Below are 57,671 nucleotides of genomic sequence, written 5' to 3' on the forward strand. Positions count from 1 at the left end.
TTATCTGCTTGAATCATCGCCGCATCAAACTGCTTCTTGGACATCATCAATGCAGGAAGTTCCCCCGGTGTCCGCGAGTTCCACTTCATTCGTCCGGCCAGGGATCCGCTAAGCGGTTTTCCGCCTACGGTCTGCTCAATCGATAAACCGCTGGCTCGCCCGCTGATCCGTTCCAAGCGAATCACCTGATCGCACGCGATATGAAGGTATTCCTCAAACCTCCGCTTGCCGCAGGTATAGGTCAGCCGACAGGCTTTGCCGGCAGCGGATGCCGTTGTCAGTTCGTCCAGGACATGCAGCGGCAGGCTTACCCGTTCTCCTTGCGTTGTCTCCGCCATGTATCCCTTGCTTCTCAACGTCTCCCTTGCGTCTCGGGTTTCCGGGTCCGGCGTCTCCCGCAAGAAAACATGAAAGGGATGGTGCGGATCCAGCCATCGGTTTAGACCCAGCCGCTCCGCCAGATACAACCATTCACGCGCTTGAAGCACCACTTTTTCCTTGCGGGGGAAATCCGTAATGAACATCCGTCCACCTCCTTCAGATTGGGTCTTGCTTCCGCAGTTCGACCTAAGGGCCGGTACTAGGCAGGGCGATTTCATCTCCCGCTTCCGATGCAGTAATCATACCACTATTCGTTTTACCGATGCTCGGAAATTTTTGCCAATCTATTACATTGTACCCATGAAAATAGGAGGTGAAGCACAATTTTTCATCGTTGATGAAACTTTTTAATTCGGCTGTCCGTATTAGTTGTAGACGACATGCTAAACGCGACTTCTGTCCCTGTTTTGGCCTTTGTCATCAAACATTTATCTAAACATAATGTTTTCTTAATCTTTTTTTAAGTTTTCTATTTTACAATATGTACTATGAAACCACTGTATAGAGGTGATTCTGTATGAAAATCTTGATTAACTTCCAAAATAACCTGGTTCCGGTTTACTTCAACGTCGATAGCAAGCAACCTGTCCAGCGGACTTTGAAACTGCTGACGAGCGCGCTCGAGTACAAATATTATAACGGCAAGCAAGCCCTGAAGAAGTGCTTGAACTCCTTGATCAGCATTGAAATCGAGGGCTCTGAAGCGATCTTGCACAGCAAAAGCGAGTTCGACTCCCTTGCGCTTTCACTCTATTAATCTAGCGGCCGCAGTTTCATAGAAAAGGCTCCGTGCCTCAGCATCTCGCTGAAAGCACGGAGCCTTTTCATTTCAAATCCCTTAAGTCTCGGAATACTCGCTCTCGTTGGAGCGTCGGCTTCCGAACAACGACTTGAACCGGAGCGTTAGCGCGGTTATGCTCAGCAACGCCCCATTCAGGATAAACACAACCGGAATGGAAATCCATCCGCCTAACGCCCCGCCGGCGATAGGTCCTACCATATTGCCCAACTGGCTGGCGGACTGGTTTAAGCTGAAGGCGCGGCCGCGAAATTCCGGTTTGGTCGCCTGCACGATCAAGGCGTTAAGCGCCGGGAACACGGCGGCGAAGAACAAGCCGTAAACAAAGCGCAGAATTCCGAAGCCAACCAGCGAATGAAAGAAATGCTGCAGGATGTTGCCGACCCCGCCGCCGATCAATCCGATCATTAGCGTGTTACGGTAGCCGATCCGCTCCCCGATCTTTCCCCAAAACGGTGCGGCGATGACGGTCGAGATCCCCACCGCTGAGAAGATAATCCCCGAGCTGAAGGACGCGTCGGAAGCCGAGGCACCCAGATCAAGGACGTACAGCGAAAGCAGCGGTTCGAGCACCATCACCGAAGCGGTAACGATCAACACGACCAGCAGCTTCCCCATCAGCGGACGATTCGCCGACGCTTCCTTAAGATCGTCCAGCACATGCGAACGCTCGCGATTGCGGTCGAAGTTCTGTTCCTTCACGAAGATCAGGGCAATCAGAGCCGAGATCAGCACCACGCACCCCGATGCGAGGAACGACTCCCGGTAACCGATAAATTTGCTGAGCGAACCCCCAACCAGCGGCCCGATAATCCCCCCGGCTGCCCCAGCTGTCGACATGATCCCCAGCGAATAGCCAACATGCTTCTCCGGCGTATTCGTCGCCACCAAGGCGATGGCCGAAGGTACATAACCGGCTAATAGGCCCGATAGGATGCGGACGGCGATCAGTTGATAAGGATCTTTGACGAAGAAATAGAGGATATATACCGCACTGAGAGCAAACCCGGAGCGGAGCAGCATCGGTTTCCTCCCATACTTGTCCGACAGCGACCCCCAATACGGGGAGATCAAAGCGCCGGCCAAAAACGTCACGCCAAACGCCACCCCCGACCATAGGGTCAAGTGCTCTGTGACACCGAGATCATGCGCAATAAATAAGGACATGAAGGGGATAACCATGGAATACGCGGTGCTGCAAAAAAATACGCCAAGCCACAGCACGTACAGATTTCTTTTCCAGGGGAAATTCACTTGATCCACCCCCAGCGTTGTTACTTTCCTGCCCTGGAACCAACCCGTTCTTCTATTTTAGCACGATTCCTGATTCAACGTTTCCGGTGATTTCGAAATTCCGGGGATCCGCGATATAATAGATAGTGAATAAAGGTTGATCCACCATTCCCATGTTCGCCTCGGTAACCGCTTACTTCGCGCGTACTGAGCCGCATGAAGTCAAAGGAGCTTGAGCGTTATGGCACTATTTCAATGTCGTTTTTTCTCGGAAGTCCTTGGGTTGAGCACGTCCATGACCGTCATTTTGCCGGAACCCGCCTCGGCGCAAATCGGGATGTCTGCCCCCGCGGTAGCCGGCCCCTACCCAACCCTTTACCTGCTGCATGGCATGTCGGATGACGACTCCATCTGGCTGCGCCGCACCTCCATCGAACGCTATGTTTCGGGCATGGGGCTGGCCGTGGTGATGCCCCAGGTTGATTTGAGCTTCTACACGGATATGGCCTACGGCAACCGCTATTGGACGTTCGTCAGCGAGGAGCTGCCGCAGCTATGCCGGTCGTTCTTCCCGTTGTCCCCCCGCCGTGAGGACACCTTCGTTGCCGGGCTGTCGATGGGCGGGTACGGCGCTTTTAAGCTGGCGCTGCGCAAGCCGGAGACGTTCGCTGCCGCAGCCAGTTTATCGGGGGCGTTGGATATTGCAAACAGCCGGCATGGGTTATCGCCCCTGTTCGAGCGGATCTTCGGGGAAGCCGGTCCTCAGGGTACGGACAACGACCTGTTGACACTGCTCGACCCGCTCGCCAAGGACATGCAGGAAGGGAAGCCGGTTCCCCGGCTGTACCAATGCTGCGGGACGGAGGATTTCCTGTACGAGGACAATCAGACGTTCCGCGAGGCATGCACCCGCGCCGGCCTGCCGCTGACCTATGAAGAAGGACCGGGCTCGCATGAGTGGGGGTATTGGGACGCCAAAATCCAGGACGTGCTAAAGTGGTTGCCGCTTCAACCGAAGTAAGCTTAACTAAGGTTAGCTCAAAAAAAGCCGGTCAGGATGGAATCCCTGACCGGCTTTTTGCGTGAAATGCTGGGCTTGGGAGTTTCTCTACTCCCAATCGCTGGCGTACCTCCGTCGTTGCTCGCCTTTACCGCGCGGCTCGTGGCGGCCGCTTTTCCCCGAAGTTGCCGCACTTGCCGTGCGCTGGCGGGATTTCTCCTTCGCCGCCTGAAATTTCAGCTCCCGCTGCGTTTTCAGATAGTTCTCGAACCGCTTGCGCTCAAGCTGGCCGGTTTGCAGAGCTTCCCTGACGGCGCATCCAGCCTCGCGCTGGTGACGGCAGTCGCCGAAGCGGCAGGCCTTCGCCAGGTCCTCGATATCGCCAAACGCCTCGGACCAGCCGCCTTCGTCGTCCCAAAGCTGCAGCTCGCGCATCCCCGGGGTATCGATCATGACCGCGCCCTGCGGCAATACGAACAGCTCGCGATGGGTCGTCGTGTGCCGCCCGCGGCTGTCGTCCTCGCGAATGTCTTGGGTTTTCTGCATCTCTTCCCCGGCCATCCAGTTTAAAATCGTCGACTTCCCGGCCCCAGACGAGCCGGTGAGCGCTACGGTGGTTCCCGGCTTCAGCAAGGCGTCCACTCGCTCGCGGCCCAGATTCTCCAGGGCGCTGACCGCGATGACGGGCACGCCGGGAGCGATCGCTTCCGTTTCAGCCACATAACGCTCCGGATCGTCGCATAAATCGGCTTTACTAAGCACGATGACCGGCGATGCCCCGCTGTTCCAGGCCATGATCAAATAACGCTCCAACCGGCGAAGATTAAAATCCAGGTTCAGCGCAGCGACGAGAAACAGCAGGTCGACGTTCGCCGCGACGATTTGTTCGGTCGGCACCGAGCCGGCGGCGCGCCGCGAGATCCGGCTGCTCCGCGGAAGCAAGCCGTGAATAACGCCATCTCCGCCCGTATCGCTAAGGTAGCGCAACGCGACCCAATCCCCCACCGCAGGAAACTCGCTTCGCTCCCCCAACTCAAATTGCAGGCGCCCGCTCATTTCAGCCCAGCCTTCTCCCCGCTCCGTAGCGACCCGATATTTATGACCGTGATCGGCGATGATCCGCCCCGGCCAGACTTGCTCCAACCCCAATTCGCGCAAAGCGTTCTCTCGTTCGGGGTTCCATCCGAATTCCTGTAAATTCAATGCGTATTCCTCCTAAGGCTTATTTGCCCTCTAATAAAAGAATTAATGTGCTTCCAGCGTCCTTCTGACGTTCGTCTTTGCGTCTCCTTGGCGGGGCTGTGGCTTGCGGCTGCGGCGCTGAGCACGCAGCCGCACAAAAAAAGCCGCGGGACCTCATCGTCCCGCGGCTTCAACCCCGGCATCGGGAATGAAGCGGCTTGAATTCAACGTCTCCGTAGGGAGACGTTAGCCGATCCATTCCCGTGCCCGGGGGTTCCACCGTCCCCTCAAGGGAGACGGCGGACGCAAAAAAGCCGCGGGACGTGATAACGGTCCCGCGGCTTCGCGCTGCTTATCAATGTCGAATGAACTTCCGTTCGTTATTCGAAACGACGCAGCGCTTTATTTTCCCGCCAAGGAGACCGTATTTACGCGCAACACAAGTACCTTCACCATAAATAACAGCCTCCTTCATAAGAATTTGATCACATCATACTGGATGACGACGGGGTTTGTCAATCCCTTCCTGTCCCGCACGGCTCCAGTTCGTATTGTTCCAGCAGCGCCGGGATTTCATTCAGTTCCCGAATCATTCGCCAAGGCTTGCCGCCCATGAGCGTTTCGTCCCACGCATGCTTGCGCCGCAGCCAAATGCCGCGGATCCGGGCCTGAGCCGCCCCCCAGATGTCGTTGACGGGATGATCTCCGACGATCACCGTCTCCTCCGGCGCAACGTCAAGCCGATCCAGCGCCAGCTGATAAATCCGCGAATCCGGCTTGCGAATCTCCACGTCCCCGGATACCACAATCGCATCGAAGTATCCGCGCAGGTTGAGCAGATCGATTTTGGCATGCTGCACATGGCTGTACCCGTTCGTGATGATCCCCAGCCGAAGTCCCTTCCCCCGGCAGGCCTTAAGCGTATCTTCCGCATACTCCATCGCTTTGGCATGGGCCATATAATTGCGGTCGTAGTACGCTTTCAGCTCCTCCATTGTGGTCTCCTGCTCCCAAGGCAGCCAGTCCAGCAACTCCTGAAAAAAACCCTCCTTCGGCCGGTTATCCATCTCGGTCGCGTTCGATCATTTCGGCAACCAGCGCTTCCCGGCGTGTCTCTTCCATCGGCACCAGGCACTCCCGCACCAATTGGCAGGCGAAGCTGCGGAACGTGTGGTCCCGATCCATTAACGTATTATCCAGGTCAAACAAAACGGCTTTCAACTGCAATCCTCTTCCCCACTTTCCCCAGTTGTCTCTCTCTATTGTAAAGCAGCCTGTCAAATGAAAAAACGCACCCCCGGCCCCGGGAATGCGCTTCCTGCTTCATGCGTTAGATTACTTGTTTCGGACGATGCGTCAGCATCATCTCTTGATCCGTCACGTAGAGCGGGAACGGCGGCAGCTCCTTCAGATAATGCTCCCGAATCAACAGCCGGCAATCGACCTCCAGATGGCGTGAATCGTCGAGCACCGGCAGCTTCCCTTGTTCCTCGACGTAGTTATCAACCGCTGCTTGTACCAGATCCAGATAATAAGGGATCTCCCGTTCCTCTTCCGTAAATATTTCATAGGTTTCCCTCGACAAGTAAAAACGTTGATCCGATATCCCGCCTAAATAACGCGACAGGCGTTTCATATCCAGACTTCCGTCCGGCAGCAGCAACGATAACCGGTTAATGCCGTCGGGCATGTCGGTCTCGTAGCGCAGCACGGCGCGTCGAACTTCATCGAGCGTCACCTGGATGGCAGCCGGGACCTTAACCCGTTCAGGTTTACGTCTTTTAAACCAGGACAGCATGTTCGGCACCTCCCACTATTTCTTAAAATTTTAGGTAACCGCTTACACTACTAGTGTACTCTAAAAATTTCGGTTTGAACCTTCGAAAACCGAGTTGTCATAGGATTGCCACATCCTCCGCCCCTGGCAATCGATCGCGGACGGTTGGCAATTCCGAGGCATTTGCGGTAGGATGGAATTGTTTTGAAAAATCGTTTGAAATCTATGTAAATGAGGAGGATCCCATGCTGGATGTCATCATCATCGGAGCAGGGCCGTGCGGTCTGTCGGCAGCCATCGAATGCCAGCGTCGCGGACTGGAGGTGCTCGTTCTAGAGAAACATTGCCTTGTTCATTCCATCTATTCCTACCCGACCTATATGCAGTTTTTCAGTACGGCGGAGCTGCTGGAAATCGGAGATGTGCCGTTTGCCTCGGCAAACGATAAACCTTACCGCCATGAGGCGTTAGCCTACTATCGCAAGGTCAGTGATCACTATGAAGTCCCCGTGTCGGCCTATGAGGAAGCCACTGAAGTTGTACGGCAGCCGGACGGATCGTTTGGGGTACGCTCGGTAAAACGCGGCGGCGAACAAGCAGAATATTCGGCCAGACACGTCATCATCTCGACGGGGTATTTCGACCACCCCAATATTTTAGGTATTCCGGGAGAAAATACCGACAAGGTGACACATTACTTCCAGGAGGCGCATCCGTATACCGGCACAAAGGTGACGATCATCGGCGGCAGCAACTCCGCGGTGGATGCCGCGTTGGAGTTGGTCCGCGTAAATGCCGAGGTCACTGTTGTGTATCGTGGAGATGACCTGTCCGGGAACATCAAGCCTTGGGTGCGCCCGCTGTTCGAAAGCGCGGTGAACAAAGGGAAAATCACCTTACGCCTGAACTCCCGGGTCGTCGAAATCCTCCCGGACCGCGTGGTGATCGAAGCTGCTGGTGGAGAGACATCAGAGCTGGCTAACGATTTTGTCCTGGCGTTAACCGGGTTCCGCCCCGACCGCAAGCTGTTGTTCTCCGCCGGAGTTGAAATGGCCGGTGACATGGAGAAGCCGGTGTTTGACCCGGAGACGATGGAGACGAATGTGCCCGGACTCTACGTCGCAGGGGTCATCGCATCCGGGCGCAACGCCAACGAGGTCTTTATCGAAACCGGACGCGGCCATGGCAAGCTGATTGCCGATCATATCCTCGGATCCAAGGCCTCGAACAACGAATAATCTATCGGTATTCACCGCAGGAGGTGGATCATGAATCAAATGGACATAACGGCCCTGCTGCTTCTGCTGCTGGCTGCGCTAGGCATCTTCAGCAATAACATGCCGATTACCGTGGCGATGATCGTGCTGCTGCTGCTTCGGGTGCTGCATATGCACTATGCGTTCCCTTGGCTGGAGAAATACGGCCTGACGCTAGGCATCATCATCCTGACCATCGGTGTGATGACGCCCGTCGCCAGCGGCAAAATCTCCATCCAGACGCTGTGGGCTTCCTTCTTCCACTGGAAGTCCCTGCTCGCCATCGGCGTCGGTATGTTGGTGGCCTGGCTGGGTGGCCGCGGCGCGACCCTGATGGGCAACCAGCCGACCGTCGTCGCCGGCCTGCTGATCGGGACCGTACTGGGCGTCGCTTTCTTCCGCGGCGTCCCCGTCGGCCCGCTGATCGCCGCCGGCATCCTGTCGCTGGTGATCGGGAAGCTGTAACGGCATACAAAAAAGGTTGTTCTCATCGGCGAAGGTTCGCCTGGTAGAACAACCTTTATTTTGCTATTCTCCCCACACTAGCTCAATAGCGTTACTTTTTCACCTTATTTCCTCACCAGCGCCTAATTTGAGCGAAATAGAGTGAAATTATCACCTTAGGTGACTCCAGATGCTCACTTTTCACATGCATTCCGAGCAATAGCGTTACTTTTTCACCTTATTTCCTCACCAGCGCCCCATTTGAGCGAAATAGAGTGAAATCATCACCTTATCTGACTCCAAATGCTCACTTTTCACACCCATTCCGAGCAATAGCGTTACTTTTTCACCTTATTTCCTCACCAGCGCCCAATTTGAGCGAAATAGAGTGAAATTATCACCTTAGGTGACTCCAAATGCCACTTTTCACATGCATTCCGAGCAATAGCGTTACTTTTTCACCTTATTTCCTCACCAGCGCCCCAATTGAGCGAAATAGAGTGAAATTATCACCTTATCTGACTCCAAATGCCCACTTTTCACTCCCATTTCGAGCAATAGCGTTACTTTTTCACCTTATTTCCTCACTAGCGCCCCAATTGAGCGAAATAGAGTGAAATCATCACCTTATCTGACTCCAAATGCCCATTGTTCACTCCCATTCCGAGCAATAGCGTTACTTTTTCACCTTATTTCCTCACCAGCGCCTAATTTGAGTGAAATAGAGTGAATTTATCACCTAAGGTGACTCCAAATGCCCATTCTTCACACGCATTCCGAGCAATAGCGTTACTTTTTCACCTTATGATACCGTAAGGAGGCCAAATAGTCGGAATAAGGTGATGTAATCACTCTATAAGTGTTGGCGGTAGATTCATGAGAGCAGCTACCGGCGAAATAGCGGTCCTTTTTGGCCTTATTGGGGCGAGAGTGGGAGGCAAACCCTCACGCCATCTCCCCGCTCTCCGCCGGGCTCAGGTGCTGGATGTTGTACAGCTGCGCGTACACGCCGTCCGGGTTCGCCATCAGCTCGTCGTGCGTGCCGCGCTCGGCGATTTCGCCGTTCTTCAGCACGATGATCTGATCGGCGTGGGTGATCGTCGACAGCCGGTGCGCCACGATCAGCGTCGTGCGGGCGCGCGATAGCTGCTGCAGCGACTGCTGGATCAGGTGCTCCGACTCCAGGTCGAGTGCGGACGTCGCCTCGTCGAGCACGAGGATCGGCGGGTCCTTCAGGAAGACGCGGGCGATGGCGATCCGCTGCTTCTGCCCGCCGGACAGCTTGACGCCGCGCTCCCCGACCTCGGTGTCATAGCCCTGCGGCAGCTGCATGATGAACTCATGCGCGTTGGCTGCGCGGGCTGCCTCGATCACCGCCGCCTCGTCTGCATCCGGGCGGCCAAACAAAATGTTGTCGCGCACGCTGCCGCTAAACAGGAAATTATCCTGCAGCACCATGCCGATCCGGCTGCGCAGGCTTTCCATTGTCCACTCGCGGACGTCTCGGCCGCCCACCGTCAGCGTCCCCCGTTGCACGTCGTAGAACCGTGGGATCAACCCGACAAGCGACGATTTCCCGCCGCCGCTCATGCCGACAAACGCTACGGTTTGGCCGGGATTCACTTCAAGCGAGATGTTTTTGAGTACCCAATCGCCATCTTCCCGGTACTTGAACCACACCTCCCGGAACCTCACGCCATGGCTGCCCTGCGGCAACACCGCCGCATCCGGGGCATCGGTCATGTCATACGGCTCCTCCAACAGCTCCAGCACCCGTTCCCACGAAGCCGAAGCCTGCGTTAAGGTCGTCGACGAATTAATCAATCGTCTCAATGGGGCATATAACCGGTCAAGATAGCCAAAAAAGGCCACAAAAGTCCCCAGCGTCAAATCCCCGTAAATCACCTGATAACCGCCGTACCCGATCACCAGCAGCGGCGCGATGTCGGTCAGCGTGTTGATGATCGCAAACGTCCAAGCGTTCCAGCGGCTATGAGCCAGCGCTTTATGCAGAAACCGGCCGTTGGTGCCTTCAAACTTCTTGCGGTCGTGCCGCTCCAAGGCGAAGCTGCGGATGACCGAAATCCCTTGGATTCGTTCGTGAAGATAAGCCTGAATCCCGGCAAGCGCCGCCGAACGGTCTTTGGTTAGCTTCTTCAAACGCTTGTACAGCACTTTTACCGCGATTGCATACAGCGGGAAAATCGCAATTGCCACCAGCGTGAGCCACGGATTCAGATAAAACATAAATCCCAACACGAACACCAGCGTAAACATATCCAGCCAAACATTCATCATGCCAACCTCGACGATGTTCTTCGTCTGCTCGGCGTCGTTGATGAAGCGAGAGATGATTTCCCCCACCTTCGTGTTCTGGTAGTACCGCAGCGACAGCCGCTGCAAGTGAGCGTACAGTTTGTTGCGCAGATCAAACAAGATCCGTGCCGTAATCAGCTGGGCAAAATACTGCCGCGCATATTCCACCGGACCGCGTACGATCACAAACAGGAACAACGTAGCCCCCAGTATGATCATCAGCTGCGAGACCTTCTGTTCCAGCGCCATCGCACCATTTAGCAAAATATCGTCAACTACGTATTTCTGCACCAGCGGCAGTAAGGAAGGAATGCCGAATTTCAGCATCCCGATAAACAAGGTCAGAAGTATCCATTTCGTATAAGGCCTAACGAAGGTAAAATAGGCTTTCCAATGTTTCAATTTGTGAGCACATCCTCTGTTTGTTTCTATCCGATCGGCCCGGATGATGCCAACTTCCGAACCAAGCTCTCTGCGTATTCGTCTAAACGGTTCCCGATCCATTCCGGTGTCAGCGTGAGGAGTCCCAGATCCGGCCAACCCTGGTACACTTCGGGTGGACCCGGCAGCATCTCGATCAGGCATAGCATATCCCAATAGGGATCGTTTACATCGCATCGCCCCCCACGAACCGCCGCCAGATAGCTCTCCAAGAAGGCATCCGCTGCCTCAACCCCATACATTTGCACGAGATTTAACCGACAGTGTCCGGTATCAATCCCGGCAGGTCCCATGCAAGCGTTCACCCAATCCACGACGCCGCTGACCTGCCCCTCCTGCCAGAGTACATTAGCCGGATGGTAGTCGCGATGAATGAACTGTGGCACATACGAAGGCACAGGTCCTTGTACGCGCGCTATAATTTTTTGCCATGCCTCGGGAACGCGGGTCCACTCCGGGACGACCAAACGGGACACCTCGTTGTAGGTAAAATAACTCCACTTGATCGGCGGCACCTCCGCCGCGTGGAGCTCCGCCAGCATCCGGGCGAGCCCGTCCAGCCAACCCGGCAATTCTACCGGGTCCAGTATCACCAAGCCGGGCAGCCGGGTCATTAGCACGGACGGCAGTCCGCAGGTGCCGCCGTCCGGATCGCAGGCGAGCCACCGCGGCGACGGCAGCCCCGCCGCGTGAGCCGCCTGCAGCGCTGCCGTCTCATGCAAAGCGAGCTCCGGCTCCTCCCGCAGCCACTCCACATTGGTAAATTGTCTGAGCACCGCTTCGTGGCAGGGGTCGCCTTGTTTTATTTTTAACCCGTAAACCGATGATGAGATGCCGCCTTTTAGAGACACTGCGGAGACAACCTTGGCGTTTGGTCCCTCCCGTTCCTCCACCCAACGCAACGTGTCCTGCGAGAGTCCAGCGGTCTCCTGCTCCTCGATCTCTTTCATTCGCCATCCGCCCCCTTCCTTAGATAAAAGCCGATTTATGTGCGGTAAAGCTGAATTTATCCATCGGTTGTGGTATACTCCTTAATAAATTGAGTTGTCGTAAGTAATACAGGGACAGCTACGAGTTACAGGCCGTTTTAGGAGGATGACCATGTCACGCCGATTTGTGATCGAAGCCGTGATGGTGGCGATATATGGTGAATTGCTGGTGCCGGGTGCGCCTGTGGAATATATTGTACCTTACACCACCGTCATGGAGCTTTATGAATTTCAGAACAGTCCGGAGCCGTTGATGAACGACCCCGTCGACGATATGCACGTGAAGCAGAAAATCAGCGAATTGATCGCTTATCTAGAAGAACCGCTGAACCGAAAAAAATTGGAACGGGCACTCACCGTGCCTTGGTCCAAGAGCCCCTCCATCCTGTTCGGCGATCATGTGACTTGGACCGTGGTGAACGCGGTGGACAACGAGCAATACGGGGAGTTCCTCGATCCGATTGAAACGGAAATCGTGCTGACCGCCCAGCGGGAAAACGTGCCGATCCTGACCGACCAACTCGAACTGATCCGGCGGATCATCGAGGCGGAGGTGCCGGTGCAGGTGTACGATATCGGCGATTTTGAGTATGCCATGGAAGACAGCATCATTTGACGGTGGACGGGTTCGTACCCGTTCTTCCCCTCAAACAGGAAAAGGCCCGCAGGTTGACGGGCCTTTTTGTTCTTTCGTTAATTCGGTGCCGCTGCCTCGTATTCGTATTCGATGTCGCTCAGCTGCGGATCATAGGTTACATTGAGATGATATCCATCGAGATACCACATATCCTGGGCTTCCATGAAGAACGTAATACCCTCGACTTCGGCTTGAATGCCCGGGGAAACGGGCTGATCAACGTCAATCCCCAACGAGAACCCCGGGTGCAGCTTTCCTCCCGCACTATATCGCGCAAAGAAGCGCACCGCCTGACCTTCTTCGAGTCCAAGCTCCTGCTTAAACCATACGGCCGCTTCGTTACTTACATGAATCATGATCGATTCCCCTCCTCTTCATCCATCCATCTTCTTGGTGTTCCCATCCGGCTTTTTGAACACTTTGTTTTAGTTTTATTGTAGTCGATCCCGGGCCAAAAGCCAAACCTTTGTTCGATGTCGTAAGGGGGATCCAATAGGGAAATCGATAGTTACTGAGAAAAATAACGTTTGACATCCTCTTTAAGGCGGTGCTAAAATCGGGAACATACGAGATCGCTTTTCAAGTAATTACCAAATGAGAAAGGGTGAGCACGGTGTTGAAAGTTAAATTTATGCCTGCGTATCGCGATGCGCATCACAACCAACAACTAAATACCGGAGCAACCCCTGCAGGCTTGGATCATTCAATGCGCTGACCGCCCCTTTGCTTTTTTTAGGGTATAAGCGATATCATAAACGCCGAGGTTGCTTGCTATAAGTAACGGACGCGACATATGTTATGGTTTTAAGGCATATCGTTTTCGGACGATATGCCTTTTTGCGGTTTTTAGCAGGTTTAGGACACTTGTAGAGGTTTTCCGGCAGGTTAGGCAATCGGGAATTCAAAGGAGGAAACCCCATCATGTTTTCAGTTTTAAAAGATTTGGGCTGGTTTTTCAAACGGGAAAAAAGACGTTATATCATCGGCTTATTCCTGCTCATCTTTGTGGGTGTCGTGGAATTGGCACCTCCGCGGCTGCTGGGCAGCGCGATTGATGAAATCGTGGCCGGTACGGTCACTTGGGCTTCGTTAACTCAATATATTTTGCTCATTATCGGCGTATTGATTTTAATCTACTTCATTACGTACATATGGATGCATTCCCTGTTCGGAGGTTCGAACCTTGTCGAGCGGCTGCTGCGGACCCGGTTCATGAGCCATCTGCTGCGGATGACGCCGCCGTTCTTCGAGCGGAGCCGCACCGGGGACCTGATGGCCCGGGCGACAAACGATTTGCGCTCCGTCGCTACAACCGTCGGATTCGGGATGCTGACGCTGACCGACTCGACGGCGTACCTCACGGTAATCTTCCTGGCGATGAGCACGCTGATCAGCTGGAAGCTGACGTTGGCGGCAATCATCCCCCTCCCTTTTATCGCTCTGGCGATGAAAATTTACGGGAAAATTATCCATGAGCGCTACACACTGGCACAGGATGCTTTCGGGGACATGAACGACCAGGTGCTGGAGTCGGTTGCCGGCATCCGCGTCATTCGCGCCTATGTACAAGAACGCCATGACGAACAACGTTTCGCCGATATTACGGAAGATGTGTATAAGAAAAATCTGGCGGTAGCCAAAGTCGACGCTTATTTCGAACCGACGATCCGCTTATGCGTGGGACTCAGCTATGCAATTGGACTCACCTACGGCATTTATCTCGTCTTCCATAATGAACTGACCCTGGGCGATCTTGTATCCTTTAACATGTACCTGGGGATGATGATTTGGCCGATGTTTGCGATCGGCGAGTTGATCAACATCATGCAGCGCGGCGGTGCATCGCTGGACCGCGTGAACGAAACGCTCAATGAGAAGCCGGATGTTGAAGACGTTCCAAACCCGGTCTCGGTAGAAAAACCGGAGACCATCGAGTTCAAGGACGTCACCTTCCGCTACCCGACTTCAACGATTAATAATCTCGAGCATATCGACTTGACGATTAAGCGCGGCGAAACGCTGGGAATTGTCGGCCGTACCGGCAGCGGCAAATCCACTTTGTTGAAGCAACTGCTGCACGAATATCCGGCTGGCAGCGGCGAGTTGACCATTTCCGGCGTGCCGATTCAGCAAATCTCGCTGAACCAGTTGCACGGTTGGATCGGTTATGTGCCGCAGGAGCAAATTTTGTTCTCCAAGACGGTACGGCAAAATATTCAGTTCGGCTACCCGGGCGCGTCCGATGAGAAAATCCTCGAAGCGATCCGCACCGCGGCCTTCGATCAGGATCTCGGCACGTTGTCCGACGGCTTGGATACGCTTGTCGGCGAGAAAGGCGTCGCCCTTTCCGGGGGGCAGAAACAGCGGGTCTCTCTGGCCCGGGCCTTTATCGCCGATCCGGAGCTCTTGATCCTCGACGACGCCTTGTCGGCCGTCGATGCCCGGACCGAGGCGCGGATCATCGAGAACATCCGCCATCAACGCTCCGGCAAAACCACGCTGATCTCCACGCATCGCCTGTCCGCGATCGAGCATGCGGATTGGATCGTCGTGCTGGAGAAAGGCAAAATCATCGAAGAAGGTACCCATGAGACGCTGCTGCAGCTAGGCGGCTGGTACCGCGAACAATATGAACGTCAACAGGTGGAATCGAACCTGACTGACGGGGAGGTGTCCTAATACGATGCACACCCATACGGGAAAAGCACTTTTCAAATACGCCTTAACGGCAAAAAGAACATTTATTCTCGCGCTCGTCATGCTGGCGATCGGTGTGGCCGCCGAACTGGCCGGCCCGTTTATCGCCCGCTCGATGATCGACGATCATATGCTGGCGATCGAGCAGCCGTTCTTCGAAACCACGGCTCAAGATAAATATACCGCCACTTTCGATGGGCGTAACTTCAAGCGAGGCGACCGTTTCACCGAAGGTGAAACCAAAGGGGCCGAAGCCCGCGTGCTGCAGGTTGGCAAAAGCTTCATCTTCGTTGATGCAGCCGTCCCGGACGTCTCCGGCAACCGCAGCTTTCAAGACGGCGTCCTGACCCTTACCGGTAAAGACGGCGCAAGTCGCGAATATCCGGCACAGAAACTCGGCGCGGCAGGCCTGTTTGCTTTTTACAAGCCGGAGGTTCCCGGCATTCTATCGCTGATCATCTGGTATCTCGTGTTCCTGGCCATTTCGATCGTGATGGAATTTGGCAAAACCTATTGGCTGCAGTCTTCGGCCAACCAGGTCATCCGCAAGCTGCGCATGGACGTATACGCCCATATCCAACGGCTACCGGTGTATTTTTTCGATAATCTGCCGGCCGGGAAAGTCGTCTCCCGCGTCACGAACGACACGGAGGCGGTTAAGGAATTGTTTATCGCCGTGTTGGCGAACTTTTTCTCCGGGATCATCAACATGCTGGGCGTCTACGTCGCCTTGTTTATCCTGGACGTGCGGCTTGGACTGATCTGCTTGTTCGTTGTTCCGATCATTTACCTGTGGGTCGTGTTCTATCGCAAGTTCGCGACGAAATACAACACGATCATTCGCTCGCGGTTAAGCGAAATTAACGCGATCATCAACGAATCGATCCAGGGGATGTCGATCATCCGGATCTTCCGCCGCGAGTCGCAAACGAAGGAAGAGTTCGAAAACCTGAACAACGATTATATGAAGCACCAAAACAAGATGCTGAATCTAAACGCTTTTACTTCGCACAACTTGGTGAATGTGATCCGCAACCTGGCGTTTGCCACCGTACTGTGGTATTTCGGCTCGGCCCAGCTGGGCGGCACCAGCGTGATTTCGCTTGGCGTGCTGTACGCCTTCGTTGACGTACTCGGCCGGTTGTTCCAGCCGATCACCGGGATGGTTAACCAACTCGCCGCGCTGGATTCCTCGATGGTCTCCGCCGGACGGGTGTTCGCGCTGATGGACGAACCGGGCGAAGATGTTGTTGACGGTTCGATGCCACGCTACAAAGGAAATGTGGAGTTTAAGGACGTCACGTTCGCCTATAAGAAGGATGATGTCCTGAAAAATATCTCCTTTGAGGCGAAGCAAGGCCAGACGGTGGCATTGGTCGGGCACACCGGCTCCGGCAAAAGCTCGATCATTAACCTGCTGTTCCGGTTCTACGATCCGCAGAAAGGCTCGATCACGATCGATGGCCAGCCGGTAACGGAGCTGCCGAAGCAATGGATCCGCCAGCATATGGGGATCGTGCTCCAGGATCCGTACCTATTCACCGGGACGATCCTGTCGAACGTCACGCTGGGGGACGAACGCATCTCCCGCGAGACGGCGGAGAAAGCGCTGATTGACGTTGGGGCGGACCGGATTTTGGCCCACTTGCCCAAAGGCATGGATGAACCGGTGGTAGAAAAAGGCAGCACTTTATCCGCTGGCGAACGTCAGCTGATCTCCTTCGCGCGGGCCCTTGCCTTCGACCCGGCGATCCTGATCCTCGATGAGGCGACGGCCAACATCGATACGGAAACCGAAGCGCTGATTCAATCCGCGCTGGAGGTGCTGAAACGCGGTCGGACGACGTTTATCATCGCCCACCGGCTGTCCACGATCCGCAGTGCGGATCAGATCCTCGTGCTGCACCGCGGCGAAATCGTCGAACGCGGGACACATGAAGAACTGCTCGCCCTGGGCGGGCGGTACTACCAGATGTACCGGCTGCAGCTGGGAGCTGCCGAGGCTCCCGCTGCTCCCGGTGCCGGACCGGCCATCTCGCCGGTGGCCAATCCGAGCTAATGTTTGACTCAAAAAAAACCTTCACGATCCTCAGCAAAGTTCGCTGGTGATGTGAAGGTTTTTTTCTTTACCTAAACCTGATGAGGTTTACCGCAGGCGCTTGATCTGTACGGTATATTCGCTGGAAACAAACGTTTCCGCCTTCGTATCGGAAATGACCTGGATATAATTCATATCCGGATCCGGAGCGAGCAATTCATAGTAGACGGTTGCTTGCTTGCCCGAGAATTCCACTTGGCTTACACGTATCCCGTAACCCGGATTCGGCTGCTCCGCCCGGGTCAGGATCACTTTGTTGATTTGATCGTTCACTTTCTCAACTTGAAAGCTCACCTTATCGTTCATTTGCGGTTCTTCTTCCTTATGTTTGCTTACGAACTCGGCGGCATTATAGACGAGACGCGCCGCATCGATTCGCGAAATGGCTTGCTTCGGATTAAATTTCCGCTGGTCATCCAGATTGGCGATTTTCATCAGCAGCAAGGTCTGAATGCTGTTCGCGTAATCCGGGTTCATTTGATCGGCGTCCGCAACCTCGATGAACATTTTGATCGTCGGATAGTTGCCCGTCGTATTCACCGCCTGCATCAGTAGATCGGCGAACGTTTCCCGAGACAGCTCGGCATTGGGTGCAAAATCCTTCGGCAGCTTTATGCCATTCTCTTCGGCGATCCGCAGCGAAGTCGCATACCATGCGGTTTGGTCTGAGGTCTGGAGCACGACGGATTTCGGTGGCAGATCCAGCGCTTTGACAATCATATGTATGCCTTGCGCGCCTGTCAGCTTGCCAAACGGCACAAATGTATCCTTTGTAATCCCTTGGATAATCCCCTTTTGCTGTAAAGCTTCCGTCATGACGGCATCCTGTCCTTGGACATCGCTAAAGGCTGATACGGAAGGGGTCAGGAGTAGCGTACCGGTCATCAACAGAGCTGCGGCCAGTTGTAATTTACGGCCGGATGTGGTTTTCATATTCATCTCTTCATCACCTCTGCCCTCCTAGACGGCCTGTCCTCCCCAAAGGTTGCACCTTCTCATCAACTAGCGGAAATTTTATACGCTTTCCTGCTGAGCAAGACGGGGGTTAACGGCTTCCTCCCAAATAAGCCAATCGTTGGCTTCCAGGATTTCGATAAACTTACTCAGCCGCGGCATCAGCGGTTCGGCCGCTTCCCCAAACTTCGTTCGGATAGCATCGGCGATGTCCCCAACGGTGTAGGCTCCGGTACAGCGGGTTACGACCTCGCTCCCCAGCTCGTCCAGATGTACGTGAATAACCGCCGGCTGCTTCAAAAACCGTACCGACTGACGCTCAAGCCAACTGCGGCGCGGGAGCAGCAATTCCGCTGCCCCGTCTTCGCCCGTTGCCACGTTCAGGTGCGTCCGCAGGCGAGGAACCATCTCCAGCAGATTCAGTTCAGGGGCTTGAGTGGAACGACGTTTTTTTCTCATCCCGATTACCCCTTATGCTCTTTGGTAATGCCGTTTTTGCTGCGCAGGGAGATAAAGCCCTGCAGGAACGTCACGATTAGAAAGATCAGAAACGGCAACGTATTGTTTGTGATGGCAACGCTGGACGGAATTTGTATGCCGGACCAGATCAGGATCGCGATCACGACGCCGATCAGCGATTCCCCGGCAATCAGCCCGGAGGCCAGCAAGGTGCCGGTTTCGACGCGGTTTTTGAGCAGGGATTCGTTCTTCCGCGAGAAGAAGCCCACGATCCAACGCACGAGGCCCCCCACCATAATCGGCGTGCTGATATGTACCGGCAAATAGATGCCGACCGCCACCGTTAGCGAGTTTAAGCCTAAAAATTCGAATACAACCGCGGAAGCCGCTCCGATAAAGATCAAATCCCAAGGCAGATTCTCCGACATAATCCCTTCGACGATCAATCGCATCAGCACCGCCTTAGGAGCAGAGAGTTGTTCCGAGCCCAGGCCGTACGTTGAGTTCAACACGTTCAAAATAAAGCCGATGACCAGGCCCGATACCAGCACCCCGATCATCATCGCCACCTGCTGCTTCCACGGCGTTCCGCCAACCAGGTAGCCGGTTTTAAGGTCCTGCGAAATGTCGCCGGCGACCGCCAAGGCGACGCAGACGATTGCGCCGACGGTAAGCGATGTGACCATTCCGGTCATGCCGGACATCCCGGTCAACTTGTACAAGAAGGTGACGATTAATAAGGTGGCGATCGTCATGCCCGATACCGGAGAGGAAGAGCTGCCAACCAGGCCGACAATCCGTGAAGCAACGGTAACGAACAGAAAGCCAAACAAGGCGATGGCGATTGCACCGATCATCCCAACATTCGTGATCGGGTCAAACGCCAGCAGCACAATCAGCACGGCGATGATCGCAAATACCCAACCGCCGGGGATGTCCCGGTTGGTGCGGTCCAGCGTTGTTTTCTCATTTGAAGCGGAGCGTTGCATCAAGCCCTTCACGGTGGCCCGCAGCGAGCTGAACAACATCGGCAGCGTTTTGACTAGCGTAATTAAACCGCCGGCAGCCACTGCACCCGCGCCGATGTAGCGGATGTAATCGCCCCAAATGCCCCACGCATCCAGCTCGGGGATCGGGGTTAGCGAAGGGGCGATCGCACCTGTGGAGCCGGCTCCGAAGAAGCCGATCATCGGGATTAGCACCAGCCAGGCCAAAATCCCGCCGGCTAGCATTTGTCCCGCGATCCGCGGCCCAATAATGTATCCGACGCCAAGCAAGGCCGGATAGGTATCCATCCCGATCACGGCGTTTCTGAAGCGAAAGACGGCCGTTTCGATCTCCGTCTTAAACAGCATAAACCCGTCGCCCAGCGCCTTGACTAAGCCGCCAACGACGAAGCCCAGCGACACCATGCGGGCGCTGCGGCCGCCGGTTTCCCCGGAGACCAGCACTTCCGCGCAGGCCGTCCCTTCCGGGTAAGGCAGCGTTTCATGTTCGTTGACGATCAACAGCCGCCGCAGCGGCACCATCATCGCCACGCCAAGAAAACCGCCGACCAGCACGATAAAGCTGACCATTTGCTGGCTTGGGTTCAAATCCCACATGTAGAGCGCCGGCAGAGTGAAGATCGCTCCCGCCGCGACCGCCTCCCCGGCCGTAGTCATCGTCTGTACGATATTGTTTTCCAGGATCGATTTACGCCGGAACACTCCACGCAGGACGGCCAAGGAGATGACCGCCGCCGGGATGGAGGCGCTGACGGTCAGGCCGATTTTGAGCCCCAAGTAGGCGTTGGCCGCAGCGAACACAACGGCCAAAATAATCCCAAGCACGATGGCGACGACCGTCAGCTCCGGAAGGGAACGCGAAGCCGAAACATACGGCACGAACTTCGCGGAGCCTTTCTGTTTTTCATTCATGTCAATCTCTCCCTTTTCATGAAAAAAGCAGTTATAGGTTGCCCCGGGCGAACGTAAAATATCGACGCAAAGAAGAGAACTGCGGCGGTTCGCGGTTCTCTCCTGGTCATCAACTATTTGTCCCGAAGGCAGGTTCGTCTTGTCTTCTACATTGATCTACGCTCCAGCGCATGGAGCCGCCGGGCAATGTCGTGCTTGTCGAAATGCTCGCCGATAAACACCGCCACATCAGGGATATCTCCCTGCGGTGTGATTTTCAAGTAATCGGCTTCCCGGTACGCATATTGGAACAGGAAACGGCTGGCCGTATCGCTAAACCGTAAAACGCCTTTGCCGCGATACACCTCCCGGGGCAATTCAGTGATAAATCGCTCGAACGCCTCGCTGTCCACCGGCCCGTCAAAATAATGCGTATAAACCGTAACATGTTCATGCGACGCATGGGGATGCGCGTGAGCGTGAGCGTGATCATGATTGTCGTCATGGTTGTGATCATGATTGTGGTCATGATTGTGATCATGAGGGTCATGGCTGTGATGTAGGTCGTGATCATGGCTAGGGTCATTATCTTGCCCAAGAACAGCTTCGCTGTTTTGCTCGTTGTACGCTGTACTGCGTTGAATTAAAGAGCTCCCCTTGTCCTGCTCTTCTGCCGTTTTCCATAGTGACGAGATCTCCACATCGCATTTTACCGCCGGAATGATCCGCGCGTAAGGGTTCGTGCGTTGCAGGAACTCCGCCATTTCCCGCTGCCGATCAGGTTCGAGCAGATCGATTTTGTTCAGGATCAACACGGAGCCGCAGCGGATTTGCTCCATCATGAGCCGGTACGTTTTCCCCTGCTGAGATGCGTGTAAATCGGCGAGATGGGCGGCATCAACCACCGTCACCATCGGTTGGATGTCTAATTTGAGATACAGCGACACCTCGGTTACCGCATCGAAAATTTCCATCGGATTGCCTGCACCTGTCGCCTCGATAACGATCAAGTCCGGCTTCTCCCCTTCGATCAGCTCGGCCATCTGCACGCTCAAGTCGCCGCGAATGGTGCAGCAGATGCAGCCGCCCAGCATCTCCGCCATCGGCACTTCGCTGGACACGAGTAATCCATCGAGATTTACATCCCCGATCTCGTTCATGATCACGGCCGGACGAAATCCCTGTTCCCGCCAGTGAGCGATCAGCCGCTGAAGCAGTGTTGTCTTGCCGCTTCCCAAAAATCCGGACAATATATAAACGGGTGTCACCACGTTTTCCACCTCATCTCCTAAGATCTAAACATCACTACATACGAATGCGAGTTTACACCAACCTCACAGGACATGCAACTACATTTCCCGCACAACCTTGCGTAGGTGAAACATGATACAATGGAGTTAACATCCAAAGAAAGGAAGAGAATACGATGAGATCCGTCGATGAACATCGAATGGAAGCGCCGAACGAGGTGTCCTGCCTCGTGATAACCGTCTCCGATACGCGTACGGAAGAGACGGATACGAGCGGCCGCCTGATCCAAGAGTTGCTTCGGCAAAACGGGTATCACGTTGCCCGATATGCGATCGTGAAGGACGATTATGACGGCATCCGCCAACTTTTGCGGGAAGCGGCCTCAGACCGTAAGATCGAAGCTGTCCTGTTAAGCGGAGGCACCGGCATTGCGCCGCGGGATACGACGTATGAAGCGGTGCGAAGCCTGCTGAATAAGGAAATGCCGGGTTTCGGGGAAATTTTCCGTTACCTTAGCTTTACCGAAGATATCGGCTCGGCTGCGATTCTGAGCCGCGCCATCGCCGGGACGATCAGCAATATGGCGGTCTTCTCCATGCCCGGTTCTCAGGGCGCCGTCAAGCTGGCGATGGAGCGGATCATCCTTCCCGAGCTGCGTCATGTCATGCGGGAAATCTATAAGAAATAACACGTATAGAACCAAAAACCAACCGCCTCCTCGTCCTTGAACGAAGATTGCGGTTGGTTTTTTATTGCTTGTTCATTTGCTTCAATAACTGACCGAAAACCGCCTTCATCTCATCGCGATATTGGCTGTCCTTCTGCGCGCTTGATGAATAGACCAAAGCGGTGTTGCCCTTAGCCGAGATCACGGCAGCTTGGCTCGAGACCGAGTGGGCAGCCATCCCCGGTTTTCCATCCCCAGTTCCGTAGATTTCGGAAATTTCGCGGATTCGCTCCTGCTCGCTGGGAAACACGTGTACGATAATAAAATGTCGCGCGTCCCCGTTAATAAAATAACTGTAGCTAATATTCCCGTCTAAGCCCTCGGCATAAGTTTCATGAGTCAGTCGGATCCCGCGCTGCGCGCATTCCGCTTTCAGCGCTTGCAGCATGGCCGTGTTCAGCGTGGTCCCGCTCGTCAATTGACGCTCGTTGCCTTGCCGATAGCTTTGCATGTTATATTTACTCATCTCTTCCTTAGCTACCCGCTGCAAGTTGCCGCACCCTGTGGTCAACGACAGCGCCAGGGCCATTCCCAATCCAACCTTCCACCCTCTCATTGGCATCCCATCCTTTATCCTAAGGTTGTAAACCAGCTTCGGCCGATGGTGTTAGGTTGGCTCAACATTCCCCAATTTATACCATATGGATTAGTTGATTAAAGAAATGATCTGGCGTCCAACGGCTTTGCTGGACAGGACAGTGTTCAACGCCTCCGGCAGCCGCTCCAGCGGATACTCGGTTACCCCTGCATTCAACACGCGCTCCGGCTTCCAATCGCCGGCCAGAAGCTGCCATAGCTCGCTGCGCAGCGGCTCGGGACAAAAGACCGAGTCGATCCCCAGCAAATTCACCCCGCGCAAAATAAACGGATATACGGAGGTTTCGATCCCGCCGCCGCCGGTTAACCCGGACAAGGCAACGGAACCGCCATAACGTACGGATTTGAGCAAATCGGCGGTCATGGCTCCCCCGACGGGATCCACAATCGCCTCCCACCGCTCTTTGCCAAGGACACCTTTGGCGCCCGATGCCGCTTCCTCGCGGGAGAGAACCTCAGTGGCGCCAAAAGCCGTTAGCTTCTCCCGCGCCTCCGGCTTCCCGGTAACGGCAGTCACGGCGAATCCTAGCCGGCTGAGGATCGCCACGGCCATGCTGCCCACACCTCCGGTAGCGCCAAGGACTAGGACGGAGCCTTGTCCTGGCGTCAATCCGTTGTCCAGCAAGCGCCGCACCGACAGCGCGGCCGTAAACCCGGCTGTCCCGATCGCCATCGCTTCTCGTAACGTAAGGCCCTCCGGCAGCGCCACCAGCCAGTCACCTGGCACGCGGGCAACCTCGGCGAACCCGCCCTCATGCGAGACGCCTAGCCCATACCCGGTGCATAGCACCCGATCCCCGGGCTTCAGACGCGCATCCCGGGAAGCCATCACCTCTCCGGCTAAATCGATGCCGGGGATAAACGGATAGGTTTTTACGATTTTCCCTTCCGGCAGGCTTGCTAATCCATCTTTATAATTCACGCTGGAATAATGGACCCTTACGGTGACATCGGCATCGGGAAGCTTCGAGACGTCCAATTGCTCGACGCCCGACCGGAACCCGGACTCATCCTGGTGTACGCGAAATGCGCGAAACTGCTGTTCCATCCTGCAACTCCTCCTCCTACTTTAACGAAAAAAGCGGCCATACGCCGCTTCTTTCGGTTATTCAAAATGCCTTAAATCAAGGTTCAATGTTTTAAATCAAGGCTCAAAAAGTCGGCTTTTCAGCACAACACTACCTTACAAGTACGGATTTTCATGTTTGGCTTGGAGGACTTTCCAGCGCCGCTCCACTTCTTGCTCGAACTCCGCCAAAGCTTCGGCGTTTTCCGGCTTCGTCAAATGGCGGGTTTTGCCCATCGTTTTCAGCCAATCCGTCAGCGGGATGCGGTTGCCTTTCTCTTCCGGATTGTAAGTGATGGTCGTTTGCCCGTGCTCTACCTCATACAATGGGAAGAAGCAGGAATTGACCGCGGCATCGATAATGTTGGTGCCCTGGTCATCCGGCGAAATCCAGTTGAGCGGACAAGCTATCAATATTTTACCATATACCAGCCCTTCGTTTTGCGCATACCATTGAGCTTTGGCCGCTTTTTTCACCAAATCCTGCGGATAAGCTTCGCTGCCGGTAAAGACGTAAGGGATATTCGTTGCGGCCATGATTTGCGGCGTGTCTTTATGCTGAAACGCTTTGCCCTGCTGCACTTTGCCGATGTTCGAAGTGGACGTGCGGTGCCCCAACGGAGTCGAATACGACAGCTGGGCCCCGGTGTTCATATATCCTTCGTTATCATACTCGATGATGATCATTTTATGACCGCGCAGCGCCGCACCGATCGCCGGCCCCATGCCGATGTCCATACCGCCGTCGCCGGTTACCATCACGAACGTAAAGTCGTCCTGGAGTCCAAGCTCATCGAGCTCACCGCGGCGTTTACGTTCCCAGAACATTTCCACGACGCCGGACAAAGTGGCCGCCCCGTTCTGGAACAGATTATGGATGTAGGTCGCTTTGTGGGACGAATAGGGATACCCGGTCGTCACGACCATCGCGCATCCCGTATGGAACAGGGCCACAATATCGCCTTCGATTCCCTTAAAGAACAGTTCCAGTCCGGAGAAAATCCCACAGCCCGGGCAAGCGCCGTGCCCCGGCGCAATTCGTTTCGGCTTCTTCGTTAAAGCGCGAAGCGGCGGAATACGCACGCCCAGCTTGCCGGTTTCTTCATTTTTGGTAACCGTGATCAAGCCGGTCTTCAGGTCTTCGAATTTGAGTGGATTCATCACCCGTTTTGGCGATTTCTCCGGATCCCCCGGCGTATGGCCATAGTAATCAAACGGAATTTCTACCCGGCCCGCCTTCGCCGCGTCAATCGCCAATTGGAACAAATGATGCCCATCCTCGGCATAAAACTCCTTGCCGCCGAGGCCATAAATCCGGCTGATCACCTGCGTGGTATGATTGCCGTGCGTAAACAGCGCAGCCTTAATCTCGTTCACCATGTTGCCGCCATAAGCGCCATAAGAATCGCCGCGGTCGCCAACCGTGATCGCCTTCACGTGCTTCAGCGCTTCGGCGATTTGCTTCTGCGGGAAAGGACGGATCATGTTGGGCGCGATTGAGCCGGCTTTGATACCTTGACGGCGCAAATCGTCCACCACGTCCTTAATGATTTCGGAGGCCGAGTTCATTAGGAAGACCGCCACCTCGGCGTCCTCCATCCGATAGAGGTCGAGCATAGGATAATCCCGTCCGGTCAACTCCGCGTATTCGCCGGCAATCCGTTCAAAGACGCGTTCCGCATTGTACATCGCAACGGACTGCTGATAGCAGTTGTTAATGTAGTCGGGTTCGTTCATATAAGGACCGACAGTGATCGGATTGTTGCGGTCAAGCGTATGCGGGAAATTGCCCGGAGGCCGTTCGCCTACAAATTTCAGAACATCTTCCTGGTTGGCGAAGGTGTGCACGCGGCGTTTTTGGTGGGACGTAAAATATCCGTCAGATGCCACCAGTACCGGGAGTCGAACTTCCGGGTCCTCGGCCAACTTTATCGCCATCAGGTTCATATCGTAAACGGCTTGCGGATCACGGCACATCAGAATCGGCCAGCCGGTGTTCAGCGCAAAATACAAGTCCGAATGGTCGCCGTGAATGTCCAGCGGCCCGGAAATGGAGCGGCAAACCAGGTTCATGACCATCGGGAAACGCGTGCCGGATTGGACCGGCATCTGCTCCAGCATGTACAAATACCCTTGAGCGCTGGTCGCGTTAAACACCCGACCGCCGGCGGTGGAAGCGCCATAGCAGATCCCCGCCGAGCTGTGCTCGCCGTCCGACGGAATCAGCTTGATGTCATGTTGTCCGTTCGCTTTCATTAAATCGAGGAATTGCGCTACCTCAGTAGACGGGGAGATTGGAAAATACCCCATAATATGATAATTGATCTGGCTGGCCGCATAGGCTGCCATTTCATTCCCTGACTCATAAACGACGCGCTGCTCAACCGTGCCGGAGCGGCGTTCTTTTTCCAAATCGATCGCCATTGTCAAAATACCACCTTTCCCGCTTTATTAGCGTATCGCCAAATCGAACAGATGCGGTACGCGATGCGCTTCCGCATACCCTTCTTCCTCCCGCTCCCCGGACAAAGCGTCGGTCGGGCAAGCGTGGATACATTTCAAACACCCTTTGCAGTATTGATAATCAATGCCGGTGAGGAACATTTGCGGACGCCCTTTCTTATCGAGGCGTTCCTCCCAGACGAAGCAATTATCTGGACAAACGTTGTCGCATTGGGCGCAGTGAATACATGTCTCTTCCTTGAAATGCGGCATCATCCCGGAACGGGAAATGCTCAGATCCTTCAGGATGCTATTCCCCGGATTGATGACGATCCCGCCGATCGGCTGGGTTTCATATCCAAGGACCGGCGTATCCGCCCGAACGAATGCCGGCATGCTGATGCCTTCCGGCAAAGCAAACGTCTCAAATACAACTTCATTGTAACCCCGCTCGAACGTTGCCAAGGCCGGGGCTACGGTTTGCGGATATTTCTTCTCCAACGATTTGCGGATAACGTCCTTCATCGTTTCCGGATCAAGGAACGGGCACAGCCGGAACATCGCGCCAAGCATCGCCATATTTACCCGGTTTTTCTCCTCGAGCGCAATGCCGGTGGCATCGATCACCGCGATCGTACCGCCGATCAGCTTCATCTTCTCCTTCAATTCCTGTGGAGTTTTGCGCGAATTGACCAACACGGTGCTATCCTCGTAAATACCGCTGATCACGTTCACTGTCTTCGCCAGCGCCTCCTGGAAAATCCCCACAATATGCGGTCGTTCCACCGGTGACGTATCGCGGATCGGCGTATTTAGATCGCAGAAGCGGATATGAGCCTTAACCGGCGATCCCTTTTTCTCAGAGCCATAAGAAGAAAAGCTGACCCCATTCAGTCCGGCTCCTTCAACCCCGGCTTCGGCCAGCATTTTCCCTGCCAGGTTCGCACCCAGCCCCCCAATGGATTCCAAACGGATTTCAAAAAATCCCAGCTCGTTTAATTTCGGTAATTGTACCACGCGCTTGACTCCCTTCTTCGCAAATGCGAGTTCATCACGACGTAAACAAGTGCAAAACATCACACAAAAACATATCTTTCTTAATTTTAAAATTTATCATAGATACGATGTGACTTATGTAACAAATGTCATATAGACATTCTTGGTTAGGCAAATACACCCCCTCACCACAGAATGAATAGGATAACGGTATAACTGATCTCCCAGGAGGACCCCAAGAATGATTCCTAAATACCCATACTACAGCTCAAAAACGGTATGTGAGGAGCAGCCGGTCACCTTCCCGCCGCAGCATCAACCGAGACAACCCGGCTTAGAGACCTTGATGGACCCGCCCCCGATTTCGGAAAATCCCGCTTACATCGGCAGCGGCAAGCTTAAGGACAAGGTCGCGATCCTGACCGGCGGCGACAGCGGTATCGGACGGGCCACCGCCATCGCCTTCGCCAAAGAAGGTGCGGATTTGGCTATCGTGTACCTGTACGAACACGAGGATGCTCAAGCCACCAAGCGACGGGTGGAGGAGTTGGGCCGACGTTGCCTGCTGATCCCCGGCGATCTGCGTCAAGAGGTTTTCTGCCAATCGGTTATCCATCATACCTACCATCATTTCGGCAAAATCGATATCTTGGTACTCAATCAGGCAGTTCAATATCCTCAGGTGCACGGGATCGAAGCGATTTCTGCCGAACAGCTGCACCAAACCTACGCCACCAATATCTTCCCTCATTTCTACATGACCCGAGCCGCGCTTCCCTTTTTACGGCCCGGCAGTACGATCATCAGCACCACTTCGATCACCGCTTACGCCGGTGCCCCCCTGCTGATCGATTATTCCTCCACCAAGGGGGCGGTCGTCTCCTTCACCCGATCTCTGGCGCTTTCCCTTGTCGACCGAGGTATTCGCGTCAATGCCGTGGCCCCCGGACCGATCTGGACTCCGTTGATCCCCTCCAGCTATTCGGCGGAATACGTCTCTACGTTTGGCCTGGAAACGCCGATGAAGCGGGCGGGACAGCCGTTTGAACTGGCACCGGTTTACGTGTTCTTGGCCTCAGACGATTCCAGCTTCGTCACCGGGCAAACGATTCATGTGAATGGCGGGGCGATGGTTACAAGCTAGCTCAACCGGCACCAAAAAAGCACTCTTTCCGGACGGAAAGAGTGCTTTCGTATGGAGTTTGAACTTAATGACCTGCCATCAAGCTGGGATCGGCTTGCGCCCCTTCGGCGGATGGATCTTTGGCCGAATCGGGTTGTCTTTTGGGTTTGGACAACATTAACGTCAGTAGGAAGCCAACCCCCGCAATACATGCCGCCAGGAAATAAGTATCCCCAAATCCGGATGCAGCCGCTTCTAGCGGATTGCCGCCTTGAGCCATCTCCGCCATATGGCTGCTGATTTGGGAGGTCAGATAACCGGTTAAGCCGGCTACGGCGAAGGAAACGATAACCTGCTGCGCCGCCGTCATCAACGGTGTCACCCGGGCCACCAAGTGGCGCGGCGCAGAGTTCAGGATATGCGTGTTCAGCGGCATCATCGTCAGCCCCATCCCGCCGCCGAGCAAACCAAGCGGCACCAGCACCATGGCCAGCGGAGTCTCCGCCGTAATTCGCGACAACAAGAACAAAGCCGTGGAGACGACGCCTAGGCCAATAAAGGCTAACGGCCGTGCACCCACCCGGTCAAACAAGCGGCCGCTGATCGGCATGAAGAACGCCGACATGAGCGCTTGAGGCAACAAGTAAATCCCGGTTTCCAACGCATTGTAGCCTCGTACTTGCTGCAGGTATAACGGAGTCAGAATCATCGAGCCAAACAAAGCTGCCTGGGCGATCCATACCAGGATAATCCCCCGGGTGAAATGTGACGAACGGAACACCCGCAACTCAAGCAGCGGCTGCTTATGTCGGATTTCAACGAGAATGTACAGAAGTAAGGCGACGCCACCTACGCTCAGCCCTGTGATCGTTGTAGCTGAGGTCCAGCTGGTTCCCCCTTCGCTCACGCCGAAGGTTAACATGGCAAAAGCGATTGGGGCCAGGATCATCCCCAGCTTATCCAACTGCGGTGCCTCCCGTCGAGTAGACTTCGGCAAGAACCGCAGGCCAATCAGAAACGCTACAATCCCGATTGGCAGATTAATTAGAAAAATCCAGTGCCAGCTGACGTTCTCCACCAGCCAACCGGACAACACCGGACCTAGGGCAGGCGCCAACAGCATAGGTACACCTAGCGCTCCCATAACCGACCCGCGTTTCTCAGGCGGTGCCAGCTTAAACACCATCGCAAACCCGATCGGTGATACCATCCCGCCGCCCAGGCCTTGAATGATGCGAAAGACGATCAACTGCTCTGGCGTTTGCGCTATGGCACACAGCACCGAACCTATCGTAAACAACGCAATGGTCATTAAGAAAATACGTTTCTCCCCAAATTTATCGGTCATCCATCCGGCTAGCGGAATAACGGCGGATAAGGCCAGCGTGTATCCCGTGATCGTCCATTGCACGGTCTTTAAATCGGTTGCGAAGAAATCGACCAGCTTAGGCACGGCCACATTCACCACCGTGCTGTCCAAAATTACCATAATCATCCCAACGATCACGGCCATCAACGGCGCGATAATCGAGCGGATGGAAAATTCTTTGCTTTCGATCGAACTCTCCACAGTATTCGGCATCCTCTCACTCAGCTTTCTCTATAATTTAAACACTGTTTAAAACAATGTTTAACACAAATTTAAACGGATGCCCCCTTTTTGTCAAGACACTTGTCATCGGTTGCTTTTTTAAAATCTGGATCCCCTGCCTTCCACCTCGATACGCGTGATTCTTGACACCTTACGTGAAAGCGTATTATGTTAATTGTTATACTGGACAAAAGAGTAGCTGGCATAAAGGAGCGGGAATATGAGCAATTGCGCCGAAGGGCTGACAACCAAACAGAATATCATCCAGGCTACGTTAGAGCTCATTAAGACGGAAGGGGCCGATCAGGTCACCTTGCGCAAGATTACAGCTGCCGCGAATGTCAACCTAGCTCTGGTCAATTATTACTTTGGTTCCAAAGACAATTTGATCAACGAAGCGCTTAAAATGCTGCTAACTACGCTTCAGGCTAACTTTTCCGTCCTGGACGAGATCTCGCTCCCTCCCAAAGAGCGGTTAAAGACATTTATTCTACAATACGTGGATTCGGTGCTGCAATATCCCGGTTTACTGCATGAAGTCTTGGGCAAAGGTCGTATCACCTTTGAATCCCGGCAGGACTTCACCGGCTTTATGAAAACGACCGGTTTCAGCAAGATCAGCGGTACGCTGGAGGAGATTACAGGAGAGACCGATACGGAAATTCTTTATATCATGATGATGCAGATCAATGCCGCTGTATTGTTCCCGCTTGTCTTGGCGCGGCAAATCAAGCACTTGGAGAACCGTCCGGGGAAGGAAGCCGTCGAGCGGCAAATCGATATTCTGTTCGAGCACTATTTCGCGAAATACGAGTCATGTCGTTGACTTGTCGAATTGGGAACGCAGAGCCCGCCGATTTATAGCGCTTTTTGCGCTTTCCCGAGAAATAATTTCATTTCCACGCAAAATAAGATCGCTTTGCCGCCGATTGGCGGGAAGCGATCTTTTTGAGTTTTCAGAACGTTGCCCCGAGCAGACGCTACTCCTCCTGATGCCCCAGGTAGTCCTCAATCATCTTTTGCTTTAATTCCCAGGCTTCCTGGCTTAAGCTGATCCGGTAAAATTCCGGGTTTAGCTTACGAAGATACTCCGGCCAGAATAGATCCAGCTGCTCCCGGTGATACTGGCGAATTTGGTCCAGCGTTGGCAGCTCGTACACGAGCTGACCGTTCACGAAGATCGGCTGCAGCATGGACACAGCTTCATAGTTTTTGACCGACTTTTTGATGTAGGGATGCACCGGGTCAAACAATCGGAGGCTGCCGCCCGTCCGCGCTTGCTGCTCATGCGGAAAACAGATGTAGTCCGCAATCGCTTTGCCGCTGTCTTTGCTAACGATGCGCAGCACGTCTTTTTTGCCGGGCGTGGTAACCTTCTCCGGGTTGCCGGAGATTTTGATCGTCGGCTCCATCCGCCCGTCCTTTTCCCGTTCGACCAGTTTATAAACGCCCCCGAGGGCCGGTTGGTCCGCCGCCGTAATCAACTGGGTCCCCACGCCCCATATATCGATTTTCGCCCCTTGCGCCTTCAGGTTAAAAATCGTATTTTCGTCCAGATCGTTTGAAGCGACGATTTTGACGTAAGGCAACCCGGCCTCATCCAGCATTTTACGGGCCTGGATCGATAGGTAGGCCAAATCGCCGCTATCCAGACGGATGCTGGCAAGCCGCTTGCCGGCAGCCTCCAACATTTTGCCGGTCCGGATGGCATGCGGCACTCCGCTCTTCAGCGTATCAAACGTATCCACCAACAGCGAAACCTGATCCGGCAGCGCCTTGGCATATAGTTCAAAAGCTTCCTGCTCCGTATCAAAAATCTGCACCCACGAGTGCGCATGTGTCCCTCGGGTCGGAATGCCGAAATTCTCACCGGCCAGCAGGTTGGACGTTGCATCAAAGCCGGCTACATAGGCGGCACGGGCCCCCCAAATGGCAGCATCGGCTTCCTGCGCCCGCCGGGTGCCGAACTCGAGCAGCACGTCGTTCTCGGCAACCCGTTTGACGCGCGACGCCTTGGTGGCGATCAAGGTTTGGAAATTCATAAAGTTCAACAGCGCCGTCTCAACCAGCTGCGTCTCCATGATCGTGCCCTCAACGCGGATCAACGGCTCGTTTGGGAAGCATAGCGCACCTTCCGCCATCGACAGCAAGGTACCCTGAAATTTGAAGCCGCGCAGCAAGTCGAGAAATTCCGGTTTGTAGTTCTCTTCCTGTTTCGCCAAATACGCTAAATCCTCTTCCGTAAACCGGAGCTGCTGAATATAATCCACGATCCGCTCCAAGCCGGCAAATACCGCATACCCATTGCCGAAAGGCAGCTTGCGGAAGTAGGCTTCGAATACCGTCCTCCGCAGATGCGTTCCATTCACCCAATGCGCATAGATCATATTGATCTGATATTTATCGGTATGCAGTGCTAAACCCGTGGTTGGCATCACCTGTTCATCCTCTCTGGCTGTTCGTTACGATTGCTCCCAAACTGCTGCGAAAATGGCCTAGCGCCCAAGTATGCCCTTCCGGGTTGAAGCTGGCTACCGCATCTTCATAGACCGTAATCGCGAATCCTTTATTGTAGGCATCCACCGCCGTATGCAACACGCAAATGTCCGTGCACACGCCGATGAGATGCACCTCCGTAATTCCCCGCTCCCGCAGCTTAAGCTCCAGGTTGGTGCCGCAAAAGGCGCTGTACCTTGTTTTATCCATCCAGTAGATCCGGTCCTGATTTTGCTTATACACTTCAGTCAACCGGCCGTACAAAGCGCGCCCTTCCGTATCCCGCAGATTATGGGGCGGGAACAGCTTCGTTTCCGGATGCCATTGATCTTCCCTGTCGTGCAAATCCACGGCCATCACGACAAAATCGCCTTGTGCCGCAAAAGATTCCGTTAACCGGCATACGACCGGTTCGATATCGATCGCCGGCTGGCCAACCGGAAGGTTGCCGTCCACAAAATCCTTCGTATAATCGATGACGATCAGAGCTTTCATGATCTCCCTCTCCTTCTGTGCAATCCGTTTCGCCGTCAGCCGTTAAATTATGTAGGTCAAACAGTTACGTATAGATGGACAGCTGCGGCGTGAAATCGGTAAACCGGTACAGCTGAGCCGGTCGTTGCGAGTACTGGTTAGATAACATCGGTTTGCCGGTCTCGTCGTGCACTTCCTCCAGTATCCCCTGGCGGCTGCGCGTCGATGTAATTTTACGGATAAAATTCAGCTCGGCGAAATCCGGAACAACCGTTTGAATCACTTGATACAATTCGCCTAGGGTAAAATGCGGCGGCAAAAACTGCTTGGCGATCGTCGTATGCAGCATTTGCTGCTGAATGCGTTTGTAGGCATCCTGCAGAATTTCGCGGTGATCAAACGCCAGTTGCAAATCCTCCAACGCTTCGCGTACGGTAAAGAGGCCGACCTCCTGCGCATCATCCGCCGACTGCCGCTTCTCCAGCACCCATTCCTCCACCAGCGCGAAGAACGCATGGGAGATAATCCAGCCTCGCGGGTCCCGGCCCGGTTTGCTGTACACGCCCAGGTATTCCAGATGAGAGCCGTCGACGCCGGTTTCTTCCTTCAGTTCGCGGCGGGCCGTCTCATACAGGGATTCGTCCTCCTGCGAAAAACCGCCCGGCAACGCCCAGGCTCCAGCAAACGGCCAGCTCCGCCGGCGGATCAGCATGACCTTCAGATCAAAGCGCGGCAGCGACTTGGTCGATGCCTTTCGTTCCTGCCTCGTCAGCGTAAACATGACGATATCGGCCGGGATTCCGTCCGGCGTACGATATTTTTTAACCTCATTAACTACCTGCTTTTGTTCTTCGTTCATCACGTATCACCACATCGTCTAGGATAACACCGGCCTGAATGGAGAAGTCCGGCATTTACGAATTTATGCGATATTCACTGCCGGCGGTTCCTGCCGTTTACTTCGGCAAGCGGAACGTTGCCGTCGAGATGCAGGCAAGCGTCCCTTCTTCGTTGCGGACCTCGGATCGAAGCGTCATCGTTCGATGGGTCTCATGCAGCGGAAAAGCCGACACTACCAGTTCTCCCGTCCGCATCGGACTAAGGAAATTGACGTTTAAATGGGTCGTCACCCCAAGCTTGCCTTTTATCGTCGCCACCAACGTTCCCATCGCTTGATCCATCATGGACGACAGTACGCCGCCATGGACGATCCCCATGGAGTTCAGATGGGAGGCCCCGGCCGTAAGACCAAGTTCCACAAGGGTTTTATCCGCCGAGATTAGACGCAGCCCCAAGAATCCCCAGAACGATTGCTCATCGCGACGCAGTACTTCTTCGCTCCAATCCACGTGTTGTCCCCCTATCGTTGCTTCTCTCTATAATAAATAATATTCCGAACAAACGGTGCTTCTATCAACGGCCTCACACGATAAGATGAAAAAAAGCGGAGGGGTTGCCTCCGCACCGTCTGCTTCACTTTACTCTCCGTAACCGGATGAAACGGCCGGTTCGCTGCCCGACTCGACATTCACTTTGCTGGCTACCGTATCGCGAATGACGGAGACAACGAGCTGAAGCAAATAATTGATATCGCTTTGGCTCTGCTGAAACTCCGTTACGATCGGAATGCCGTCGAGTTCGTCCTGCAGCTCTTCGATTTCACGCTCGATCTTCTGAACCATCGCCTGGTTCTGGAATGATTCGAACGCAACGATCTCCTTCTGCTTCTTCTTAATCGCGCTGATCAGCGTCTGGATGCGTTCATGCTGCTGAATCAGCTTCTCCGCCTTCTGAAATTGCTGTACTTCCTCACTCGTGCCGATCAGATCGGCCAGTTCCTTCGCCTTGCTCATGATATCCTCGCGAATCACCAGATCCCGAGAATCGAATTTTGGAATTCCGCAATCGGTTTGATCTTTATGTTGTTCCACCGTCGATACCCCCCTACATTTACGCCAATTTGGCGGTTTGCTCCACGAGATTGCCTTTGATATACCAAGTCATCGGATCGGTGATCTCGACCTGAACAAACGTTCCAATCAGATCCGATCCCCCCTCGAAATGGACGAGCTTATTACTGCGAGTGCGTCCAGACAACACGTTGGCGTTGTTCTTGCTCTCCCCTTCGACCAGCACCTCAACGATCTGTCCGCGCAGTTCCTCATTGCTGCTGCGGCTGAATTCGTTAATGGTATCGTTCAGACGAGCAAGTCGCGCTTTCTTCTCTTCCAGCGGAACGTTGTCTTCCATCACCGCAGCCGGCGTGCCCTCCCTAGGGGAATAGACGAAGGTATAAGCCGAATCGTAACCTACCTCGCGTACGAGGGATAACGTCTCTTCGAACTGTTCCTCGGTTTCGCCCGGGAATCCGACAATAATGTCTGTCGTCAGGACGGCGTTTGGAATGTTCGCTTTGATTTTGCGGACCAGTTCCAAATAATGCTCGCGAGAATATTTCCGGCTCATCTTCTTCAACACTTCACTGCTGCCCGATTGAACCGGGAGATGAATATGCTCCACCAGATTGCCGCCCTTAGCCAAGACCTCGATCAGCGCATCGTCGAAATCACGTGGATGCGAGGTGGTAAACCGGACCCGCGGAATATCGATTTGACGGATATCGTCCATTAAATTCGCGAAGGTATAGTTCATATCGGTAAAATCTTTGCCGTAGGCATTGACATTTTGCCCGAGCAGCGTCACCTCTTTGTACCCTTGGCGCGCCAGCTCCCGCACTTCGGCGATGACGTCCTCCGGACGGCGACTGCGCTCCTTGCCGCGGGTAAACGGCACAATGCAATACGTACAGAACTTGTCGCATCCATACATGATGTTGACCCAAGCCCGCATGCCTTCGCGTTTCTTCGGAAGGTTCTCGATGATATCGCCTTCCTTGGACCAAACCTCAACCACCATTTCTTTGCTGAACAACGCTTCCTGAATCAAATAAGGTAAACGATGGATGTTGTGTGTCCCAAAGATCATATCCACAAATCCATGCTTCTGCAGGATTCGCTTGACGACCCCTTCCTCCTGCGACATACAGCCGCAGACGCCCAGCAGCAGATCCGGCTTCTCCGTCTTCAAGCCTTTGAGATGCCCCAGCTCGCCAAACACTTTATCCTCAGCATTCTCCCGAATGGCGCAGGTGTTCAGTAAAATAATATCAGCCACCTTACGGTCCTCGGTAGAACGATAGCCCATCTGCTCCAGCAAACCTTTGATCGTTTCGGTGTCATGCTCGTTCATTTGGCAGCCAAACGTATAAACGATATAATGCTTGCCGGCTCCGATCCCCCTCAGCTCATCGGGAACGGCGTTCTCGTACAGCACCTGTACGTCCTCTTTCCCGCGCTGCTTCTCCATGCGGTGATTCGGCTCTGACAAGATTTGAATGTCCCGGCCACGGATTCGGATTTTCTTGCCGCGCTCATCCTCCGAAATGACCCGGGCGTCCGAGAAGTCAAAATACTTGGCGTAATCCTTCGTTTCCTTAGCCATGTTGCCCGTTCACTCCTTTACCGATCTATCTTCGTTCCTTATGGGCATCCTTAGAATTGGTAAAAATGCATTACACTAAATTATAACATGGCCGGGCTTCGATATCCAGATAAACGCCTGCGTACCGCCGTGGGAAAAGGTATGGCAATACGAACGTTTGATGGAAACACAAAAAGACCCGTTCCCATAAACGGGTCCGGGTCCGAGGATTCATTTTAAAATCCCTTGTATTGGGGTTCTTCGCTTTCCAGCTGCGATACGCGGCTTTCCACTTGCGTCACAATCTGCTGGGTTTGCTCGGCACATTGCGTAAACAGGTCTTTCGCTTGTTGGTTTTGCGTGCTTAGCGCAAATTGCTCCAGGTTCGCTTGCGCGCTTTTTAAAGAAGCCAAGGTTGTTTTGACTTGAGCTGCTACGGTCATTCTTTCACCACCTTTAGTTTTGCATGATGCTGTGAACAAAGCATAATTTCACCTCCGCAAAACCGATTCATACACTCCTTCTCGCTACCACATATTGTCTTAGTAAATTCACGCATCTCCGCGCATAATTGGGTTATCTCGCCTTGGATAGTTTACGAAAGGAGTATTCCCCATGCCGATGTGGTTGGAAGTCATCGTCCGAACGCTGGTGGCCGTCGTCGTGTTGTTCATCCTCACCCGGCTGCTCGGAAAAAGGCAAATCTCCCAGCTTTCCTTCTTCGAATATATCACCGGGATTACGATCGGGAGCATTACCGCCTATATATCCCTGGATATCAACACGGACTGGTATCTGGGTCTGATTGCCGTCACCGTCTGGTTTCTCGTCTCACTGGGCATCGAATACCTGCAGCTCAAAAGCAAGAAAGCCCGAGATTGGATCGACAGCAGCAGCACCGTGCTGATTAAGGACGGTAAGATTCTGGAGGATAATCTGAAGAAAGAAAAGCTGACCAACGAGGAGCTCATGGAGCAACTGCGGAAGAAAAGCATTTTCAAAGTGGCGGAAGTCGAGTTTGCGGTTATGGAGCCCGATGGCCAAATCAACGCGATGCTGAAAAACGAATATCAGCCGCTTACGCCTTCTCAGTTGGGAATCAAGGTGGCTCCCGAGCCGGAGCCGGAAACGGTCATTATCGACGGAAAAATTATGGACGAGCCGCTCGCTACGCTGGGACTTAACCGAAAATGGCTGAATACCGAACTGGAGAAGCTGGGTGTTTCGTTGGATAACGTCAATTTGGGACAGGTTGATGCGTATGGACAGTTTTATGTCGATTTGTACGACGATCAAATCACCGTTCCTCAGCCTCAAGAAAAAGCCGTTCTGCTGGCCCAGTTAAAGAAGTGCGAAGCCGATCTGGAGATGTTTGCCCTCTCGACGGAGGAGGAAGCTGCGAAGAAGCTCTACGGCGATTGCTCAGCGAACCTGCAGATGGTCATAGACCAAGTTAAGCCGTTATTAATCCAATAGGAGGATGGGAGCATGGCCAAGAAAAAAAATAAGCAGTTGACCCCGACGCAGCAGCAATATCAACGGCTGGCGAATGCTCATGAGCCAAAGCGTCCGGTGGCCGTCAATTGCCTGCGGGCCTTTTGGGTCGGCGGACTGATTTGCCTGCTTGGAGAATGCATCCGACAGGCCTTTATCCATTTTGCGGACATGAGCGAAAAAGAGGCCGCCAATCCGATGGTCGCCATCCTCGTGATTATTTCTGTGCTGCTCACGAGCTTTGGCGTCTATGACAAAATTGCACAATGGGCCGGAGCGGGCACAGCCGTACCCGTCACCGGATTTGCCAACTCGATGGCCTCAACGGCGATCGAGCACCGTCCGGAAGGCCTGGTGCTGGGCGTCGGCGCCGGGATGTTCCAGTTAGCCGGCTCCGTGATCGTATTCGGGACGGTGGCTGCTTTTATCATCGGGATCATCTATGCCGTATTTGTCCCGGGATATGCTGGAGGAGGGCATTAATATGCTGAAAGGACATCAGAGCTGGGTATTTGAAAACAAGCCGAAAATTATCAGCACTGCCACCGTCGTTGGACCTTTTGAAGGCCAGGGTCCGCTCGCCGAGGATTTTGATATTATCCATGCGGACCTCTATATGGGGCAAGACAGCTGGGAAAAAGCCGAAAAGACGCTGCTGGAGGAATCGGCGCAGCTCGCGATCAAACATGCCGGATTAACCAAGGAACAAATCCAGTTTTACTTCGGCGGCGATCTGATGAACCAGATCATCAGCAACAGCTTTGCCGCACGGACGCTAAGCATTCCGTACATCGGCATGTTTGGCGCCTGCTCAACCTCAATGGAGACACTGGCGATGGCCGCATATGTCGTGAACTCCGGCGGTGCCAAACACGTTGTAGCCGGTACGTGCAGCCACAACGGCAGCGTCGAGAAGCAGTTCCGCTACCCAACGGAATACGGATCGCAGAAGCCGCCAAGCGCGCAGTTCACCGTCACCGGATCCGGATCGGCCGTATTGTCCCCTGAAGGGGACGGTCCATCGGTCACTTCAGCTACGATCGGCAAGGTGATCGATATGGGCATCACCGACCCGTTTAATATGGGGGCAGCGATGGCGCCGGCGGCCGTCGATACGATCCAGGCCCATTTTCGCGACTTGCAAATCGAGCCATCCCACTACGATCTGATCGTGACCGGGGACTTGTCCAAAGTGGGATATGCCATCGCCAACGACCTGTTCGTTCGCCACAACTTCCCGATCAAGCAGACGACCTATCAGGATTGCGGCATGATGATCTACGATTACGAGACGCAGCAGGTCCAAGCCGGTGCCAGCGGCTGCGCCTGCTCCGCGGTTGTTACCTACGGCCATCTGCTTAATCGAATGAAACGCGGCGAGCTGAAGCGAATCCTCGTCGTCGCTACCGGGGCGTTGCTCTCCCCGCTCTCTTACCAGCAAGGAGAGAGTATTCCTTGCATCGCTCATGCGGTATCCATCGAAGCGTAAGCCGCTTCACGTCAAAAAGGGCTTGACCCGGCTGAGGATCGCCGCAGGTCAAACCCTTTATTCATAATCGCTGTTGTTACGGATTATTCTACGATTTCGGCCGTATCGCCAGTCTTGGCACCGGCAGCATTCGCTTCATCCGTGTCGATGTGCATATCTAACGCAAAGTTGTCGGATACGCGTGCGATCACGTTCTCCAGCACCAAACCGCGTTCTCCGCCCAAGCGAACCTTCAACAGTTGCTTGTCTTTAATGCCCCATTTCTCCGCATCGGAAGTATGGAAGTGGATATGGCGGGCAGCTACGATAACGCCTTGTTCCAACTCGATCTCCCCGGCAGGACCTTTCACCTTGATGCCTGGCGTGCCGTCAATGTTGCCCGATTCGCGAACCGGCGCTTTAACGCCAATTGCAAAGGAATCCGTGCGGGAAATTTCCAATTGGGAAGCCGGACGGGCTGGGCCCAAAATGCGGACTTTGTCGAATTGGCCTTTCGATCCAATGACAGCCACCTGTTCATTCGCGGCAAATTGCCCCGGTTGCGACAGCGGCTTAAATTCCGTCAATTGATAGCCTTGTCCAAACAAAATTTCAATATGCTCCTGCGTCAAATGGATATGACGCGCGGATACGCCGACAGGTACAGTTTTGCTCATGTCTACAAACACTCCTCGTATATTCTCTATATCGATGACGATTCACATCGTTACTCATTATACACCTAATAACAAAAAAAAGGAAAAGACGTCCACCGGAAATGGACGCCTTTAACCTCATTATTTAAATTCTGCTACAAGATTGTCAAACTCGTTTTCGGAGAGGGCCAACGGTTGATACGCCAGCGGCTCCTTCTTAAAGCCGTGTACGAGATCCTCGTAGCTCTTCTTCTCTTTGTTCTGATAGATCAATCCGGTGATCATGCTGTTCGTCTCCATCAGTTTCGCCATGGCCATCGCACGGTTGCTTGGATCATAATCCGGGACGGTTTCCAGATTGATGATGTTCTCTTTGAACCAATCATACGTATTCACCTTATTGAAGGTAACGCAAGGGCTGAATACGTTAATCAAGGAGAAGCCTTCGTGCTGGATCCCTTGTTCGATCAGAGACGTCAGCTGCTTCAAATCGCTGGAGAACGACTGGGCCACGAAGGTGGCACCGGACGCCAAGGCGATTTCGAGCGGCGACAGGGTCGATTCCACCGAACCTTCCGGCGTGCTCTTCGTCTTGAAGCCTTCGCCGCTGCGCGGGGAGGTTTGCCCTTTGGTCAACCCGTAGATCTGGTTGTCCATGACGATGTAGGTGACGTTGATGTTCCGGCGAATCGCGTGCACCGTATGGCCCATCCCGATCGCAAATCCATCACCGTCGCCGCCGGATGCGATCACTGTCAGATCGCGGTTGGCCAACTTCACACCTTGAGCGATCGGAAGCGCACGGCCGTGAATCCCGTGCAAGCCGTAGGCGTTGATATAACCAGAGATCCGGCCGGAGCAGCCGATCCCGGAAATAACGGCGAGTTGCTCCGGTTCGAGACCCACATTCGCCGCGGCGCGTTGGATGGCGGCTTGAATGGAGAAATCGCCGCAGCCCGGACACCAGTTAGGTTTAACGTTGTTACGGAACTCTTTAAACGTTGCCATTTTTCACCAACTCCTCCTGCGCTTTATTCCCGGCTGCCTTCTTGCACTCTTCATAGACTTCCGATGGAAGGAACGGATTACCGTTATATTTCAGCACATTCACGATTTTGTCGTGATAGCCGACATTTTGTTTAATCAAATTCGCCAATTGGCCGGTGGCGTTGTTCTCCAGAACAACCACTTTCTTCGCTTTCGCGATTTGCGGCAGCACTTGCTCCGTTGGGAACGGATGCATCAGCCGCACGGTCATGTGGTTGGTTTTTAACCCGTCCACGGTCAGGTGTTCGCGAGCTTGATCAATCGTTCCGCCCGTTGACCCCATGCCGATGATCAGCAGATCCGGTTCAGCATGCGGAGCTTGCAGGCGAATCGGGTTGGTTACTTCCAGCTGAGCCAGCTTGCGCAGACGCTTATCCATCATTTTGTTCCGGTTCACCGGACTTTCCGAAGGACGGCCGGACTCGTCATGCTCTACGCCGGTTACATGGTGAATACCGTTCTTCTCACCTGGCAGCACCCGTGGGGAGATGCCGTTCTCCGTAAAGGCATAGCGGTTAAACATACTCGAATCGTCGCGGTCCGGAATATCCTTCACGAGATAGCCGCGATCAATCGATACTTTGCTATAATCCAGCATTTCGCATGATTGCTTCCCAAGGGATAATTGCAGATCCGTCGCTACGATCACGGGCACTTGATATTTCTCGGCCAAATTAAACGCCTCCACCGTATCATAGAAACATTCTTCGATGGAACTTGGCGCAATCACGATTTTCGGGATTTCCCCGTGTGTACCATAGATCAGCGCATTGATGTCGCTTTGCTCCTGCTTGGTCGGCAACCCAGTGCTTGGACCGCCGCGCTGTGTATCGATGATGACAACCGGCGTTTCGGTCATGCCGGCCAGGCCAATCGCTTCCATCATCAGCGACAATCCAGGTCCAGCCGAGGCGGTCATCGTACGAACCCCCGCATAACTCGAACCGATCGCCATCGTAATCGCCGCGATTTCATCTTCCGTTTGAACAACCGTACCGCCAAATTTCGGTAATTTCTTAATTAAATATTCCATAATTTCAGAAGCAGGTGTAATCGGGTATGCACTCATAATCCGGCAACCTGCGGCTACGGCACCTAGGCCGATCGCATCGTTACCGATCATGAAGAGCTTTTCCTTGCCGTCAGCCGGCTCCAGCTTGAATTCGTCCAATGGACCTCCGGCGAGCTCAAGCACATAATCCGCGCCGCGTTTTACCGCTTCGATATTTTTCTCGACAATCGCTGGTCCTTTACGACCGAATTCTTCTTCCACCGCTTTATTGAACACTTCAAGCGGAAGACCGAGCAGCGCCCAGGATGCACCGGAAGCCACCATGTTCTTCATCAGCGAAGTTCCAAGCTCTTCAGCGATGCTGGTAATCGGCACCGGGAACAGACGAGCATCCACGCCCTCCGGCACCGTAGGGTTAAACTTGGCATCCGCCACGATTACCCCGCCGCTGCGCAGCTCCTGCGCATTCAAGTCGATACTTTCTTGGTCAAAAGCGACTAAAATGTCCAAGTCGTCGGAAATCGCGCGAATCGGCTTGGTACTGATCCGGATTTTGTTATTCGTATGACCGCCTTTGATACGGGAGGAGAAATGCCGATACCCGTACAAATAATATCCCAGCCGGTTCAAAGCCGTCGAAAAAATCCGGTCCGTACTTTCAACGCCCTCGCCCTGCTGTCCACCGATCTTCCAAGACAATTGACTAATCAAGATCGCCCACCCCTTTAATCGTATCGCAATGGAAAAAATAGAATATCAATGCAGTTTGAATGTTAACGTGCAAGAGGTCACATTCCGGCCTGTTGTTTGTGAACATTCTGTTTCAGAGTCATGTCAATTTTATGTCTCAACCTGGTAAAAAGCAAGCGTTTTCTAGCCTTTTTTCATATAGTAGTTTTCGATCAATTCGTTCTCACAATTGGATGAATTAAAGCGCTTACTTGTGAGAGGGCAACCAAGCGCGCAGGAATGCGGCTGCGTTGTCGTACAACCATCCGCGGACGAGCTCCTCCGGGTAATATTTCAACAGCGTTTCCTGCCAATTCGTGTAATGTCCCGAATGCTTAAAGTCGGTCAGATGGGTTTCAATCCCGTCGAAATCAGACCCAAACATCAGGTTGGCTGCTCCCCCCAGCGAGCAAATCCGCTCAATATGCGGTAAGAGATCCCGGCTGGACCCACTTTTGCCTGCTTTGACGAACCACGGCACAAAGGTCACCCCAATTCTCCCACCGAGCTTGATGATCGCTTGAATCTGATCGTCGCGAAGGTTCCGTGCATGCGGGCAAACGTGATAGGCGTTGGAATGCGAAGCGATAAACGGCTTCCCGGCAACCTCCGCGAGTTCTTGCAATTCCCAGAATCCCTTGACCGACAAATGCGAGACATCCAAAATGATGCCGAGCTCATGGCATAATTGGACCAACTCTACCCCCGCGGGGGTAAACCCGCCGTTTCGCGGCTCCATGATCCCATCGGCGGCCCAGTTGGCATAGTTCCAGGTTAATCCGAGAAATCGGACGCCTTTCTCATAACATACGCGGACATAATGCAAGTTGCCTTCCAGCCCGTCCGCCCCTTCAAGAGACAACAGCCCCCCGATCGCCTCTCCTTGCTCCAGAGTATTCAAGTCCTCGACGGACTGCACAGGGAGCACGCCTAGCGGGAGAACCCGTTCCCGAAACAACTCGATTTGCCCCAAGATATGTTCCATTTTGGGGGGACCCAGACGTTCGGATAGAAATATCGCAAAGGTTTGCAGCTTCACCCCACCGTCCTCCAAACGGCGCAGATTCACGTCCAATCGGCGATCCCGGGCAAAGTCCAGCTTCGGATCCAGCAGCATTTTGCTTAAGGCGTCACAATGAAAATCGATGATCGGCATCTTCATGACCTTTCCTCCTCTTCCTAATCATTTGCCGAAAAAACAAAAAAGCCTGTCTACGGGAGCGTAAACAGGCGTCATTTCTATCGAAATTTTATCTCGGCTCTACGATCAGTTTAATTGCGGTTCGATCCTCGCCATCGATCACGATGTCGGTAAAGGCTGGAATGCAAATCAAGTCCACGCCGCTTGGCGCGACGAATCCCCGGGCGATCGCAACGGCTTTGATGGCTTGGTTAAGAGCACCCGCCCCAATGGCCTGTAGTTCAGCAGCGCCACGTTCTCTGAGGACGCCAGCCAACGCACCGGCAACGGAGTTGGGGTTGGATTTTGCTGAAACCTTTAATACTTCCATGGTTAGTACCTCCCTGGGAATATTCGTTGGATTCCACTACTTAGAAGATATTCGTGAGAATTCGGGATATTCCTTCTTTTTCCCGGAGGAGAAGTTTCGGGAGGCCTTGATCCTACGGACTTCCGGGCGTTTTACCCTATTTTGGCGAAATCGCTTTCCGCCTCTTTAGTCCATCAGCCATTCGTCCTCGAGCAAGCGAATTTTTTGAATTTTCTGCGCTTTGCCTGTAGATTCATCCACATCCACGATCACCGCGTGAAAATGCCATTTCCCTTCGCAGACTTGAAACCGCACGGGAAGCTGGGTCGTGAACTTGCGCAACACCGCCGTACGCTCCATGCCCAGAATCCCTTCGCGGGAGCCCACCATACCGGCATCGGTCAAGTACGCCGTTCCCTGCGGCAGGATCGTATCATCGTTGCTTTGTACGTGGGTATGCGTCCCAACCACAAGCGATGCGCGGCCGTCCAGGTGCCAGCCCATGGCGATTTTTTCGGAAGTTGCTTCAGCATGGAAGTCCACCAGGATGCATTTGTGCTTCTTTGACAACTGTCCGATGATTTCATCCGCCGCCCGGAAGGGATCATCAATCGCCGGCAGGAAAGTGCGACCCATCAAATTCACCACGGCCAGCTCCTTGCCGCCTGCTTTGATCACCGTAACCCCCCGCCCCGGCGTTCCCGGCGGATAATTGGCCGGTCGCACCATCCGCGGCTCATCATCGATGAAGTCGAAGATCTCTTTGTTATCCCATGTATGGTTGCCCATCGTTAGGCCATGAATGCCTTGATCAAAAAACTCTTTGGCAATGTTGGCGTTAATCCCCCGGCCCGCCGCAGCGTTCTCCCCATTAGCGATGATGATATGCGGGTTATATTTTGATTTCAAATGGGGCAGCGTTGCTTTCAGCGCCTTGCGCCCCGTATTTCCGACGATATCTCCGATAAACAGAACTTTAATGCGGATCCCTCCTCTGACTAATCACCTCAAGCCCGCTTGAGACTTGGGGTCGTCCAGGCAATGAAAAAGCGGCCCGCGAGGGGCCACTTCTCAGCATAACCTTTACTTGGCGTATTCAACCGCCCGCGTCTCGCGGATGACGGTCACTTTGATATGACCCGGATAATCCAGTTCACTTTCAATCGTCTTGGTAATGTCACGCGCCAAGCGGAATGCTTCTGCGTCGTCGATTTTGTCCGGCTGTACCATCACGCGCACCTCGCGGCCCGCCTGAATGGCAAACGATTTCTCGACGCCTTCAAACGACTCGGAAATTTCCTCGAGCTTCTCCAACCGACGAATGTAGGTTTCGAGCGTTTCCCGACGCGCGCCCGGTCTTGCCGCCGACAATGCATCGGCCGCGCCAACCAGCATGGCAATGACAGAGGTGGCTTCGCAATCGCCGTGGTGAGAGGCAATGCTGTTGATAACCACCGGATGTTCCTTGTACTTCTTCGCCAACTCCACGCCGATTTCGACATGAGACCCTTCCACTTCATGATCAAGCGCTTTACCGATATCGTGCAGCAAGCCTGCCCGTTTGGCAAGAGCGATGTCTTCGCCTAGCTCTCCAGCCATCAATCCAGCCAGATAAGCGACTTCCATCGAGTGCTTCAGAACGTTTTGACCGTAGCTTGTCCGGAACTTGAGACGTCCCAAAATTTTGATCAAATCCGGATGCAGTGCATGTACGCCCACTTCGAACGTAGCCTGCTCGCCGTATTCGCGGATGCGTTCGTCCACTTCCCTGCGGGATTTCTCGACCATTTCTTCGATCCGAGCCGGATGAATCCGTCCGTCCGCCACCAATTTCTCCAAGGCAGTCCGGGCGATTTCGCGGCGAATCGGGTCAAAGCCCGACAGAATCACCGCTTCCGGCGTATCGTCGATAATAAGATCGATCCCAGTCAAGGTTTCGAGCGCTCGGATATTCCGGCCTTCGCGGCCGATAATCCGTCCTTTCATCTCTTCGTTCGGCAGCGTTACGACGGAAACCGTCGTTTCCGCCACATGATCGGCAGCGCAACGTTGAATTGCCAGCGTAATAATCTCGCGGGATTTCTTATCCGCTTCTTCCTTCGCTTGCTGTTCAATGTCTTTAATCATCTGCGCGGTTTCATGGCGAACTTCCTGCTCCACGTTATTCAAAATGATCGAACGGGCATCTTCCATCGTGAGGTTGGAAATCCGCTCCAGTTCTTGAACTTGGCTCTTGTAGATTAAGTCGATTTGCTGCTGCGTTTCTTCGATCCGTTTCTCTTTGCTGACCACTTGCTCTTCTTTACGTTCAAGCGATTCTAATTTTTTATCCAGCGACTCTTCTTTTTGCAACAATCGTCTTTCTTGTCGTTGTATTTCATTCCGACGTTCACGAATGTCTTTATCAGCTTCGGTTCTAAGCTTATGGACTTCGTCCTTGGCTTCCAGAACCGTTTCCTTTTTCAGTGCTTCCGCATCCTTCTTGGCATTCTCCAAGATTTGGCTGGCTGCGTGCTCTGCACTGGAAATTTTAGCTTCGGCAAGAGACTTGCGAATAAAATACCCGATCACGAACCCAAAGAATAAAGCGGCTGCAACGAGAATGATCCAGACATACTCAGGCATCTGTTCACCTCCCCGTTGTTTCCTCCAAGGCATTCCTTGGGATGTTTGCAGTTGTAGTAACTTTTCGTTTCTAGGTTCATCATTCATACAAAAAATTCATGACTTGCCCATTCAGTTCAGCAGTTCATGCTGCAATGCATGACCCTTCCGCGTTCAGAAGCGGAGGCACTTTGCCTTCATGATTGGAGAACATAAACCCTATCCTCAGACCCATAATTTTGGAAGGAAAAAAAGGGCCATTCAAGATATGGATTCATGTTCATTTTATTATTTGACAAAAGATATTGTCAAGCAAATGACAGGAGTTCCCTCCCGTCCTCTTATTCTTCGTCCCAATCGTCCATTCCATGCATTTGCTCCCGGTTACCAAGTTCCCGCATGACCCGGGACACAACGCTGCCGCTAAACCCTCGGCGTTGCAGGAATGCTCCGGTTTTGCGTTTTCGGTCCAGCGGTTCCCCCGTAGTTCCCCGCCATTTCTTCAACCCTAGCTGGAGGGCGCTCTCAAACTCATCATCCTCACTAACTTCGCCAAGCGCCTCCTCGATATACGACTTGGACACGCCTTTCTGGCGCAGTTCATGCTTGACCCACAGCTTACCCTTCCCGCGCAGCTTCACACGTTGAGAGGCCCATTCCTGGGCGTAGGCGGCGTCATCCACATACCCCTCCGACTGCAAACGGGCAAGAACGTCCTGGATCGTCTCCTCGCCCCAGCCTTTTTCTCCCAAACGCTGTGCGATTTCATAAGTCGTTCGCGGCTTCAAGCTTAAATATTTCAACGCGTCGGCATAACTCTGCTGGCGCTCGTCTGCCGCTACAATTTCCTCCAAATCTATCTTCGTGAATACCGCACCTTTGATCATGCGGTACTTGATCATCACGTCCTCATGTATCTCCAGTGAATACGTGCCAAAAGAAATCCGATAACGATACTTCGGTCGCTTCAGCATCATTACGGACGTAATCGCCAGCTCAGTATCCTCGGGAAAGGCGTCCAAGCCGGAGGGTTCCTCCGTTTGGGACGCTTCCGTCCCCTCCGGATCCCGGCTGACCTTTCGCGGCACCGGCTCCCAAAACGACTCGTCGGAAATATCAACAATCTCGTCCTCGCTGCGCTTGCCGGAGGTAGATCCGGTTCCTCTCCGCGCATCCTTCCCCCGCGATGTTCCCCAACTGCTCACATCCTGTCCCTCCGCTTCTGCCTAATCTCGGCGCATTCCCCGATACTGCAAAAGCGCCCTGCCCCGGCGGTTTGCCGGCGGTCAGAGCGCTTGATAGTTACGGCTTAATGAACTTATTCTTCTCCGAACAGCGCTTGTTCTTCCTCCAGCTCCGCTTCCAGATCGCTGGCGGAAGCCGGAGCTACCGATGTGGTCAGATTGCTGGCTTCGCGGATTCTCTGCTCGATCGTATTCGAGATCTCCGGATGCTCCTTCAAGAATTGCTTCGCGTTCTCCCGGCCTTGACCAAGGCGTTCGCCGGAATACGAATACCAGGCACCGCTCTTATCCACGATGTCCAGCTCCGTCCCGATGTCGATAATGCTGCCTTCTTTGGAAATGCCTTCACCGTACATAATGTCGATTTCAGCTTGTTTGAAAGGAGGCGCAACCTTGTTCTTGACAACCTTGATCCGCGTCCGGTTCCCCACCATGTCGTTGCCCATCTTAATGGTCTCGATGCGGCGTACGTCCAAACGAACCGTCGAATAGAATTTCAGCGCGCGTCCACCTGGCGTCGTCTCCGGGTTACCGAACATCACGCCAACTTTCTCACGCAGCTGGTTGATGAAGATCGCAATCGTCTTCGACTTGCTGATGGCCCCGGACAGCTTCCGCAGCGCTTGGGACATCAGGCGGGCCTGCAAACCAACATGGGAGTCCCCCATTTCGCCTTCGATCTCCGCTTTAGGCACCAGTGCCGCAACGGAGTCGATAACGATGATATCGACCGCGCCGCTGCGAACGAGCGCTTCCGCGATCTCCAACGCTTGTTCTCCTGTATCCGGCTGGGACAACAGGAGTTCGTCGATGTTTACGCCCAGCTTGCTGGCGTAAGACGGGTCCAGCGCATGCTCGGCGTCGATGAAGGCAGCTTGTCCGCCGATTTTCTGTACTTCGGCGATTGCGTGCAGCGCTACCGTCGTTTTACCGGAGGATTCCGGTCCGTACACTTCGATGATCCGTCCGCGAGGAAGGCCCCCCGTACCAAGGGCGATATCCAGTGCGATCGATCCGCTTGGAACGATCTCCACCTGCATATGCGTTGATTCTCCCAGCTTCATGATCGAACCTTTACCGAATTGCTTTTCTATTTGGCGAAGCGCCATCTCCAGCGCTGCTTTACGATCTGACAATCAGCTCACATCCTTAAATTAGATATAATCATTAGGTACTTAAATTGCATAATTTCATAATTATTCATGGCCATTTGTTACTTCTCACGTATATCATTGTACCTTGTTTTGGTATGTTTGCCAAGCGTTTTTTCGAACATACATTCGTAAATTTTCGAGACCCTTCCAAACCAAGACTCAACCCTCCCAAACCTTCCTTTACCGTAAGGGAGGGCCCCCAAGGCCCGCTGCCCTTGGGATCTCTAGTTGGACGAACGTTGCTGCGACTAAGGCGCTCCTAGACGCTCTCCCCTGCGGGGATTCGCTCACTTTGGAGTATGGAACGCTTTTCGGTGCTGGCGCGCTTTCTCCACCTCCAAACGCCGTTTCCTTCGGAAATGCGCTCACCGACGGGCTACCTTATTGTGATATGTATGAAATTTCATATATATTTCGTCGAAAATGGCTAGAATCGCGGAATATATTCGATTTTTCATATAGATTTGCTGATATAGTCACTCCAGAGCACAAATGTATTCGATTTTTCATACATATCAAGCAAATTTGTTCTCACTGAGCACCATTATATATGATTTTTCGAATAGATTCATGTCCCACCATTCTCGCGCATACCACACCGAGCCAAACGATTGCCACCTACTTGCTACTTCCAGATTTACTTGCTTGTTTACTTACCTGGTTCTTATTTAGTTACTTACTTGCTTCTATGATACTTACCCGGTTCTTATTTAGTTACTTGCATAGTTACTTTTCACGTTCTACTTAGTTGCTTTCCCGGTTTGACTTGATTACTTGATTACTTGATTACTTGATTACTTTGTTTCTTGGTTTCTTGATTACTTGGTTTCTTGGTTTCTTGGTTTCTTGGCTACTTTTTATTGACTGCTTACTTATTGGCTTATTGGCTTACTGGCTAACTTAGGCACTTGATTACTCACTTACTTACTCACTTACTCACTCACTCACTTACTCACTCACTCACTCACTTACTCACTTACTCACTTACTTACTTACTTACTTACTTACTTACTTACTGACCTACTTACCTACTTACCTACTTACCTACTTACCTTTCCCCCTCCTCATCCCTCCCCGCAGTTACTCAACTACACATACAACAAAAAAAAGAACCGCAGCACAACTGAAACAGTTTGCTACGGTTCTTCCGTGCCTTGATTATATGTCATTATCTTCCAAAGTGCAAGGGCCTGCGAATGGACATTCCTAGCGTATTGCTGAAGAGTATCCCAAGAGCATCCCCTCACTTCTGATTGAAAGGGATAAAGGCTAAAAGGAGCCTCTGAGACACTAGACTACCACTGGACCTGCCACTACTCCTGCAACGCTCTCCACAACCGGTACAACAGCGCCTTCGCCGCGCGCAGACGGATCATCTCGCGGTTGCCCTTGAGGTTCAGCTCAAAGACGGTGGTGTCCGCTCCGCGGCGCGAGATCGCGATATACACGAGGCCCACGGGTTTTCGCTCAGAATGCGCGGGACCTGCCACCCCGGTGATGGATAGGCCGAAGTCGGTGCCCACGGTCAGGCGCACTTGCTCCGCCAGGACCTTGGCCGTTTCCGCGCTGACCGCGCCGGGGGCGCCCTCGCCTTCCAGCAGGTCATGCGGCACGTTCAACAGCTTCTCCTTCATCTCATTGGAGTAACACACGATCCCGCCGGCGAACACAGCCGAGCTGCCGGGCAGCGCGGTGAACATCTCCATGAGCAGCCCGCCGGTGCAGCTTTCAGCCGCGCTCAGCGTCAGACCGCGTGCAACCATCATATCAAGAATTGTCTTCTCGATAGGCTCATCCACGTTGGCGTACAAATGCTCCGGCAGCCGCGAGGCAATCTCGCCTTCCATCGCATCCAGCCTCACCGCCGCATCCTGCTCACTAGCCGCCTTGGTGGAAACACGAATCGTGACCTCGCCTTCCTTCGCATAGGGCGCCACGGTAGGATCGCTTTGAGCCTGAATCAGGTCAAGCAGCTTTGTTTCCAACGCTGATTCGCCAATCCCGGCAAATTTCAGCATCCGCGAATAGATCGGCATCTCGCCGGTCAACACATGCTCCAGAATCCAAGGCTTCGCTTGTTGTTCAAACATCGGCTTCATTTCCTTCGGCGGCCCCGGTAGTACGATATAAAACTTGCCGTCCACAGCCAGCGCATTACCCACGGCCAGGCCGTTATCATTCGGAAGCGGGGTGCCCCCTTCAATCGCCAGCGCCTGGCGGCGGTTATTCTCCGTCATCGGGACCCCGCGCCCTTGAAAGAAGCGCTCCACGTTCGCCAACGCTTCCGGATCGATAAATAAGGTTCGTCCCAACACGTCAGCCAACGCTTCCTTGGTTAGATCGTCCTGTGTCGGACCAATCCCGCCGGTAAAGATCAGCACGTCTGCGCGCCCCGACGCCGTCCTCACCGCTTCGGCCAATCGATTCATATTATCGCCAACCACGGTTTGAAAATAGACGTCGATCCCCAGCGCAGCAAGCTCCTGAGATAAGTATTGCGCATTCGTGTTCACGATTTGACCGAGCAGCAGCTCCGTACCCACCGCGATAATTTCCGCTTTCATTTTCGCATGCCTCCTTCACATTTCCGGCCGACCAACCCACATCAGTTTATGCTTTGGAAAAAGAAAGCACGCTCTTATTTTTCACGAAATAATCGATGCCTGAATACAGCGTGATGACGGCCGCCAGCCACATCGCTACATCGTCAAACGGGAACGACAGCCATTCGAACGGAAAATTGTTCAGCAGCAGCGCCGAAATCGCGATGATCTGCGTAATTGTCTTCGCCTTGCCCCATTTGCTGGCCGCGATCACGGAGCCCTCCAAGAGCGCAACCTCACGCAAACCGGTCACAGCGAACTCGCGGGCGATGATGATAACCGCGATCCAGGCATCGCATTTGCCCAAGGACACAAGGCCGATCAGCACCGTTCCGACAAGCAGCTTATCCGCGAGCGGATCCAGCAGCTTGCCTAAATTCGTGACCAGGTTATATTTACGTGCGATGTAGCCGTCGATTCCATCCGTGCTAGCCGCGACGATAAACAACACGGCAGCGATCAGCTGATTGATCGGCAGCGAGTATTCGGCGAGCGTAAGCTCATAGGACAGCCACCCGGCATCCACCAGCAAGAAGACCAGCATCACCGGAATCATAAAAATACGGGTTAATGTGATACGGTTGGGCAAATTCACAGGATAGCCTCCCCGGATAAATCATAGTCAAATGCATGCGTAATCCGCACTTTGGTCAGTTCCCCGAGCCCTACGGGGCAATTCGTGACGAAAACCTCGCCGTCGATTTCCGGAGCGTCGAACTGAGAGCGGCCCACGTAAACGTCGCTGCGGCCGTCATAACGTTCGATCAGCACGTCCAGCTCTTGGCCGATGTACTTGCCGCTGTTCGCGTTGGCAACCTCCCGTTGAATCTCCATCAGCGTATTGGCCCGCCATTCCTTCACATCCTCATCTACCTGATCCGGTAAGCGCGAAGCAGGGGTATCCTCTTCCTTGGAATAGGTAAATACCCCAAGGCGGTCAAATTTCAGCTCGCGCACAAACTCGCATAACCGTTCAAAGTCCTCCTCGGTTTCCCCTGGGAACCCCACGATCAAGGAAGTGCGCAGCGAAACATTAGGAATCCGGGCGCGGATCTTAGCCACCAGTTCTCGAATATCGCGATTCCGTCCGGGACGGCGCATACGCTTCAGGATCGAGTCCTCGCTATGCTGAAGCGGCATATCCACGTATTTGCAAATTTTCGGATTCGTCGCCATCATGTCGATCAGCTCGTCCGTAAAAAATCCGGGATACGCGTAATGCAGACGCACCCATTCAATGCCTTCCACCTGAGTCACCCGGTCCATCAGCTCCGCCAGCTTAAACTCGCCGTACAAATCGGTACCATAATTGGTGGAATCCTGAGCAATCAAGCTGATTTCCTTGACCCCCTGGGCGGCCATGCTCCGCACTTCGTCCAGGATCGATTCCATCGAGCGGCTGCGGAACTTCCCGCGCATGATCGGAATGCTGCAGAACGTACAATTGTTATCGCAGCCTTCGGCGATCTTCACATAAGTCGTGTATCGGGCCGTAGTCAGCTTGCGCGGCAGCGCCTGCTCATAATTAAAGACAGGGTTGCCAACCAACGCCGGCTTCTTGCCCTTGAGCGCTTCATCGACGATACGGTTGATATGGTGAAAATCCCCCGTCCCAACGATCCCGTCGATTTCCGGCATTTCCTCCATCAAAGTCTGCTTATATCGCTGCGTCAAACACCCGGATACGATCAGCGCCTTCAGCCGGCCGCTTTCCTTTAGATCGGCGAGCTCCAGGATCGTATTCACCGACTCCTCCTTCGCCGCATCGATAAAGCCGCAGGTGTTGACGATAATAACGGTCGCGTCCTCGCGATGATCCACCAAGGAATAGCCGCGCTGATCAATTAAACCCGACATAATTTCCGAGTCAACCAAATTTTTCTCGCAGCCGAGCGTCACGATTTTTACCTTTTCAGTCATGAACCATTTCCCCCATCGTTGAAAGCCAAAATTCCCGTCATTCTAAGGATGAACAACCTCTACAAGTATAATATTCCAGCACCGATGCTGTCAAAAATATGAAAATGGCCTCCGCAGCCCAACACAGCGCCGCCGGAGACCTTTCCCGTTCTATTTGAAGTTGGTGAACTGCAAATCCACCGTCAAATCGGCTTTGCGCAGCATCTGCATGATCTCCTGCAAATCGTCCCTGCTTTTGCCGGTGACGCGAATTTGGTCGCCTTGGATTTGGCTTTTGACTTTCAGCTTGGAATCGCGGATCAGGATGTTGATTTTCTTGGCATTTTCCTGGTCGATCCCCTGCTTCAGGTTAATCCGTTGCCGCACTGTGCCCAGCGAGGCAGGTTCCACCTTGCCGTAATCGAGGTTTTTGATCGGCAATCCGCGTTTGATCATCTTCGATTGCAGAATGTCGATGACCGCGCCCAGCTTGTAATCGTCGTCCGAAACGATCACCAGCACGTCTTTCTCCAGTTTGAGCTCACTCTTGCTCCCTTTGAAATCAAAGCGGTTCGCGATTTCCCGTTCCGTCTGATCGATTGCGTTGGTTAATTCCTGCATGTCCATTTTTGAAACGATGTCGAAAGAATTTTCCGAAGCCATAAGTCACATTCCTTTCTCGGTTTCCAATCTTTTCATAAATAAATTATATGTAAAAAAATTCGCAAAGTCGAGCATCCCCGCCACATCCACCCTTAACAGCAACCAAAAAAGCGCCGTTTGACCGAATCGGTCCCAACCGCGCTGTTAATGAAGCGAATAAGCGATCGGCTTCCCGCCATCTTCGCTTATTCGCCGTCTGTCGTTGTTTCGTTGTTGGTCCCGGCACCTTCCGTCCCGGTATTCCCCGTGCCTCCGCCCGTTCCATCGTCCAAGCTCAGGAAGAATCGGGAGGTGGTTTTGCCGTCTTCGATCGGCTGCTCCGCTACCGTAATCGCGGTTTGCGCAGAGTTCCCTGAGATAATGTACAGCCCTTCTGAAACGATGTCATAGGATAGTACATCGCCATCTGCCGTATTTCCAAAGTATAACTTCTCGCCGTTCTTATCGCCTTTGCGTACTTCTACCCAGCTTCTCCCGCTAGCCGTAATGACCACTTGTACCGGCTGCGTTCCCGGATTCTGGATTTTATACTTTGTGACATTCCCTTCCGTTCCGTCCTGAACGACGGCAATCGGCTGATTACCGGTGTTATCAGGGGTTTCGTTGCCCGTGTTCCCCGTATTCCCTGTATTGGTGTTGGTGCCATTATTCGTACCAGGGTCCGTCACACCATCCGTTCCGTTCCCGGCGCCTTTGTTCCCGCCAACGGCATCCCCGTTGGTGGAGTTCCCTGTATTGCTGCCGTTTTTGTCGGTACCCTGCGTTACCGGCGTAGGATCCGGCTCCTTATTGCCTTCAGCTTGATCGTTATTGTTCCCCCAGACCGAGAAATACATATAGATGACAATCAGAATCAATACTGCAAACGACCACATCAACGTCGTGGACAACCATTTCGAGTTACGTTCGTTATGCTGTCGGCTGCGGCGTTTTTGAATCACCGGTTCCATCGTAGGTTCCGGAGCTGAAGAAGGTACGTTTTGCCGATGTTCGGCAAGCAGTTCATCCGCGTCCAAGCCAACGGTTTCCGCATACGTTTTGATAAAAGCCCGAACATAGAAGCTCCCTGGCAGGACTTTATAATCCCCCATTTCGATGGCTTCCAAATATCGTTTGCGAATCTTCGTCATTTCCTGTACATCATCCAGCGACAAACCTCTGGCAAGGCGGGCTTCCCTTAACTGCTGGCCCAAATCCGACACGACCATCACCTCCTGCTATGATTGAATTATGCGGCAAATCATTATAGATCGTCCGTATAAATTGTCGTGAACGTATCGTAAACGATTTGCTCCTCCGGATTGTTACGCAATTCTATAATAATGTCAAAATTGTCATAACTGTATTCGGACTCTTTGACGAACACGTCCGGATGTTCGATGACTTTGGTTGAAGGCATGGACATCAGCTCCTGCAAGAGCTGATGATGCTTCTCATTGGAACGAAGCGTACTGATGATACCGTCGATAATAAACACATTGTGAGGATCCATCTCGTTCTCCGACAATTGGCTTCGCACCGTTTGCCGCAAAAGGGTCGAAGACACAAACGTCCATCGTTTCATCGCACAGACGCTGCCCGCGATAATCGACTCTGTCTTGCCTACGCGCGGCATTCCCCTCAAACCAATGACTTGATGGCCTTCCCGCTTAAACACCTCACCGAGAAAATCAACCAGGATCCCCAGCTCATCCCGGGTAAACCGGAACGTCTTGCGATCATCGGAATCCCGGTCGATATAGCGCCCATGGCGGACCGCCAGCAAATCGACAAGCCGCGGATTGCGCAAGGCGGTCACCGTAATGCTGTCCACCTTGTTCAGCAGCTGGCTGACCTGATCGATTTTGCCGTCATCATCGGTTTCCAACAGTAGTCCCCGAGTCTTACCTTCAACACCGTTGATCGTTAGAATATTGATCTCCAACATCCCTAACATCGAAGCGATATCCCCTAAAAGTCCCGGGCGATTCTTATGTATTTTGTACTCTAAGTACCATTGTTTCTCTTCCATCCCAGACACCTTCTCCATATCCTCATGCACCATTCGACAAAATAGGTCTTAATTCCTGCTATTTTGCAAAAACATTTTACAAAAACATTTCTTACCAATACTGAAAATTACATGTTCATATGTGTTTTATGATATATAAAAAAAAAATGAAAGGCAAGCGAGTGGAGAAAATGGGGGAAAAGCTCCCGGAACGGGAGCTTTTCAAGTGCCAAACTATGCGTTTTTCTTGGCCAACTTCACCATCAAACGAGCAATGGTTTTCCGCTCATCCTCGGTCCCGACATCCCAAATTTCTTTGAGGGTGCGGTTGGATTCGTTTTGCGGATCGACCTTGTCGTCCAGAAAACCGCCGATTTCGTAAGCTAAGTTGGCAATCGCCTCTTCGCTGAAGCCGGCTTTTTCCGCATGCTCGACACGTTCACCCAGGAATTTCTTCCATGTATCAAAATTTTTGAGTACCGTTGACATGATTAAATCCTCCTTCGCTTGGCGATTTAAAATCAACAGTCGTAATATGCGAAAATCCCGTGGGTTTTATGCGTGAGCGGCACCCCAGTGCAGGCGGTAAAACCTGTGAAAGAAGGCGCGATCAGGTAATCCAGCCGCCGTTGGGGCTGATGATTTGTCCCGTGATGTAACCCGACTCCGGCAGCGCCAAAAAGTAAACAAGCGACGAAATCTCCTGCGGCGAACCCAGCCGCCCCGCTGGAATATCCTCCTCCAGCTGGCGGAGCTCCTCCGCATCAAAATGCCCCATCATATCCGTCTTGACCGCACCCGGAGCGACCGCATT

55 protein-coding genes (2 of these 55 only partly in view) are annotated in these 57,671 nt (G+C 53.4%); 13 read left to right on the top strand and 42 right to left on the bottom strand.

What is annotated here, in order from left to right; genetic code table 11:
* Window positions 1-524, bottom strand: partial view of a hypothetical protein gene (locus BN3277_RS18155; protein WP_059045160.1) — the 5' portion only. It extends 301 nt beyond the left edge of the window; the window shows 524 of its 825 coding nt (coding positions 1-524); it begins with the start codon at window positions 522-524; the stop codon falls past the left edge of the window.
* Window positions 525-898: 374 nt separating this feature from the next.
* On the opposite strand from BN3277_RS18155, the gene BN3277_RS18160 reads away from it, so the two are divergent.
* Window positions 899-1,138, top strand: coding sequence for a hypothetical protein (locus tag BN3277_RS18160; RefSeq protein WP_009223126.1), 240 nt, complete (start codon window positions 899-901; stop codon window positions 1,136-1,138).
* Between the two features lie 81 nt (window positions 1,139-1,219).
* Here the strand turns inward: BN3277_RS18160 and BN3277_RS18165 are convergent, their stop codons facing one another.
* Window positions 1,220-2,434 (bottom strand): MFS transporter, encoded by a 1,215-nt coding sequence (locus BN3277_RS18165; protein ID WP_059045162.1) that lies wholly within the window; start codon window positions 2,432-2,434, stop codon window positions 1,220-1,222.
* A 220-nt stretch (window positions 2,435-2,654) separates the two neighbouring features.
* Between BN3277_RS18165 and BN3277_RS18170 the strand changes: the two genes are divergently transcribed.
* Window positions 2,655-3,434 (top strand): alpha/beta hydrolase, encoded by a 780-nt coding sequence (locus BN3277_RS18170; RefSeq protein WP_059045165.1) that lies wholly within the window; start codon window positions 2,655-2,657, stop codon window positions 3,432-3,434.
* An 87-nt stretch (window positions 3,435-3,521) separates the two neighbouring features.
* Here BN3277_RS18170 and rsgA read toward each other — a convergent pair whose 3' ends face one another.
* The 4 genes from rsgA to BN3277_RS18185 form a co-directional block, all read right to left on the bottom strand.
* Complete coding sequence (gene rsgA / locus BN3277_RS18175; RefSeq protein ID WP_059045167.1) at window positions 3,522-4,616, bottom strand: ribosome small subunit-dependent GTPase A; 1,095 nt, start codon at window positions 4,614-4,616, stop codon at window positions 3,522-3,524.
* A 494-nt stretch (window positions 4,617-5,110) separates the two neighbouring features.
* On the bottom strand, window positions 5,111-5,626 hold the full coding sequence (locus tag BN3277_RS18180; RefSeq protein WP_232436463.1) for an HAD family hydrolase: 516 nt from the start codon (window positions 5,624-5,626) through the stop codon (window positions 5,111-5,113).
* 28 nt (window positions 5,627-5,654) lie between these two features.
* The gene (locus BN3277_RS26115; RefSeq protein ID WP_232436464.1) at window positions 5,655-5,816 is read right to left on the bottom strand and encodes a hypothetical protein; all 162 of its coding nucleotides are present in this window, start codon (window positions 5,814-5,816) and stop codon (window positions 5,655-5,657) included.
* A 109-nt stretch (window positions 5,817-5,925) separates the two neighbouring features.
* A complete protein-coding gene (locus tag BN3277_RS18185) occupies window positions 5,926-6,393 on the bottom strand; it encodes a DUF3939 domain-containing protein (RefSeq protein ID WP_059045169.1) in 468 nt (155 codons plus the stop codon).
* Window positions 6,394-6,617: 224 nt separating this feature from the next.
* Here BN3277_RS18185 and BN3277_RS18190 point away from each other — a divergent pair, with 224 nt between their 5' ends.
* Entirely contained in the window at window positions 6,618-7,610 is a 993-nt protein-coding gene (locus BN3277_RS18190; protein WP_059045172.1) for a YpdA family putative bacillithiol disulfide reductase, read from the top strand.
* Between the two features lie 39 nt (window positions 7,611-7,649).
* Window positions 7,650-8,093, top strand: coding sequence for a DUF441 domain-containing protein (locus BN3277_RS18195; RefSeq protein WP_059047308.1), 444 nt, complete (start codon window positions 7,650-7,652; stop codon window positions 8,091-8,093).
* A gap of 924 nt (window positions 8,094-9,017) precedes the next feature.
* Here BN3277_RS18195 and BN3277_RS18200 read toward each other — a convergent pair.
* The gene (locus BN3277_RS18200) at window positions 9,018-10,790 is read right to left on the bottom strand and encodes an ABC transporter ATP-binding protein (protein ID WP_059045174.1); all 1,773 of its coding nucleotides are present in this window, start codon (window positions 10,788-10,790) and stop codon (window positions 9,018-9,020) included.
* 26 nt (window positions 10,791-10,816) lie between these two features.
* Window positions 10,817-11,779 carry a phosphotransferase family protein gene (locus BN3277_RS18205; protein ID WP_059045175.1) on the bottom strand — a complete coding sequence of 321 codons (963 nt, stop codon included), beginning with the start codon at window positions 11,777-11,779 and terminating at the stop codon, window positions 10,817-10,819.
* A 151-nt stretch (window positions 11,780-11,930) separates the two neighbouring features.
* Between BN3277_RS18205 and BN3277_RS18210 the strand changes: the two genes are divergently transcribed.
* Window positions 11,931-12,434, top strand: coding sequence for a hypothetical protein (locus BN3277_RS18210; RefSeq protein ID WP_059045177.1), 504 nt, complete (start codon window positions 11,931-11,933; stop codon window positions 12,432-12,434).
* Between the two features lie 77 nt (window positions 12,435-12,511).
* Here BN3277_RS18210 and BN3277_RS18215 read toward each other — a convergent pair whose 3' ends face one another.
* Window positions 12,512-12,811 carry a HesB/YadR/YfhF family protein gene (locus BN3277_RS18215; RefSeq protein ID WP_187380104.1) on the bottom strand — a complete coding sequence of 100 codons (300 nt, stop codon included), beginning with the start codon at window positions 12,809-12,811 and terminating at the stop codon, window positions 12,512-12,514.
* A gap of 565 nt (window positions 12,812-13,376) precedes the next feature.
* Here BN3277_RS18215 and BN3277_RS18220 point away from each other — a divergent pair.
* Together BN3277_RS18220 and BN3277_RS18225 are read left to right on the top strand one after the other, a co-directional pair.
* Entirely contained in the window at window positions 13,377-15,134 is a 1,758-nt protein-coding gene (locus BN3277_RS18220; RefSeq protein WP_059045181.1) for an ABC transporter ATP-binding protein, read from the top strand.
* 4 nt (window positions 15,135-15,138) lie between these two features.
* The gene (locus BN3277_RS18225) at window positions 15,139-17,211 is read left to right on the top strand and encodes an ABC transporter ATP-binding protein (protein WP_059045183.1); all 2,073 of its coding nucleotides are present in this window, start codon (window positions 15,139-15,141) and stop codon (window positions 17,209-17,211) included.
* 87 nt (window positions 17,212-17,298) lie between these two features.
* Here the strand turns inward: BN3277_RS18225 and BN3277_RS18230 are convergent, their stop codons facing one another.
* The 4 genes from BN3277_RS18230 to BN3277_RS18245 form a co-directional block, all read right to left on the bottom strand.
* Window positions 17,299-18,189, bottom strand: coding sequence for an S-layer homology domain-containing protein (locus BN3277_RS18230; RefSeq protein WP_232436465.1), 891 nt, complete (start codon window positions 18,187-18,189; stop codon window positions 17,299-17,301).
* Between the two features lie 75 nt (window positions 18,190-18,264).
* Window positions 18,265-18,663 (bottom strand): PqqD family protein, encoded by a 399-nt coding sequence (locus BN3277_RS18235; RefSeq protein ID WP_059045185.1) that lies wholly within the window; start codon window positions 18,661-18,663, stop codon window positions 18,265-18,267.
* A gap of 5 nt (window positions 18,664-18,668) precedes the next feature.
* Entirely contained in the window at window positions 18,669-20,582 is a 1,914-nt protein-coding gene (locus tag BN3277_RS18240) for an OPT family oligopeptide transporter (RefSeq protein WP_059045187.1), read from the bottom strand.
* A 146-nt stretch (window positions 20,583-20,728) separates the two neighbouring features.
* Window positions 20,729-21,841, bottom strand: coding sequence for a CobW family GTP-binding protein (locus BN3277_RS18245; RefSeq protein WP_059045189.1), 1,113 nt, complete (start codon window positions 21,839-21,841; stop codon window positions 20,729-20,731).
* Window positions 21,842-21,987: 146 nt separating this feature from the next.
* Here BN3277_RS18245 and BN3277_RS18250 point away from each other — a divergent pair, with 146 nt between their 5' ends.
* Window positions 21,988-22,500, top strand: a complete 513-nt coding sequence (locus BN3277_RS18250) for a MogA/MoaB family molybdenum cofactor biosynthesis protein (protein ID WP_059045191.1) — start codon at window positions 21,988-21,990, stop codon at window positions 22,498-22,500.
* Window positions 22,501-22,561: 61 nt separating this feature from the next.
* Here the strand turns inward: BN3277_RS18250 and BN3277_RS18255 are convergent, their stop codons facing one another.
* The 4 genes from BN3277_RS18255 to BN3277_RS18270 all read right to left on the bottom strand — a co-directional run bounded on the left by BN3277_RS18255 (window position 22,562) and on the right by BN3277_RS18270 (window position 27,661).
* A complete protein-coding gene (locus BN3277_RS18255) occupies window positions 22,562-23,095 on the bottom strand; it encodes a hypothetical protein (RefSeq protein WP_059045193.1) in 534 nt (177 codons plus the stop codon).
* Between the two features lie 90 nt (window positions 23,096-23,185).
* The gene (locus tag BN3277_RS18260; protein ID WP_059045195.1) at window positions 23,186-24,184 is read right to left on the bottom strand and encodes an acrylyl-CoA reductase family protein; all 999 of its coding nucleotides are present in this window, start codon (window positions 24,182-24,184) and stop codon (window positions 23,186-23,188) included.
* A gap of 135 nt (window positions 24,185-24,319) precedes the next feature.
* The gene (locus BN3277_RS18265; protein WP_059045196.1) at window positions 24,320-26,626 is read right to left on the bottom strand and encodes a thiamine pyrophosphate-dependent enzyme; all 2,307 of its coding nucleotides are present in this window, start codon (window positions 26,624-26,626) and stop codon (window positions 24,320-24,322) included.
* A gap of 27 nt (window positions 26,627-26,653) precedes the next feature.
* The gene (locus tag BN3277_RS18270; RefSeq protein WP_059045198.1) at window positions 26,654-27,661 is read right to left on the bottom strand and encodes a 2-oxoacid:acceptor oxidoreductase family protein; all 1,008 of its coding nucleotides are present in this window, start codon (window positions 27,659-27,661) and stop codon (window positions 26,654-26,656) included.
* A 220-nt stretch (window positions 27,662-27,881) separates the two neighbouring features.
* Here BN3277_RS18270 and BN3277_RS18275 point away from each other — a divergent pair, with 220 nt between their 5' ends.
* Entirely contained in the window at window positions 27,882-28,784 is a 903-nt protein-coding gene (locus BN3277_RS18275; RefSeq protein ID WP_059045200.1) for an SDR family oxidoreductase, read from the top strand.
* A gap of 64 nt (window positions 28,785-28,848) precedes the next feature.
* On the opposite strand, the gene BN3277_RS18280 is transcribed toward BN3277_RS18275, so the two are convergent.
* Window positions 28,849-30,345: a DHA2 family efflux MFS transporter permease subunit gene (locus BN3277_RS18280; protein WP_059045201.1), complete on the bottom strand. Its 1,497-nt coding sequence runs from the start codon at window positions 30,343-30,345 to the stop codon at window positions 28,849-28,851.
* A gap of 229 nt (window positions 30,346-30,574) precedes the next feature.
* On the opposite strand from BN3277_RS18280, the gene BN3277_RS18285 reads away from it, so the two are divergent.
* Window positions 30,575-31,180: a TetR/AcrR family transcriptional regulator gene (locus tag BN3277_RS18285; protein WP_059045202.1), complete on the top strand. Its 606-nt coding sequence runs from the start codon at window positions 30,575-30,577 to the stop codon at window positions 31,178-31,180.
* Window positions 31,181-31,334: 154 nt separating this feature from the next.
* On the opposite strand, the gene BN3277_RS18290 is transcribed toward BN3277_RS18285, so the two are convergent.
* The 7 genes from BN3277_RS18290 to BN3277_RS18320 form a co-directional block, all read right to left on the bottom strand.
* The gene (locus tag BN3277_RS18290) at window positions 31,335-32,789 is read right to left on the bottom strand and encodes a nicotinate phosphoribosyltransferase (protein WP_059045203.1); all 1,455 of its coding nucleotides are present in this window, start codon (window positions 32,787-32,789) and stop codon (window positions 31,335-31,337) included.
* A 7-nt stretch (window positions 32,790-32,796) separates the two neighbouring features.
* On the bottom strand, window positions 32,797-33,345 hold the full coding sequence (locus BN3277_RS18295; protein ID WP_059045204.1) for a cysteine hydrolase family protein: 549 nt from the start codon (window positions 33,343-33,345) through the stop codon (window positions 32,797-32,799).
* A gap of 64 nt (window positions 33,346-33,409) precedes the next feature.
* Window positions 33,410-34,183 (bottom strand): NUDIX domain-containing protein, encoded by a 774-nt coding sequence (locus BN3277_RS18300; protein WP_059045205.1) that lies wholly within the window; start codon window positions 34,181-34,183, stop codon window positions 33,410-33,412.
* 97 nt (window positions 34,184-34,280) lie between these two features.
* Window positions 34,281-34,673 (bottom strand): PaaI family thioesterase, encoded by a 393-nt coding sequence (locus BN3277_RS18305; protein ID WP_059045206.1) that lies wholly within the window; start codon window positions 34,671-34,673, stop codon window positions 34,281-34,283.
* 129 nt (window positions 34,674-34,802) lie between these two features.
* Window positions 34,803-35,255 (bottom strand): YlbF/YmcA family competence regulator, encoded by a 453-nt coding sequence (locus BN3277_RS18310; protein WP_059045207.1) that lies wholly within the window; start codon window positions 35,253-35,255, stop codon window positions 34,803-34,805.
* Window positions 35,256-35,274: 19 nt separating this feature from the next.
* The gene (miaB, locus tag BN3277_RS18315; protein ID WP_059045208.1) at window positions 35,275-36,825 is read right to left on the bottom strand and encodes a tRNA (N6-isopentenyl adenosine(37)-C2)-methylthiotransferase MiaB; all 1,551 of its coding nucleotides are present in this window, start codon (window positions 36,823-36,825) and stop codon (window positions 35,275-35,277) included.
* Window positions 36,826-37,040: 215 nt separating this feature from the next.
* On the bottom strand, window positions 37,041-37,247 hold the full coding sequence (locus BN3277_RS18320; protein WP_059045209.1) for a DUF1657 domain-containing protein: 207 nt from the start codon (window positions 37,245-37,247) through the stop codon (window positions 37,041-37,043).
* Window positions 37,248-37,419: 172 nt separating this feature from the next.
* Between BN3277_RS18320 and BN3277_RS18325 the strand changes: the two genes are divergently transcribed.
* From BN3277_RS18325 to spoVAD, 3 genes are read left to right on the top strand one after another with little or no spacing between them, the layout of a single operon-like run.
* Window positions 37,420-38,280 (top strand): DUF421 domain-containing protein, encoded by an 861-nt coding sequence (locus BN3277_RS18325; RefSeq protein WP_059045210.1) that lies wholly within the window; start codon window positions 37,420-37,422, stop codon window positions 38,278-38,280.
* A 12-nt stretch (window positions 38,281-38,292) separates the two neighbouring features.
* Complete coding sequence (gene spoVAC / locus BN3277_RS18330) at window positions 38,293-38,781, top strand: stage V sporulation protein AC (protein WP_059045211.1); 489 nt, start codon at window positions 38,293-38,295, stop codon at window positions 38,779-38,781.
* Window position 38,782: 1 nt separating this feature from the next.
* On the top strand, window positions 38,783-39,787 hold the full coding sequence (spoVAD, locus tag BN3277_RS18335) for a stage V sporulation protein AD (protein ID WP_059045212.1): 1,005 nt from the start codon (window positions 38,783-38,785) through the stop codon (window positions 39,785-39,787).
* A gap of 83 nt (window positions 39,788-39,870) precedes the next feature.
* Here the strand turns inward: spoVAD and pduL are convergent, their stop codons facing one another.
* The 17 genes from pduL to ymfI form a co-directional block, all read right to left on the bottom strand.
* Window positions 39,871-40,443, bottom strand: coding sequence for a phosphate propanoyltransferase (pduL, locus tag BN3277_RS18340; RefSeq protein WP_059045213.1), 573 nt, complete (start codon window positions 40,441-40,443; stop codon window positions 39,871-39,873).
* A gap of 120 nt (window positions 40,444-40,563) precedes the next feature.
* A complete protein-coding gene (locus tag BN3277_RS18345; RefSeq protein ID WP_059045214.1) occupies window positions 40,564-41,430 on the bottom strand; it encodes a 2-oxoacid:ferredoxin oxidoreductase subunit beta in 867 nt (288 codons plus the stop codon).
* Window positions 41,417-43,192 carry a 2-oxoacid:acceptor oxidoreductase subunit alpha gene (locus tag BN3277_RS18350; protein WP_059045215.1) on the bottom strand — a complete coding sequence of 592 codons (1,776 nt, stop codon included), beginning with the start codon at window positions 43,190-43,192 and terminating at the stop codon, window positions 41,417-41,419. The genes BN3277_RS18345 and BN3277_RS18350 overlap by 14 nt, the downstream gene beginning before the upstream one ends.
* Before the next feature lie 226 nt (window positions 43,193-43,418).
* Window positions 43,419-44,372 carry a dipeptidase gene (locus tag BN3277_RS18355; RefSeq protein WP_059045216.1) on the bottom strand — a complete coding sequence of 318 codons (954 nt, stop codon included), beginning with the start codon at window positions 44,370-44,372 and terminating at the stop codon, window positions 43,419-43,421.
* A gap of 88 nt (window positions 44,373-44,460) precedes the next feature.
* Window positions 44,461-44,721, bottom strand: a complete 261-nt coding sequence (locus tag BN3277_RS18360; protein ID WP_006286829.1) for a stage V sporulation protein S — start codon at window positions 44,719-44,721, stop codon at window positions 44,461-44,463.
* 165 nt (window positions 44,722-44,886) lie between these two features.
* Window positions 44,887-45,681, bottom strand: coding sequence for a TIGR00282 family metallophosphoesterase (locus BN3277_RS18365; RefSeq protein ID WP_089153376.1), 795 nt, complete (start codon window positions 45,679-45,681; stop codon window positions 44,887-44,889).
* 102 nt (window positions 45,682-45,783) lie between these two features.
* Window positions 45,784-47,325: a ribonuclease Y gene (gene rny / locus BN3277_RS18370; protein WP_059045218.1), complete on the bottom strand. Its 1,542-nt coding sequence runs from the start codon at window positions 47,323-47,325 to the stop codon at window positions 45,784-45,786.
* 320 nt (window positions 47,326-47,645) lie between these two features.
* Window positions 47,646-48,509, bottom strand: a complete 864-nt coding sequence (locus BN3277_RS18375) for a regulatory protein RecX (protein ID WP_082691521.1) — start codon at window positions 48,507-48,509, stop codon at window positions 47,646-47,648.
* A 113-nt stretch (window positions 48,510-48,622) separates the two neighbouring features.
* On the bottom strand, window positions 48,623-49,684 hold the full coding sequence (recA, locus tag BN3277_RS18380) for a recombinase RecA (protein WP_059045220.1): 1,062 nt from the start codon (window positions 49,682-49,684) through the stop codon (window positions 48,623-48,625).
* A gap of 1,331 nt (window positions 49,685-51,015) precedes the next feature.
* Complete coding sequence (locus BN3277_RS18385; protein WP_059045221.1) at window positions 51,016-52,266, bottom strand: competence/damage-inducible protein A; 1,251 nt, start codon at window positions 52,264-52,266, stop codon at window positions 51,016-51,018.
* A 46-nt stretch (window positions 52,267-52,312) separates the two neighbouring features.
* Window positions 52,313-52,900, bottom strand: coding sequence for a CDP-diacylglycerol--glycerol-3-phosphate 3-phosphatidyltransferase (pgsA, locus tag BN3277_RS18390; protein ID WP_059045223.1), 588 nt, complete (start codon window positions 52,898-52,900; stop codon window positions 52,313-52,315).
* Window positions 52,897-54,225, bottom strand: coding sequence for a 30S ribosomal protein S12 methylthiotransferase RimO (rimO, locus tag BN3277_RS18395; protein WP_059045226.1), 1,329 nt, complete (start codon window positions 54,223-54,225; stop codon window positions 52,897-52,899). The genes pgsA and rimO overlap by 4 nt, the downstream gene beginning before the upstream one ends.
* Window positions 54,226-54,375: 150 nt before the next feature.
* On the bottom strand, window positions 54,376-54,867 hold the full coding sequence (locus BN3277_RS18400) for a YajQ family cyclic di-GMP-binding protein (protein ID WP_059045228.1): 492 nt from the start codon (window positions 54,865-54,867) through the stop codon (window positions 54,376-54,378).
* Window positions 54,868-55,052: 185 nt separating this feature from the next.
* Window positions 55,053-56,069, bottom strand: a complete 1,017-nt coding sequence (locus BN3277_RS18405) for a helix-turn-helix domain-containing protein (protein WP_059045229.1) — start codon at window positions 56,067-56,069, stop codon at window positions 55,053-55,055.
* A 41-nt stretch (window positions 56,070-56,110) separates the two neighbouring features.
* On the bottom strand, window positions 56,111-56,878 hold the full coding sequence (locus tag BN3277_RS18410) for a DUF3388 domain-containing protein (protein WP_059045231.1): 768 nt from the start codon (window positions 56,876-56,878) through the stop codon (window positions 56,111-56,113).
* Window positions 56,879-57,091: 213 nt separating this feature from the next.
* Window positions 57,092-57,346: a DUF3243 domain-containing protein gene (locus tag BN3277_RS18415; protein WP_059045233.1), complete on the bottom strand. Its 255-nt coding sequence runs from the start codon at window positions 57,344-57,346 to the stop codon at window positions 57,092-57,094.
* A 121-nt stretch (window positions 57,347-57,467) separates the two neighbouring features.
* A protein-coding gene (ymfI, locus tag BN3277_RS18420; RefSeq protein ID WP_392396639.1) for an elongation factor P 5-aminopentanone reductase crosses the window boundary here: on the bottom strand, window positions 57,468-57,671 show its 3' portion. It continues 564 nt past the right edge of the window; 204 of the gene's 768 nt are visible here — the last part of the coding sequence; its start codon lies beyond the right edge, outside the window; its stop codon occupies window positions 57,468-57,470.

This window comes from Paenibacillus rubinfantis, from assembly GCF_001486505.1.
GTDB lineage: Bacteria > Bacillota > Bacilli > Paenibacillales > Paenibacillaceae > Fontibacillus > Fontibacillus rubinfantis.

Excerpts from the sequence above, each read along its gene's own strand:
- BN3277_RS18290 (WP_059045203.1), bottom strand. The coding sequence starts at position 32,789 with ATGCCAACCACGGGTTTAGCACTGCATACCGATAAATATCAGATCAAT.
- BN3277_RS18185 (WP_059045169.1), bottom strand. The coding sequence starts at position 6,393 with ATGCTGTCCTGGTTTAAAAGACGTAAACCTGAACGGGTTAAGGTCCCG.
- BN3277_RS18230 (WP_232436465.1), bottom strand. The coding sequence starts at position 18,189 with ATGAATATGAAAACCACATCCGGCCGTAAATTACAACTGGCCGCAGCT.
- BN3277_RS18325 (WP_059045210.1), top strand. The coding sequence starts at position 37,420 with ATGCCGATGTGGTTGGAAGTCATCGTCCGAACGCTGGTGGCCGTCGTC.
- rny (WP_059045218.1), bottom strand. The coding sequence starts at position 47,325 with ATGCCTGAGTATGTCTGGATCATTCTCGTTGCAGCCGCTTTATTCTTT.
- BN3277_RS18300 (WP_059045205.1), bottom strand. The coding sequence starts at position 34,183 with ATGAACGAAGAACAAAAGCAGGTAGTTAATGAGGTTAAAAAATATCGT.
- BN3277_RS18160 (WP_009223126.1), top strand. The coding sequence starts at position 899 with ATGAAAATCTTGATTAACTTCCAAAATAACCTGGTTCCGGTTTACTTC.
- BN3277_RS18210 (WP_059045177.1), top strand. The coding sequence starts at position 11,931 with ATGTCACGCCGATTTGTGATCGAAGCCGTGATGGTGGCGATATATGGT.
- BN3277_RS18240 (WP_059045187.1), bottom strand. The coding sequence starts at position 20,582 with ATGAATGAAAAACAGAAAGGCTCCGCGAAGTTCGTGCCGTATGTTTCG.
- BN3277_RS18250 (WP_059045191.1), top strand. The coding sequence starts at position 21,988 with ATGAGATCCGTCGATGAACATCGAATGGAAGCGCCGAACGAGGTGTCC.
- BN3277_RS18400 (WP_059045228.1), bottom strand. The coding sequence starts at position 54,867 with ATGGCTTCGGAAAATTCTTTCGACATCGTTTCAAAAATGGACATGCAG.
- BN3277_RS18260 (WP_059045195.1), bottom strand. The coding sequence starts at position 24,184 with ATGGAACAGCAGTTTCGCGCATTTCGCGTACACCAGGATGAGTCCGGG.
- rimO (WP_059045226.1), bottom strand. The coding sequence starts at position 54,225 with ATGACTGAAAAGGTAAAAATCGTGACGCTCGGCTGCGAGAAAAATTTG.
- BN3277_RS18415 (WP_059045233.1), bottom strand. The coding sequence starts at position 57,346 with ATGTCAACGGTACTCAAAAATTTTGATACATGGAAGAAATTCCTGGGT.
- BN3277_RS18190 (WP_059045172.1), top strand. The coding sequence starts at position 6,618 with ATGCTGGATGTCATCATCATCGGAGCAGGGCCGTGCGGTCTGTCGGCA.
- spoVAD (WP_059045212.1), top strand. The coding sequence starts at position 38,783 with ATGCTGAAAGGACATCAGAGCTGGGTATTTGAAAACAAGCCGAAAATT.
- BN3277_RS18275 (WP_059045200.1), top strand. The coding sequence starts at position 27,882 with ATGATTCCTAAATACCCATACTACAGCTCAAAAACGGTATGTGAGGAG.
- BN3277_RS18195 (WP_059047308.1), top strand. The coding sequence starts at position 7,650 with ATGGACATAACGGCCCTGCTGCTTCTGCTGCTGGCTGCGCTAGGCATC.
- BN3277_RS18220 (WP_059045181.1), top strand. The coding sequence starts at position 13,377 with ATGTTTTCAGTTTTAAAAGATTTGGGCTGGTTTTTCAAACGGGAAAAA.
- BN3277_RS18205 (WP_059045175.1), bottom strand. The coding sequence starts at position 11,779 with ATGAAAGAGATCGAGGAGCAGGAGACCGCTGGACTCTCGCAGGACACG.
- BN3277_RS18215 (WP_187380104.1), bottom strand. The coding sequence starts at position 12,811 with ATGATTCATGTAAGTAACGAAGCGGCCGTATGGTTTAAGCAGGAGCTT.
- spoVAC (WP_059045211.1), top strand. The coding sequence starts at position 38,293 with ATGGCCAAGAAAAAAAATAAGCAGTTGACCCCGACGCAGCAGCAATAT.
- BN3277_RS18320 (WP_059045209.1), bottom strand. The coding sequence starts at position 37,247 with ATGACCGTAGCAGCTCAAGTCAAAACAACCTTGGCTTCTTTAAAAAGC.
- BN3277_RS18225 (WP_059045183.1), top strand. The coding sequence starts at position 15,139 with ATGCACACCCATACGGGAAAAGCACTTTTCAAATACGCCTTAACGGCA.
- BN3277_RS18235 (WP_059045185.1), bottom strand. The coding sequence starts at position 18,663 with ATGAGAAAAAAACGTCGTTCCACTCAAGCCCCTGAACTGAATCTGCTG.
- BN3277_RS18355 (WP_059045216.1), bottom strand. The coding sequence starts at position 44,372 with ATGAAGATGCCGATCATCGATTTTCATTGTGACGCCTTAAGCAAAATG.
- pduL (WP_059045213.1), bottom strand. The coding sequence starts at position 40,443 with ATGAGCAAAACTGTACCTGTCGGCGTATCCGCGCGTCATATCCATTTG.
- BN3277_RS18265 (WP_059045196.1), bottom strand. The coding sequence starts at position 26,626 with ATGGCGATCGATTTGGAAAAAGAACGCCGCTCCGGCACGGTTGAGCAG.
- BN3277_RS18255 (WP_059045193.1), bottom strand. The coding sequence starts at position 23,095 with ATGAGAGGGTGGAAGGTTGGATTGGGAATGGCCCTGGCGCTGTCGTTG.
- BN3277_RS18345 (WP_059045214.1), bottom strand. The coding sequence starts at position 41,430 with ATGGCAACGTTTAAAGAGTTCCGTAACAACGTTAAACCTAACTGGTGT.
- BN3277_RS18170 (WP_059045165.1), top strand. The coding sequence starts at position 2,655 with ATGGCACTATTTCAATGTCGTTTTTTCTCGGAAGTCCTTGGGTTGAGC.
- BN3277_RS18385 (WP_059045221.1), bottom strand. The coding sequence starts at position 52,266 with ATGAAAGCGGAAATTATCGCGGTGGGTACGGAGCTGCTGCTCGGTCAA.
- BN3277_RS18280 (WP_059045201.1), bottom strand. The coding sequence starts at position 30,345 with ATGCCGAATACTGTGGAGAGTTCGATCGAAAGCAAAGAATTTTCCATC.
- BN3277_RS18410 (WP_059045231.1), bottom strand. The coding sequence starts at position 56,878 with ATGGAAGAGAAACAATGGTACTTAGAGTACAAAATACATAAGAATCGC.
- miaB (WP_059045208.1), bottom strand. The coding sequence starts at position 36,825 with ATGGCTAAGGAAACGAAGGATTACGCCAAGTATTTTGACTTCTCGGAC.
- BN3277_RS18285 (WP_059045202.1), top strand. The coding sequence starts at position 30,575 with ATGAGCAATTGCGCCGAAGGGCTGACAACCAAACAGAATATCATCCAG.
- BN3277_RS18295 (WP_059045204.1), bottom strand. The coding sequence starts at position 33,345 with ATGAAAGCTCTGATCGTCATCGATTATACGAAGGATTTTGTGGACGGC.
- BN3277_RS18360 (WP_006286829.1), bottom strand. The coding sequence starts at position 44,721 with ATGGAAGTATTAAAGGTTTCAGCAAAATCCAACCCCAACTCCGTTGCC.